The sequence below is a fragment of the Pseudomonas sp. SWRI99 genome (genome assembly GCF_014270125.1).
Classification (GTDB): Bacteria; Pseudomonadota; Gammaproteobacteria; order Pseudomonadales; family Pseudomonadaceae; genus Aquipseudomonas; species Aquipseudomonas hamedanensis.
Genome location: NZ_JABWQR010000025.1, coordinates 57,672 through 113,561, shown reverse-complemented (window position 1 = coordinate 113,561; position 55,890 = coordinate 57,672). Strand labels below are relative to the sequence as shown.

54 protein-coding genes and 1 tRNA gene (1 of these 55 cut by a window edge) are annotated in these 55,890 nt (G+C 60.5%); 18 read left to right on the top strand and 37 right to left on the bottom strand.

All coding sequences use genetic code 11. From position 1 onward, the window contains the following. Nucleotides 1–286: 286 nt before the first annotated feature. A tRNA-Met gene (locus tag HU743_RS20220) sits at nt 287–363 on the bottom strand. A 278-nt stretch (nt 364–641) separates the two neighbouring features. Between HU743_RS20220 and dinB the strand changes: the two genes are divergently transcribed. Continuing rightward, on the top strand, nt 642–1,703 hold the full coding sequence (gene dinB / locus HU743_RS20215; RefSeq protein ID WP_186636664.1) for a DNA polymerase IV: 1,062 nt from the start codon (nt 642–644) through the stop codon (nt 1,701–1,703). Nucleotides 1,704–1,828: 125 nt separating this feature from the next. On the opposite strand, the gene HU743_RS20210 is transcribed toward dinB, so the two are convergent. The 4 genes from HU743_RS20210 to HU743_RS20195 form a co-directional block, all read right to left on the bottom strand. Further along, nucleotides 1,829–2,782, bottom strand: a complete 954-nt coding sequence (locus HU743_RS20210; RefSeq protein ID WP_186650815.1) for a hypothetical protein — start codon at nt 2,780–2,782, stop codon at nt 1,829–1,831. A 16-nt stretch (nt 2,783–2,798) separates the two neighbouring features. After that, nucleotides 2,799–4,514, bottom strand: a complete 1,716-nt coding sequence (locus HU743_RS20205) for a proline--tRNA ligase (RefSeq protein WP_186621187.1) — start codon at nt 4,512–4,514, stop codon at nt 2,799–2,801. A gap of 129 nt (nt 4,515–4,643) precedes the next feature. After that, nucleotides 4,644–6,203, bottom strand: a complete 1,560-nt coding sequence (locus HU743_RS20200) for an AmpG family muropeptide MFS transporter (protein ID WP_186650813.1) — start codon at nt 6,201–6,203, stop codon at nt 4,644–4,646. A gap of 43 nt (nt 6,204–6,246) precedes the next feature. Next, the gene (locus HU743_RS20195) at nt 6,247–6,600 is read right to left on the bottom strand and encodes an MGMT family protein (RefSeq protein WP_186621185.1); all 354 of its coding nucleotides are present in this window, start codon (nt 6,598–6,600) and stop codon (nt 6,247–6,249) included. 166 nt (nt 6,601–6,766) lie between these two features. Between HU743_RS20195 and HU743_RS20190 the strand changes: the two genes are divergently transcribed. Then, the gene (locus tag HU743_RS20190) at nt 6,767–7,774 is read left to right on the top strand and encodes a DUF481 domain-containing protein (protein ID WP_186650811.1); all 1,008 of its coding nucleotides are present in this window, start codon (nt 6,767–6,769) and stop codon (nt 7,772–7,774) included. Nucleotides 7,775–7,909: 135 nt separating this feature from the next. Here the strand turns inward: HU743_RS20190 and HU743_RS20185 are convergent, their stop codons facing one another. Further along, on the bottom strand, nt 7,910–8,119 hold the full coding sequence (locus HU743_RS20185) for a cold-shock protein (RefSeq protein ID WP_002554837.1): 210 nt from the start codon (nt 8,117–8,119) through the stop codon (nt 7,910–7,912). A 355-nt stretch (nt 8,120–8,474) separates the two neighbouring features. Here HU743_RS20185 and dcd point away from each other — a divergent pair, with 355 nt between their 5' ends. Both dcd and HU743_RS20175 read left to right on the top strand, forming a co-directional pair. Next, a complete protein-coding gene (dcd, locus tag HU743_RS20180; protein ID WP_007904652.1) occupies nt 8,475–9,041 on the top strand; it encodes a dCTP deaminase in 567 nt (188 codons plus the stop codon). 107 nt (nt 9,042–9,148) lie between these two features. Continuing rightward, the gene (locus tag HU743_RS20175; RefSeq protein WP_186650809.1) at nt 9,149–9,355 is read left to right on the top strand and encodes a hypothetical protein; all 207 of its coding nucleotides are present in this window, start codon (nt 9,149–9,151) and stop codon (nt 9,353–9,355) included. Nucleotides 9,356–9,400: 45 nt separating this feature from the next. On the opposite strand, the gene pdeM is transcribed toward HU743_RS20175, so the two are convergent. The 10 genes from pdeM to HU743_RS20125 form a co-directional block, all read right to left on the bottom strand. Then, complete coding sequence (gene pdeM / locus HU743_RS20170; RefSeq protein ID WP_186650807.1) at nt 9,401–10,057, bottom strand: ligase-associated DNA damage response endonuclease PdeM; 657 nt, start codon at nt 10,055–10,057, stop codon at nt 9,401–9,403. After that, the gene (locus tag HU743_RS20165) at nt 10,054–12,543 is read right to left on the bottom strand and encodes a ligase-associated DNA damage response DEXH box helicase (protein ID WP_186650805.1); all 2,490 of its coding nucleotides are present in this window, start codon (nt 12,541–12,543) and stop codon (nt 10,054–10,056) included. The genes pdeM and HU743_RS20165 overlap by 4 nt, the downstream gene beginning before the upstream one ends. A gap of 103 nt (nt 12,544–12,646) precedes the next feature. Next, entirely contained in the window at nt 12,647–13,411 is a 765-nt protein-coding gene (locus HU743_RS20160; protein ID WP_186636675.1) for an ATP-binding cassette domain-containing protein, read from the bottom strand. Nucleotides 13,412–13,424: 13 nt separating this feature from the next. Next, nucleotides 13,425–14,543: a succinylglutamate desuccinylase/aspartoacylase family protein gene (locus tag HU743_RS20155; RefSeq protein WP_186650803.1), complete on the bottom strand. Its 1,119-nt coding sequence runs from the start codon at nt 14,541–14,543 to the stop codon at nt 13,425–13,427. Nucleotides 14,544–14,555: 12 nt separating this feature from the next. Next, complete coding sequence (locus HU743_RS20150) at nt 14,556–15,266, bottom strand: ABC transporter permease (protein WP_186621176.1); 711 nt, start codon at nt 15,264–15,266, stop codon at nt 14,556–14,558. Further along, nucleotides 15,263–15,991: an ABC transporter permease gene (locus HU743_RS20145; protein ID WP_186636680.1), complete on the bottom strand. Its 729-nt coding sequence runs from the start codon at nt 15,989–15,991 to the stop codon at nt 15,263–15,265. Before HU743_RS20145 ends, HU743_RS20150 begins: the two co-directional genes overlap by 4 nt. A gap of 56 nt (nt 15,992–16,047) precedes the next feature. Continuing rightward, the gene (locus HU743_RS20140; RefSeq protein ID WP_186552422.1) at nt 16,048–16,830 is read right to left on the bottom strand and encodes a transporter substrate-binding domain-containing protein; all 783 of its coding nucleotides are present in this window, start codon (nt 16,828–16,830) and stop codon (nt 16,048–16,050) included. A 575-nt stretch (nt 16,831–17,405) separates the two neighbouring features. Beyond that, entirely contained in the window at nt 17,406–19,094 is a 1,689-nt protein-coding gene (locus tag HU743_RS20135) for an ATP-dependent DNA ligase (RefSeq protein WP_186650801.1), read from the bottom strand. After that, entirely contained in the window at nt 19,091–20,125 is a 1,035-nt protein-coding gene (locus HU743_RS20130; RefSeq protein ID WP_186650800.1) for a ligase-associated DNA damage response exonuclease, read from the bottom strand. The genes HU743_RS20135 and HU743_RS20130 overlap by 4 nt, the downstream gene beginning before the upstream one ends. Nucleotides 20,126–20,313: 188 nt before the next feature. Next, nucleotides 20,314–22,764 carry a penicillin acylase family protein gene (locus HU743_RS20125; protein ID WP_186650798.1) on the bottom strand — a complete coding sequence of 817 codons (2,451 nt, stop codon included), beginning with the start codon at nt 22,762–22,764 and terminating at the stop codon, nt 20,314–20,316. Between the two features lie 198 nt (nt 22,765–22,962). Here HU743_RS20125 and HU743_RS20120 point away from each other — a divergent pair, with 198 nt between their 5' ends. After that, nucleotides 22,963–23,520 (top strand): cysteine hydrolase family protein, encoded by a 558-nt coding sequence (locus HU743_RS20120; protein WP_186650796.1) that lies wholly within the window; start codon nt 22,963–22,965, stop codon nt 23,518–23,520. Between the two features lie 84 nt (nt 23,521–23,604). On the opposite strand, the gene HU743_RS20115 is transcribed toward HU743_RS20120, so the two are convergent. The 4 genes from HU743_RS20115 to HU743_RS20100 all read right to left on the bottom strand — a co-directional run bounded on the left by HU743_RS20115 (nt 23,605) and on the right by HU743_RS20100 (nt 25,406). After that, nucleotides 23,605–23,814, bottom strand: a complete 210-nt coding sequence (locus HU743_RS20115; protein ID WP_186650794.1) for an SEC-C metal-binding domain-containing protein — start codon at nt 23,812–23,814, stop codon at nt 23,605–23,607. After that, nucleotides 23,811–24,305, bottom strand: a complete 495-nt coding sequence (locus tag HU743_RS20110) for an LEA type 2 family protein (RefSeq protein WP_186650791.1) — start codon at nt 24,303–24,305, stop codon at nt 23,811–23,813. The genes HU743_RS20115 and HU743_RS20110 overlap by 4 nt, the downstream gene beginning before the upstream one ends. Nucleotides 24,306–24,427: 122 nt before the next feature. Beyond that, nucleotides 24,428–24,904 (bottom strand): YchJ family protein, encoded by a 477-nt coding sequence (locus tag HU743_RS20105; RefSeq protein ID WP_186650790.1) that lies wholly within the window; start codon nt 24,902–24,904, stop codon nt 24,428–24,430. Nucleotides 24,905–24,908: 4 nt separating this feature from the next. Further along, entirely contained in the window at nt 24,909–25,406 is a 498-nt protein-coding gene (locus HU743_RS20100; protein ID WP_186650788.1) for a DUF6231 family protein, read from the bottom strand. A gap of 199 nt (nt 25,407–25,605) precedes the next feature. On the opposite strand from HU743_RS20100, the gene HU743_RS20095 reads away from it, so the two are divergent. The 4 genes from HU743_RS20095 to HU743_RS20080 all read left to right on the top strand — a co-directional run bounded on the left by HU743_RS20095 (nt 25,606) and on the right by HU743_RS20080 (nt 28,307). Beyond that, a complete protein-coding gene (locus HU743_RS20095; RefSeq protein ID WP_186650786.1) occupies nt 25,606–26,301 on the top strand; it encodes an OmpA family protein in 696 nt (231 codons plus the stop codon). A 90-nt stretch (nt 26,302–26,391) separates the two neighbouring features. Continuing rightward, on the top strand, nt 26,392–27,114 hold the full coding sequence (locus HU743_RS20090) for an OmpA family protein (protein WP_186621163.1): 723 nt from the start codon (nt 26,392–26,394) through the stop codon (nt 27,112–27,114). A 160-nt stretch (nt 27,115–27,274) separates the two neighbouring features. Then, nucleotides 27,275–27,556, top strand: a complete 282-nt coding sequence (locus HU743_RS20085; RefSeq protein ID WP_186552027.1) for a DUF1145 domain-containing protein — start codon at nt 27,275–27,277, stop codon at nt 27,554–27,556. After that, nucleotides 27,549–28,307: a collagen-like protein gene (locus tag HU743_RS20080; protein ID WP_186552026.1), complete on the top strand. Its 759-nt coding sequence runs from the start codon at nt 27,549–27,551 to the stop codon at nt 28,305–28,307. The genes HU743_RS20085 and HU743_RS20080 overlap by 8 nt, the downstream gene beginning before the upstream one ends. Nucleotides 28,308–28,477: 170 nt before the next feature. On the opposite strand, the gene HU743_RS20075 is transcribed toward HU743_RS20080, so the two are convergent. Then, a complete protein-coding gene (locus tag HU743_RS20075) occupies nt 28,478–28,942 on the bottom strand; it encodes a DUF2269 family protein (protein WP_186552025.1) in 465 nt (154 codons plus the stop codon). A gap of 99 nt (nt 28,943–29,041) precedes the next feature. Here HU743_RS20075 and dinG point away from each other — a divergent pair, with 99 nt between their 5' ends. From dinG to HU743_RS20045, 6 genes are all read left to right on the top strand, one after another. Then, nucleotides 29,042–31,186, top strand: coding sequence for an ATP-dependent DNA helicase DinG (gene dinG / locus HU743_RS20070; protein WP_186552024.1), 2,145 nt, complete (start codon nt 29,042–29,044; stop codon nt 31,184–31,186). Between the two features lie 95 nt (nt 31,187–31,281). Continuing rightward, nucleotides 31,282–33,750 carry a beta-galactosidase gene (locus tag HU743_RS20065; RefSeq protein ID WP_186650784.1) on the top strand — a complete coding sequence of 823 codons (2,469 nt, stop codon included), beginning with the start codon at nt 31,282–31,284 and terminating at the stop codon, nt 33,748–33,750. A 219-nt stretch (nt 33,751–33,969) separates the two neighbouring features. Continuing rightward, nucleotides 33,970–35,115: a serine hydrolase gene (locus HU743_RS20060; protein WP_186650782.1), complete on the top strand. Its 1,146-nt coding sequence runs from the start codon at nt 33,970–33,972 to the stop codon at nt 35,113–35,115. Nucleotides 35,116–35,228: 113 nt separating this feature from the next. Further along, nucleotides 35,229–36,332: an OmpA family protein gene (locus HU743_RS20055; protein WP_186650780.1), complete on the top strand. Its 1,104-nt coding sequence runs from the start codon at nt 35,229–35,231 to the stop codon at nt 36,330–36,332. A 24-nt stretch (nt 36,333–36,356) separates the two neighbouring features. Continuing rightward, a complete protein-coding gene (gene pdxH, locus HU743_RS20050; protein ID WP_186636696.1) occupies nt 36,357–37,004 on the top strand; it encodes a pyridoxamine 5'-phosphate oxidase in 648 nt (215 codons plus the stop codon). Between the two features lie 180 nt (nt 37,005–37,184). Next, on the top strand, nt 37,185–37,649 hold the full coding sequence (locus tag HU743_RS20045; RefSeq protein ID WP_007969461.1) for a glycine zipper 2TM domain-containing protein: 465 nt from the start codon (nt 37,185–37,187) through the stop codon (nt 37,647–37,649). Between the two features lie 83 nt (nt 37,650–37,732). Here the strand turns inward: HU743_RS20045 and HU743_RS20040 are convergent, their stop codons facing one another. The 3 genes from HU743_RS20040 to nhaA all read right to left on the bottom strand — a co-directional run bounded on the left by HU743_RS20040 (nt 37,733) and on the right by nhaA (nt 40,575). After that, complete coding sequence (locus HU743_RS20040) at nt 37,733–37,963, bottom strand: hypothetical protein (protein ID WP_186650778.1); 231 nt, start codon at nt 37,961–37,963, stop codon at nt 37,733–37,735. Then, entirely contained in the window at nt 37,960–39,147 is a 1,188-nt protein-coding gene (locus HU743_RS20035; protein ID WP_186650775.1) for a colicin E3/pyocin S6 family cytotoxin, read from the bottom strand. The genes HU743_RS20040 and HU743_RS20035 overlap by 4 nt, the downstream gene beginning before the upstream one ends. A 234-nt stretch (nt 39,148–39,381) precedes the next feature. After that, nucleotides 39,382–40,575, bottom strand: a complete 1,194-nt coding sequence (nhaA, locus tag HU743_RS20030; RefSeq protein ID WP_186650773.1) for a Na+/H+ antiporter NhaA — start codon at nt 40,573–40,575, stop codon at nt 39,382–39,384. A gap of 250 nt (nt 40,576–40,825) precedes the next feature. Between nhaA and HU743_RS20025 the strand changes: the two genes are divergently transcribed. Beyond that, on the top strand, nt 40,826–41,920 hold the full coding sequence (locus HU743_RS20025) for a PLP-dependent cysteine synthase family protein (RefSeq protein ID WP_186650771.1): 1,095 nt from the start codon (nt 40,826–40,828) through the stop codon (nt 41,918–41,920). A 116-nt stretch (nt 41,921–42,036) separates the two neighbouring features. On the opposite strand, the gene HU743_RS20020 is transcribed toward HU743_RS20025, so the two are convergent. From HU743_RS20020 to HU743_RS20010, 3 genes are all read right to left on the bottom strand, one after another. Then, complete coding sequence (locus HU743_RS20020) at nt 42,037–43,650, bottom strand: NAD(P)/FAD-dependent oxidoreductase (protein ID WP_186650769.1); 1,614 nt, start codon at nt 43,648–43,650, stop codon at nt 42,037–42,039. A 96-nt stretch (nt 43,651–43,746) separates the two neighbouring features. Continuing rightward, nucleotides 43,747–44,400, bottom strand: coding sequence for a hypothetical protein (locus HU743_RS20015; RefSeq protein ID WP_186621141.1), 654 nt, complete (start codon nt 44,398–44,400; stop codon nt 43,747–43,749). A 59-nt stretch (nt 44,401–44,459) separates the two neighbouring features. Beyond that, nucleotides 44,460–45,059: a short chain dehydrogenase gene (locus HU743_RS20010; protein WP_186650767.1), complete on the bottom strand. Its 600-nt coding sequence runs from the start codon at nt 45,057–45,059 to the stop codon at nt 44,460–44,462. 104 nt (nt 45,060–45,163) lie between these two features. Between HU743_RS20010 and HU743_RS20005 the strand changes: the two genes are divergently transcribed. Next, a complete protein-coding gene (locus tag HU743_RS20005; protein WP_186650766.1) occupies nt 45,164–46,078 on the top strand; it encodes a LysR family transcriptional regulator in 915 nt (304 codons plus the stop codon). A 108-nt stretch (nt 46,079–46,186) separates the two neighbouring features. Here the strand turns inward: HU743_RS20005 and HU743_RS20000 are convergent, their stop codons facing one another. From HU743_RS20000 to HU743_RS19960, 9 genes are all read right to left on the bottom strand, one after another. Beyond that, nucleotides 46,187–46,663: a DoxX family protein gene (locus HU743_RS20000; RefSeq protein ID WP_186650764.1), complete on the bottom strand. Its 477-nt coding sequence runs from the start codon at nt 46,661–46,663 to the stop codon at nt 46,187–46,189. After that, nucleotides 46,660–47,418 carry a DNA-binding domain-containing protein gene (locus HU743_RS19995; RefSeq protein WP_186650762.1) on the bottom strand — a complete coding sequence of 253 codons (759 nt, stop codon included), beginning with the start codon at nt 47,416–47,418 and terminating at the stop codon, nt 46,660–46,662. Before HU743_RS19995 ends, HU743_RS20000 begins: the two co-directional genes overlap by 4 nt. Continuing rightward, the gene (locus HU743_RS19990) at nt 47,415–48,302 is read right to left on the bottom strand and encodes a DUF692 domain-containing protein (RefSeq protein WP_186650760.1); all 888 of its coding nucleotides are present in this window, start codon (nt 48,300–48,302) and stop codon (nt 47,415–47,417) included. Before HU743_RS19990 ends, HU743_RS19995 begins: the two co-directional genes overlap by 4 nt. 25 nt (nt 48,303–48,327) lie before the next feature. Further along, complete coding sequence (locus HU743_RS19985) at nt 48,328–48,633, bottom strand: DUF2282 domain-containing protein (RefSeq protein ID WP_186650758.1); 306 nt, start codon at nt 48,631–48,633, stop codon at nt 48,328–48,330. Nucleotides 48,634–48,928: 295 nt separating this feature from the next. Then, nucleotides 48,929–49,630 (bottom strand): ABC transporter ATP-binding protein, encoded by a 702-nt coding sequence (locus HU743_RS19980; RefSeq protein ID WP_003222380.1) that lies wholly within the window; start codon nt 49,628–49,630, stop codon nt 48,929–48,931. Beyond that, nucleotides 49,631–50,398 (bottom strand): high-affinity branched-chain amino acid ABC transporter ATP-binding protein LivG, encoded by a 768-nt coding sequence (gene livG, locus HU743_RS19975; protein WP_016771357.1) that lies wholly within the window; start codon nt 50,396–50,398, stop codon nt 49,631–49,633. Continuing rightward, nucleotides 50,395–51,651 (bottom strand): high-affinity branched-chain amino acid ABC transporter permease LivM, encoded by a 1,257-nt coding sequence (locus tag HU743_RS19970; RefSeq protein ID WP_186552005.1) that lies wholly within the window; start codon nt 51,649–51,651, stop codon nt 50,395–50,397. The genes livG and HU743_RS19970 overlap by 4 nt, the downstream gene beginning before the upstream one ends. Continuing rightward, on the bottom strand, nt 51,648–52,571 hold the full coding sequence (gene livH / locus HU743_RS19965) for a high-affinity branched-chain amino acid ABC transporter permease LivH (RefSeq protein WP_186552004.1): 924 nt from the start codon (nt 52,569–52,571) through the stop codon (nt 51,648–51,650). Before livH ends, HU743_RS19970 begins: the two co-directional genes overlap by 4 nt. A 231-nt stretch (nt 52,572–52,802) precedes the next feature. Beyond that, nucleotides 52,803–53,930 (bottom strand): branched-chain amino acid ABC transporter substrate-binding protein, encoded by a 1,128-nt coding sequence (locus tag HU743_RS19960; RefSeq protein WP_101158403.1) that lies wholly within the window; start codon nt 53,928–53,930, stop codon nt 52,803–52,805. A 352-nt stretch (nt 53,931–54,282) separates the two neighbouring features. Between HU743_RS19960 and HU743_RS19955 the strand changes: the two genes are divergently transcribed. Further along, nucleotides 54,283–54,588 carry a DUF2288 domain-containing protein gene (locus HU743_RS19955; RefSeq protein ID WP_186650756.1) on the top strand — a complete coding sequence of 102 codons (306 nt, stop codon included), beginning with the start codon at nt 54,283–54,285 and terminating at the stop codon, nt 54,586–54,588. 307 nt (nt 54,589–54,895) lie between these two features. Here the strand turns inward: HU743_RS19955 and HU743_RS19950 are convergent, their stop codons facing one another. After that, nucleotides 54,896–55,890: the 3' end of a hypothetical protein gene (locus tag HU743_RS19950; RefSeq protein ID WP_186650754.1), read on the bottom strand. Its footprint extends 1,204 nt past the window's final position; 995 of the gene's 2,199 nt are visible here — the last part of the coding sequence; its start codon lies off the right edge, out of view — the gene reads right to left on this strand; it ends in the stop codon at nt 54,896–54,898.

Here is a 55,890-nt window from a genome sequence, read left to right as displayed (position 1 = left end):
GGAGCCGGATTTGAACCGACGACCTTCGGGTTATGAGCCCGACGAGCTACCAGACTGCTCCATCCCGCGTCTGTGTGGCGGCATTCTACAGGCGAACGGCGAGGTGTCAACCGCTAATCCTGTAATGGCCGAAATAACAGCGCAATCGCGGCAAACGGTCGCAGGTACGCGTTAAGTTTCGGAAATCCAAAGAAATCCTCTTTCGCATTCCGTATTGGCGATCCCGTCAGTGCAAAACAGACGCGCACAAAAAAGGCCACTCTTTCGAGTAGCCTTTTTTGATGTTTGGTTGCGGGAGCCGGATTTGAACCGACGACCTTCGGGTTATGAGCCCGACGAGCTACCAGACTGCTCCATCCCGCGTCTGTGTGTCGGCATTCTACAGAGGATCACCGAGCTGTCAACCTTCAATTTGGATAAATCTGTTGAGGTTCAAGCGCTTAGCTCGTTTTCAAGGGCGCCTGTCGGCGCGCAGCCCAGAGCGTACAAGGCTTCCAGCTCTATTGGCGGTTGGTCCGTGATTGAAAAAACAAATCCTTATGAAGTTTCCTACTGTCGGAAAAGATCCTTCAACCACTGGTGCTATATACAGGTGTCGGTGAGATACTGGCGCTCCGGCTTGCCACGTTTGTTTTTCCTACATGACTCAGCGAAAAATCATCCACATCGACTGTGATTGTTTCTACGCCGCCATCGAGATGCGCGACGATCCGCGTCTGGCTGGCAAGCCGTTGGCGGTCGGTGGGTCGGCGGATCGACGCGGAGTGATCGCGACCTGCAATTACGAAGCGCGAGCCTATGGCGTGCGCTCGGCGATGGCCTCCGGGCATGCCTTGAAGCTTTGCCCAGACCTGACCATCGTCAAGCCGCGCATGGAGGCTTACCGCGAGGCGTCGAAGGAAATTCATACGATCTTTGCCGATTACACCGACCTGATCGAGCCTTTGTCATTGGATGAGGCCTATCTGGACGTGTCGGACAGTGCGCATTTCGGCGGCAGTGCCACGCGCATTGCCCAGGACATTCGTCGCCGAGTCTCCAATCAATTGCATATCACTGTTTCCGCTGGCGTTGCGCCGAACAAGTTTCTGGCCAAGATCGCCAGTGACTGGAAGAAGCCCAACGGCTTGTTCGTGATCACGCCGGACCAGGTCGAGGATTTCGTCAGCGGTTTGCCCGTGAGCAAGCTGCACGGCGTGGGTAAAGTTACCGCCGACAAACTCGGCAAGCTGGGCATTGTTGACTGCGAGCATCTGCGTGAGTGGGGCAGGCTGGCGCTGGTACGTGAATTTGGCAGCTTCGGCGAGCGATTGTGGAACCTGGCTCGTGGGATTGACGATCGGCTGGTGCATAACGACAGTCGTCGTCAGTCGATCAGCGTGGAAAACACCTACGACGTTGATCTGCCGGACTTGCGCAGCTGTCTCGACAAGTTGCCCGAACTGCTGGACACCCTGAAAACCCGCATGGCCCGGATCGACAGCAGTTATCGGCCGGGCAAGCCGTTCGTCAAAGTGAAGTTTCATGACTTCACCCAGACCACGCTGGAACAGGCCGGGGCAGGGCGGGATCTGGGCAGTTATCAGTTGATGCTGACGCAGGCGTTCAATCGCGGCGGCAAACCGGTGCGGTTGTTGGGGGTGGGGGTGAGGCTGGAGGATTTGCGCGGTGGGTTTGAGCAGATGGAGTTGTTCGAGCGATAGATTTGCGGGGCCTGACAGGGCCTCTTCGCGAGCAGGCTCGCTCCCACATTGGATCTGCGTCGTTCACAAATCCCTTGTGGGAGCGAGCCTGCTCCGGGCGGCGTTCCGACGAAGCTTTTCAGCTTTTAATTCGGTCCCGGATCTGCAACCAGACGCCCGGCATCCTTGGTCAATGCCTTGAGAAACTCGGTTTGCAGTTCAGGATCGTTGCGCGTCAGTTCGATCAGGCTTTGTTCCAGTTCGCTGGCTTCTTCTTCCAGACCCAGTTCCGACAGACGCTTGACCCGGTGTACCCACTGGCTCACTTCGTCGTCTTCCAGATCGTCATAAATCAGCCCGTGCGCCTCCAGCAACTTGCCGCGCAGGTGCGAGCTGATCATCAAGGTCGAATCGGAGTGCACATCGTCCTTGGCATCTTCCACGCTGATCTGCAACCGGCCGACATGATTGAGGTCATTTTCTGCAAACGGGCTGTCGAGCAGATTCAGGCGCAGTACGCCGTTGCGATCGGTGGTCATGTCGAAGGTCTGCTTGCCGGCCTTGACCTGCACCGGGCGCTCGCTCCATGGCAGGCTTGAATACTCCGTGCGCTTGTCGCGCTGGACTTCATCGATGCCCGCCAGGTTCTGCTGCGCGCGGCCGTTGGACTGCACGTTCATGAACGGATTGAGCCCGGCGAAACCGTAGCTCAGCCAATCCCGGGTGATGCTGTCCGGCAGGTTGCCGAGGGCAAACACGTTGACCACGTTGGCGCCGACACCGCCGACCACCGCCACCGCACCCAGCGGAATCTCGTAGACTTCGCGCCAGGGTTGGTACGGCGTGTAGCGGTCGTAACGGCGGGTGACTTCGAACTCGGTGACTTCGAAAGTCTTCTGTTCGTTGATCTTCACACGCCGCTGCGGCAGCTCAAGCACCTTGGGCTCGCCGACATCTATCTGCAGGCTGTGGTCGAGCAATTTACGCTCGACCCGCTCCTCGTGCTCGCTGCGTTGGGACATGTGATTGGCACAGCCGCTGACCAGCAGGGCGCCGCACAGGGCGGCGCCACCGAGGCCTAAGGTGTTTCGCTTGAACATGACGTCTCTACTGGTTTCAGCGGCGGATACGGGCCTGCAGGAAGGACAGTACGTCGGCCACCGGCAACGCTTGCGCCTCGCCTTCGGTACGACTCTTGTATTCCAGGTTGCCTTCGGCCAGGCCGCGGTCGCTGACCACGATCCGGTGTGGAATGCCGATCAGCTCCATGTCCGCGAACTTGATGCCCGGGCTGGTTTTCTTGTCGCGATCGTCCAGCAGCACTTCGAAGCCGGCCGCCGTCAGTTCGGCATACAGCTTGTCGGTGGCCTCGCGCACCTGTTCGGTTTCATAGCGCAGCGGGACCAGGGCAATCTGGAACGGCGCCAGGGTGTCGCTCCAGATGATGCCGTTTTCGTCGTTGTTCTGCTCGATGGCGGCAGCCACCACGCGGGACACGCCAATGCCGTAGCAGCCCATTTCCAGGGTCACCGGCTTGCCGTTCTCGCCCAGCACTTCGCACTTCATCGCCTTGCTGTACTTGTTGCCCAACTGGAAGATGTGCCCGACTTCGATGCCGCGCTTGATTTCCAGCGTGCCCTTGCCGTCCGGGCTTGGGTCGCCGGCGACCACGTTGCGCAGGTCGGCGACGGTCGGAACCGGCAGATCACGCTCCCAGTTCACGCCGAAGTAGTGCTTGTCATCGATGTTCGCGCCAATGCCGAAGTCGCTCATCATCTCCACCGAGCGGTCGATGATGATCGGCAGCGGCAGGTTCAGCGGGCCGAGCGAGCCGGCGCCGGCGCCAATGGCGTCACGCAGTTCGGCATCCGACGCCATGACCAGCGGGCTGGCCACGCCTGGCTGGTTGGCCGCCTTGATCTCGTTCAGTTCGTGGTCGCCACGAATCACCAGTGCGATCAGCTTGCCTTCTTCTTCGGCGTGGACGATCAGCGTCTTGATGGTCTTTTCAATCGGCAGGTTGAATTTTTCCACCAGGGCCGCGATGGTTTTGGTGTCCGGAGTGTCGACCAGGCGCAGCTCTTCAGTCGGTGCAGGGCGCGAGGTCTCGCGCGGCACCGCTTCGGCTTTTTCGATATTCGCCGCGTAGTCGGAACCGTTGCTGAAAACGATATCGTCTTCGCCGGACTCGGCCAGCACATGGAACTCGTGGGAGCCGGCGCCGCCGATCGAGCCGTTGTCGGCTTCAACCGGACGGAATTTCAGGCCCAGACGCGTGAACACGTTGCAGTACGCCTGATGCATGCGGTCATAGGTGACCTGCAGCGAAGCTTGATCGGCGTGGAACGAGTAGGCGTCCTTCATGATGAATTCGCGGCCGCGCATCAAACCGAAGCGTGGACGGATTTCGTCACGGAATTTGGTCTGGATCTGGTACAGGTTGATTGGCAGCTGTTTGTAGCTGCTCAACTCGTTGCGCATCAGATCGGTGATCACTTCTTCGTGGGTCGGGCCCGCGCAGAAATCGCGACCGTGGCGGTCTTTGATGCGCAGCAGCTCAGGGCCGTATTCTTCCCAGCGCCCCGATTCCTGCCACAGCTCGGCCGGTTGGGTGCTCGGCATCAACACTTCCAGAGAACCGGCAGCGTTCATTTCTTCGCGAACGATGGCTTCGACCTTGCGCATGACTCGCAGGCCCATCGGCAGCCAGGTGTACAGGCCCGAGGCAAGCTTGCGGATCATGCCGGCGCGCAGCATCAGCTGATGGCTGATCACGACCGCATCGGAAGGCGTTTCTTTCTGTGTGGCGAGCAAAAATTGACTGGTGCGCATGGTTGGCCGTTGTCGGTTGCTATGACTGGAAATGACGCAGCAGTGTACCGGCGAGTGCTGCCGACGTACAGGCGTGCGGTCGGTGGGGCGGTACGACGGCAGGATTCCTCCCGCCGCCGACGAAACGTCTTACGACTCTTCGCTGACCGGGGCCGCGGCGGGCTCGGGCGTCGGCGTCGGGCCTTCGCGGCGGCTTTCCTGAAACCAGTGCAGCGCAATAAGGACCAGTGTCGGTACGCCGAGCAGCGCGGTGATAAGAAAGAAGCTGTGATAGCCGAATTTCTCCACCAGCACCCCGGAATAGCCACCCATCAGGCGTGGCAGCAGCAGCATGATCGAGCTGAGCAGGGCGTATTGCGTGGCGGAGAACTTCAGGTTGGTCAGGCTCGACAGGTAGGCGACGAACGCCGACGTGGCCAGGCCCGAGCTGAAGTTGTCGAGGGAAATGGTCACCACCAGCATGTGCAGGTTCGGGCCCATGTCGGCAAGCATCACAAACAACAGGTTGGTCCCCGCCGAGGCTACGCCGCCGATAAACAGGATCGGCAGGATGCCGAAACGCACAATCAACAGGCCGCCCATGCCAGCCCCGACAAGGGTCATGATCAGGCCGAAGATCTTGCTGACACTGGCGATCTGGTCCTTGGTGAAGCCCTGGTCAATGTAGAACACGTTGGCCATCACGCCCATCACCGTGTCCGACATGCGATAGGTGGCGATCAGGCCCAGCAGCAGTAGGGCCTGCCAGCGATAACGCAGGATGAAGTCATTGATCGGCGTCAGGACCGGCGCCAACCCGCGCCGGCCCATGGCCGACAGGCACAGGCCGGTGAGCAGTGTATAGAGAATGGCGCGCAGGAAGGCCCGGTCTTCGAGCAGCAGGTCCAGAGGACTCATGTCGCCGAACAGCACGCCGGCGAAATCGGTGTTGTACAGCTGGGTGAACATCGCCGGTACCGACACCAGCAAAATGATCAGCACAAACACCGACATCAATTGATGCATGAACGTGTAACGCCCGGCCTGCAACTGCGTGCGCAGCGGCACGGGCGGCTCACGCATGAACAGCGTGGTCAACAGTGCGGGCACCATCAAGGCGCCGAACAAGACATAAGTGCCGGTCCAGGCTGCGTGTTTATAGTTGAAACCGGTGGAGCCGAAACCTTCAGCGAAAAACAGGGCGCCGGCGGTGGCGAGCAGGGCGGCGACGCGGTAGCCGGACATGTAACTGGCGGCAAGGGCGGCCTGGCGGCTGTCGTCGGCGATTTCCAGGCGATAGGCGTCGACCGCAATATCCTGGGTGGCAGAGGCGAACGCGACGACAACGGCAATGGCGATCAGCCAGGACAAGTGTTTCTGCGGATCACAGAAGCCCATGCCGATCAGTCCGAGAATCACCAGCGCTTGCGAGAGCACCAGCCACGAACGACGACGGCCCAGCTTGCCCAGCAACGGCAGGCGCCATTGGTCGAGCAGGGGCGACCAGACCCATTTGAACGCATAAGCCAGACCGATCAGGCTGGCATAGCCGATGGTTTCACGGGCCACACCGGCTTCACGCAGCCAGACGGAAAGCGTTGAAAACACCAGCATGTACGGCAGGCCGGCAGCAAAACCGAGCAACAACAGCACGAGCGTCGAAGGACTGGCATAGGCGGCGAGCGCGGCGCGCCAGGTTTTACGGGGCATGGGCTGAAGTCTGCCTCAAAATTGCGAAAACAAAGCGCGCACTCTAACCGCTGTGCTCTACCGGACGCCAGCCATGACGCTGAATATCCACACGATTGTTCAGGACGGTAATGCCTTCCATACGCAATCGCGCCCTTTGTTCATCGCCGGAAGGGCTGCCCACCGGCAGGCTGATCCGCCCACCGGCACCCAGCACACGGTGCCAGGGCAGTCTGGTATCGCTCGGCAACTGGCTCAAGGTGCGGCCGACCCAGCGGGCGGCGCGTCCCAGCCCCGCCAGTTCAGCCAGTTGGCCGTAGCTGACCACTTTGCCCTCAGGCACCTGCGCGAGGGTCGAGTAGAGCGCCGTGCGTCGGATTTGCGCTTCGCTCTCGTGGTCATGGATCGCGTCTTTCACGGGCCGGGTTCCTGAGCATCGCTGTGATTAATGCCCCAAGGGTAATCCGTGATCGGGCAGATGAGAAATGAACTCAATAGAAATAGTCCGGTCAGTCCTTGTCATGGGCAGGATCCTGCGGATAATGCCGACTTTTTTTCGCCAACTCTGAGCCCCTGACCCGCTTATGTTCTCCAGAACCCTGTTGTGCCTTGCTGTTTGCAGCACGTCCACGCCCCTGCTTGCCGACACCGTCTGGTTGAAAAACGGCGACAAGCTGAGCGGCACTATCACGGTATTCGATGGCGGCAAGCTGTTGATCCAGACCAAATACGCTGGCGCGGTCGCGATTGACTGGAAAGAGGTCAAGACCCTCGATAGCGATCAGCACCTGCTGGTCAAGCAGGACGCCTACACCGGTGAAGTATCGAAGTCGCTCACTGCGGCGGATGACGGCAAAGTCACGCTGGCTAACGGTGATGCGCCGAAAACTGTCGAGCTGGCCAGCATTCAGCAGATTCTCAAGCCCAAGCCGATCGTCACCGACCTGGTGTGGAAGGGCAATGTCGACCTGGCGCTGGACTATCAACGCGCCGAAAAAGACACCGACGACTACGATGTCGGCTTCAAGACCTCGGCGCGTCATGGTCGCTGGCGGCACACGGCAGAGGGCGAGTACAACCGCGAAGTGCAGGACGCGGAAACCACCACCAACAACTGGCGTGCCGAATACTCCCTCGACCGCTTCCTGACCGATCAGTGGTTCTGGCAAGGGCGCCTGAACTACAAGCGCGATCACATCGAAGAGCTGGCGCGCCAGCGTGTCGTCGGTACCGGTCCGGGCTACCAGTTCTGGGATGACGAACTGGGCGCGTTCTCGCTGGGTTCGCTGCTCAACCGCACCGATTACGAATACCGCGATGGCAGCAAGGACAACTTCTATTCCGTTGCCATGAAATGGGATTACAACCGCTACCTGATTGGCAAGAAGGTTGAGTTCTTCACCAACGGTGAGGTCGGCAAGCCACTGTCGGGTGTAGCTGATTACGCGCTGGACGCCGAGTTGGGGCTGCGTTACAAGGTCACTGACTGGGCATCGCTGAACCTCAAGGCCGAGCGCGACATTATCAGCGGCACCAACGATGCGGATTTGAACAAGACGCGCTACACCGCAGGGTTTGGCGTGGCCTGGTAAGCAAAAGCAAAAGCAAAAGATCGTCCGGACGAGGCCCGAGCCTTCGGACGATCTTTTTTTACGCCATGAAAAAACAGGCGCCCACAAAAAAGCCCCGCTTTTGAGGGCGGGGCTCTTTTCTAAAGAAGCTACAAGTTAGATAACTTGTACTTCTTCAGCTTGCATGCCTTTCTGACCGCGGGTAGCGATGAAAGAAACCTGTTGGCCTTCTTTCAGGCTTTTGAAGCCGTCGGATTGGATAGCTTTGAAGTGAACGAACAGGTCGTCACCGGATTGTGGGGTGATGAAGCCGAAGCCTTTTTCATCGTTGAACCACTTAACGGTACCGGTTTGGCGATTAGACATGGTGTAACTCCTTGAACAAAGATAACTGCGACTCAGGAAGAACCCTGGCCGAGACTGAGTGCAAAGAGCAGGAAAAATTCTTGTAGATGGTTGGATCGAAATTCAACATATCGTGTAGAGATTCTCAGTGACACAAGCAACACAGTGACGCCACCTTAACCCTTTTTCAGGAACGTGCCAATGGTTCTTGCGAAGGTTTCTCTGATTTCGGGATCGACGGTCTGCCAGTTCGTCGCCAGAACGCGTAATTACGGGGTGTTCGCCGAGAATTGCGATGTGCACTTTGAACGCGGCGGCGCGCCCGGTAAGATGCCGGACAGAATTTTTCCACCTCGCTATTCAGGACAAACCCGCCATGAGCATCAAATCGGACAAGTGGATTCGCCGCATGGCGCAGGAACACGGCATGATCGAACCGTTCGTCGAGCGCCAAGTGCGCGGCAGCGACGACAGCCGGGTGATTTCCTACGGCGTGTCGAGCTACGGTTACGACGTGCGTTGCACCAACCACTTCAAGGTGTTCACCAACATCAATTCGGCCATTGTCGACCCGAAAAATTTCGATGCCGGCAGCTTCGTCGACATTCACAGCGATGTCTGCATCATTCCGCCGAACTCCTTCGCGCTGGCCAGCACCGTTGAATACTTCCGCATTCCGCGCAATGTGCTGACCATCTGCCTGGGTAAAAGCACCTACGCGCGTTGCGGCATCATCGTCAACGTCACCCCGCTCGAGCCTGAGTGGGAAGGTCACGTTACCCTGGAATTCTCCAACACCACCAACCTGCCGGCGAAAATCTACGCCAATGAAGGCGTGGCGCAGATGCTCTTCCTCGAGTCCGATGAAGAATGCGAAGTGTCCTACAAGGATCGTGGCGGCAAATACCAGGGCCAGCGTGGCGTGACATTGCCGCGTACCTGATTTGCCATCCGACGGGCGTCGGGAATTCTTTGGCGGGCAGACACTCTATGGGGTGTACTGCCCGTTTTTGTTACAGACAAATACGGGCCTTCAATGAGGAGTGCCCTATGAAGATCGATCCGCGAATCAGCGCTGAACTGGCAAGGCTTGAGCCCAATCAGATAGGCGTCCTGGCCTGGTCGTTATTGGCGAATCCGTCTTTGAACCTGTCCGGTGTGCCGGGTCAGCCCGGTCCCGATACTCCCAACGAACAGCCGACCGAACCGGGTGAGCCGACGCTGCCGGACGAACCGCCTCCGGCGCCTGTCGCCTGATTTGCCTGTAGGTCGATGGCTCGTCTATCGAGGTCGGTGAGGACTTCAGTTGACGGGCCATATTTCGTTGTCACCGATGACAAAAATCCTGCACGTGTCGTCCCGCTCGACCGCATAGCCGCCAGTGAACGCGCCGAAGGCCGGTAGCAGGCTGACCTGTTCGCCCAGCCTGAAGCATGCCAGTCTTAGCCGTTGCCGTCCCTTGCCATGCAAGTGATAAACGGGGTGTACGTGCCCGGCGAGGACGTGTCGCTCCGGATGCGGGTCCGGCTCGTGCTGTAAGGCGAACGGCCCCAGCAGCATGGGCTCGGGCACTACACGAATGTTCAGCGAGGCTGGTGGATCGCCGGCGCGCTTGTCGTGATTGCCGCGAATCAGCGTCATCGGCAACGCGGTGTGCCGAACTCGCCATTCGGCTAACGCGCCCAGCGTGGCCGGCGCATGCGAGCCCGGGCCGTGGAGAAAATCCCCGAGGAAGATCAACTGGCGGCACGGCAGCCTCGCCAGCAGCGCGTCGATCACCGCGATATTGCTCGCAGTGGTGCCATGCGGCACTGGCTGACCAAGGCTGCGATAGGCCGCTGCTTTGCCAAAATGCACGTCGGCAATCAGCAGGGCCTCCTGCGCTGGCCAGTACAACGCCTTCTCCGGCAGCAGCCACAGTTCTTCGCCTGCCAGACGCACCGGGTACGCCGCGCTCATGCTGACTGCGCCTTGTCAGCGGTTTTTTCCAGATCTCCAACCATTCTTCTGATCCTGTCCGCGAGTTTTTCCGAACTCATGCTTTCGCGCATCCGCTCCACCAGCAGGGGGAATCCCAGCGGGGTAGGACGTTTAACTTGATGCACGTCCATTTTCATCCGCTTGATGCGTTCCAATGTCTGTTCCAGGCGACGAATATCCAGCTCTTCGCGCAGGACTTCTTCCCCGGCCTGCGCCAGCAGCAGGTTGTCGGCGTCGTATTGTTTGAACACCTCGAAGAACAAGCCGCTCGACGCTTGCACTTGGCGGGTGCTTTTCGGTGCACCGGGATAACCGGCGAACACCAGTCCGGCAATGCGTGCAATTTCGCGAAAACGGCGCAGCGCCAGCTCGCCAGCATTGAGGCTGGCGAGCACATCCGGCAACAGGTCCTCGGCGTTGAACAGTCGTGCATCGAGATGCGTCGCCCAATCCAGCGGCGTGGCGCTGAGCAGTTCCAGCCCGTAATCATTCACCGCTATCGAAAAGGTAACCGGCTGGCGCTGGCTGGCCCGCCATGCCAGCAGACTCGCCAGCCCCAGATGTACCTGACGTCCGGCAAACGGGTAGAGGAAAAGGTGCCAGCCCTCGCGGGATTTCAGCACCTCGGCCAGCAGGTTCTCGCTGGTAGGCAAGCCGGACCAACGCATCTGGGTTTCCAGCAGCGGTCGCAGCGCCTGCATTTCCGGGCCGGCAAACTGACCGCGGGCTGCCGCGCTGAAACGCGCAACCACCGCTTCGGCCAGTTCGTTGGATAACGGCATGCGACCGCCATTCCAGCGCGGCACCGCGGCTTTTTTCGCGGTGCTGCGCTTGACGTAGGCGGTCATGTTCTCCACCCGTACCAGTTCCAGCAGGCGGCCAGCGAAGAGGAAGCCATCGCCGGGTTTGAGTCGAGCGATAAAGCCTTCCTCGACACTGCCCAACTGTTTACCCCCACCACCCTTGCTCCAGAACTTCAGATTGATGCTCGCGTCGCTGACAATGGTGCCGATGCTCATTCGGTGGCGTCGCGCCAGACGAGCATCCGGCACCCGCCAGACGCCATGTTCATCCGGTTCGACCCGGCGGTAATCCGGGTAAGCCGTCAGCGACATCCCGCCATGGCGTACGAAAGCCAGCGCCCAGGCCCAATCGGCAGGTGTCAGATCGCGGTAGGCCCAGGCGCCACGGACTTCTTCGTACAAATCTTGAGGAATAAACCCACCGCCAAGGGCCATGCTGACCAAATGTTGCACCAGTACATCCAGAGGCTTTTGCGGCGACAGGCGCGGTTCGATGCGGCGTTGCTCGACGGCATCACGAGCCGCAACCGCTTCGATCAGCTCCAGGCTGTGGGTCGGCACCAGCGTCACGCGCGACGTGCGCCCCGGTGCATGGCCGGAGCGCCCGGCGCGCTGCATCAGACGCGCGACGCCTTTGGCTGAGCCAATCTGCAGCACGCGCTCGACCGGCAGGAAATCCACACCCAAGTCCAGGCTTGAGGTACACACCACGGCCTTCAACTGTCCGTCCTTCAAGGCCTGTTCGACCCAGTCACGGGTCTCGCGCGACAGCGAACTGTGGTGCAAGGCAATCAGTCCGGCCCAATCCGGCCGCGCTTCAAGCAGTGCCTGATACCAGATTTCCGATTGCGCCCGGGTGTTGGTGAACATCAGGCTGCTGGCGCAAGCGTCCAGTTCGGCCACCACTTGCGGCAGCATCTTCAGACCGATATGCCCGGCCCAGGGAAAACGCTCGATGGCCGGCGGGAGAAGGGTGTCGACCAGCAGGTTTTTTTCGTTTTTGCCCTGAACACTGATACCGCCGCCCTGTGGGATCAGTACTTGCTCAGCGTGGGATTGATTGCCAAGGGTGGCGGAAACGCCCCAGACGATCAGTTCAGGCTGCCACTGGCGCAGGCGGGCGAGGGCCAGTTGCAACTGCACGCCGCGTTTGTTGCCGAGCAGCTCGTGCCATTCATCCACGACGATCATGCGCAAGGTCGATAGCGCCGTGCGAGCATCGGCTCGGGCAAGTAACAGCGTCAGGCTCTCCGGCGTGGTGATCAGTGCGGTCGGCAGGCGCCGGCCCTGACGCGCGCGTTCGCTGCTGCTGGTGTCGCCAGTGCGCAAGCCGATGCTCCATGGCAGTTGCAGATCATCGACCGGTGCCTGCAAGGCGCGCGCAGTGTCGGCGGCGAGGGCGCGCATGGGCGTGATCCACAGCACGGTCAGCGGTTCGGCCGGCGGTTTGCGCTTGCGCGGCGTGGCCGCTGGTGCTTGTCCGCGGGCGAAGCGATTGAGCGCGGCAAACCACACCGCGTAAGTCTTGCCGGCGCCCGTGCTGGCGTGGAGCACTCCGGATTCGCCGTTTTTCACCGCCGCCCACACCTGTTTCTGAAAGGCAAACGGCTTCCAGTCGCGGGCCTTGAACCAGGTTTTTGCGTGGTCGGGGGATCTCGCCATGCCGGCTGCGTGCGCTCTGGAGGGGTTGTTTCAGAGACAGCGAAGCGGGCGGACAAGTTTAACTTTTTGGCTTGCCCCGACCCCTGTAGGAGTGTGTATGGCGTTATTTCAGGTTGCCACTGAGGAATTGTTTGAGACGTTCGCTTTTCGGGTTGCCCAGCACTTCTTCCGGCGCACCTTCTTCTTCCACCAGGCCCTGATGCAGAAACAGCACCTGGCTGGACACCTTGCGCGCAAAACTCATCTCGTGCGTGACCATGATCATCGTCCGGCCTTCCTCGGCCAAGCCTTGAATCACTTTCAGCACCTCACCCACCAATTCCGGATCCAGCGCCGAGGTCGGTTCATCGAACAGCATCACTTCCGGCTCCATCGCCAGCGCCCGGGCAATGGCCACGCGTTGCTGCTGACCGCCGGAAAGAAAGGCCGGGTATTGATCGGCAACCCGCGCCGGCAGGCCGACCTTGTCCAGATACCGGCGGGCGCGGTCCTCGGCCTCCTGTTTGCTGCAGCCCAGCACCCGGCGCGGGGCCATGGTGATGTTTTCCAGCACGCTCATGTGGCTCCACAGGTTGAAATGCTGGAACACCATCGCCAGCCGCGTGCGCAAGCGTTGCAGTTCATCGGCGTCAGCGACGTGCATGCCGTGGCGATCGGTGACCATGCGGATCGCCTGGCCGTCGAGGCTCATGGCGCCGTCGTTGGGTTGTTCGAGAAAGTTGATGCAGCGCAAAAAGGTGCTTTTGCCCGAGCCGCTGGCGCCGATCAGGCTGATCACGTCGCCGGTTCTGGCCTTGAGCGAAACGCCTTTGAGCACCTGATGATCGCCATAGCTTTTGTGCAGGCCTTCAACGGTCAGTTTGTACATGGGACGAGCATCCTCAAGGCGAAAGTAGGTAGCCGCTGCGATAGGCTTCGGCGCCCGCGACGTGGGCGATGACCATGCCGGCAGTGGCCATGCGCCGCAGCGAGCGCGCATACAGCAGGCCGGCGGCGGTGCAATGAATGGGGGTGACCTTGTCGTGGATCGGGTCGATGATTTCGGCAATCTGCTGTCCGGCTTCCAGGTATTGGCCGGGCGCCGCGCAGTACACCAGCAGGCCGCCGACCGGTGTGGTCACAGGTTCCACGCCGGCCAGCGGCGTGGCCGGGAATGGCAGCGGTGGTTGCGGTTTGGTTTCGCCGACGATGGCGTCGAACTGCACCAGATAATCGATCAGTGCCTGGCAGTCGCGACTGGCCATCGGATGGTTGACGTCACCTTGACCGCGCAATTCGACAGTGACCGAGAAGCTGCCCAGCGGAATCTCGAACTGCTCGCCAAAACGTTCTTTCAATTGCCACCACAGCAGGGTGAAGCATTCGTCGAACGACTGGCCGCCGGAATCGGTGGCCAACAGGCTCGCCCGGGATTCGATGTAGCGCGCCAGAGGTTCGACCTGCGGCCACGCTTCAGGCGTGGTGTAAAGATGCACTACCGATTCGAAGTCGCAGTGCAAGTCCAGCACCATGTCGGCGTCGCAGGCCAGGCGTTGCAGGGTCAGGCGCTGAGACTGTAATTGCGTCGTCGGCGTCTGGCGGGCGAGCGCGTGGCGCAGGCAGGCACGAATCAGCTCGAGGTTGTGCTGCGGGTCGTCGTTCAGTTGGCCTTCGATGGCGTTGCCGATCTCTTCACTGAGGTCGACGAACCAGCGATTGAAGTTCTGCCCGCTCTCCAGCTCATAGCGGCCCAGCGGCACGTCCATCAGCACTTGTTCGAGGCCGACCGGGTTGGCTACCGGCACCAGCACGATTTCGCTACGCAGGCGGCCGGCCGCTTCCAGCTCCGCCAGGCGTTGCTTGAGGTGCCAGGCGACGAGCATGCCCGGCAGTTCGTCGGCATGCAGCGAGGACTGGATATAAACCTTGCCCTTGGCCTGCTCCGGGCCGAAGTGAAAGCTGTGAATCTGCCGTGCGGTCCCCGGCAGCGGGGCCAGCAAGTCATGAATCTTGTGGCGCATTGCAAAAGAGTCCTAGTGAGTCGGGCCGAGGAAGGCCAGCCAGCGGCGTTCGGCGAGGCGGAACAGGCCGACCAGGGCGAAGGTGATGGTCAGGTAGATCAGCGCGGCGATGCCGAACGACTGAAACGTCAGGAAGGTCGCCGAGTTGGCGTCCCGAGCGACTTTCAGGATGTCGGGGATGGTCGCGGTGAAAGCCACCGTGGTCGAGTGCAGCATCAGAATCACTTCGTTGCTGTAATAAGGCAACGAGCGGCGCAGCGCCGACGGCATGATCACGTAGGCATACAATTTCCAGCCGGTCAGGCCGTACGCCTTGGCCGCTTCGACTTCGCCGTGGTTCATGCTGCGAATCGCTCCGGCGAAAATCTCCGTGGTGTACGCGCAGGTGTTGAGGGCGAAGGCGAGGATCGTGCAGTTCATCGCATCGCGAAAGAAACTGTCGAGAATCGGTTGTTCGCGCACGGAGGCGAGGCTGTAGATCCCCGTGTAGCAGATCAGCAGCTGGATATAGAGCGGCGTGCCACGGAACAGGTAGGTGTAGAACTGCACCGGCCAGCGAACATAGAAGTGCGGTGAGACGCGGGCGATCGACAGCGGAATCGAGACGATAAAGCCGATGCAGATCGAGGCGCTCAGCAGCCACATCGTCATCGCCAGTCCGGTGATGTTCTGGCCGTCGGTATAAAGGAAGGCTTTCCAGTATTCCTGCAAGAGTTCGATCATCGCACGGCCTCCCGGGCGCCGGCAGCGTAGCGGCGTTCGAGCCAGCGCAGAATGAAGTTCGAAGCACTGGTGATCAGCAGGTAAATCAACGCCGCAAGGACCAGAAAGTAGAACAGCTGATAGGTACTTTTGCCCGCGTCCTGCGCAGCCTTGACCAGATCGGCCAGGCCGATGATCGACACCAGCGCGGTGGCCTTGAGCATGACCATCCAGTTATTGCCGATGCCCGGCAGGGCGAAGCGCATCATTTGCGGGAACACCACGAAGCGAAAGCGCTGGCCGCGTTTAAGACCATAAGCGGTGGCCGCTTCGACCTGACCACGGGGCACGGCGAGGATGGCTCCGCGGAAGGTTTCGGTGAAATAGGCGCCATAGATGAAGCCCAGCGTCAGCACGCCGGCGCTGAACGGGTCAATCTCGATGTATTCCCATTCCATGTAATCGGTCAGCGTGGTCAGCCAGGTTTGCAGGCTGTAGAAGATCAGCAGCATCAGCACCAGGTCCGGCACGCCGCGAATCAGCGTGGTGTAGAGCTGGGCGGGCAGGCGCACCAGTTTGACTTTCGACAGTTTGGCACTGGCGCCGAGCAGACCGAGCAACACGGCCACCAGCAGCGACATCGCCGATAATTTGATGGTCATCCAGGTGCCTTGCAGCAGCAACGGGCCGAAGCCGTGCAGACTGAAGGAGGCAAGCCCCAGATTTTGCAGGAGGGTTTCGAACATAAATCAGCAACCTGAGCGGATGGAAAAGGCGCCCATCGTGGATGGGCGCCGGAGCATTATTTGCCGCTGTACAAATTCAGATCGCCAAAGTGTTTCTTTTGAATCTCGGCGTACTTGCCGTCGTCGTGTAACGCTTTGATACCTTTATCCAAAAGTGCTTTCAGCTCAGTGTTACCTTTCTTGATACCGATCGCGGTTTTCGACGGCAGCAATTCGCTGTCCACGGGCTGGCTGATTTCATAATCGGCGCCTTTTGGCGACTTCAAAAAGCCCAGCTCGGCTTGCAGCATGTCCTGGATGCCAGCGTCGAGACGGCCGGAGGTCAGGTCGGAATACACTTGATCCTGGTTCTGGTAGGCCTGGGTTTTCACGCCGGCCTTGTCCAGCACGGCTTTGGCATAGGCTTCCTGAATGGTGCCCTGCTCATAACCGACAGTTTTGCCCTTCAGCGAGGCGGCATCAGCGGTGATGCCGGAGCCCTTCTTGAATACGTACGCGGTCGGGCCGGAAAACAACTCGTTGGAGAAGTCGATGACTTTTTCGCGGGCCGGGGTCACGGTCATCGACGAGATCACACCATCGAATTTGTTGGCCTTGAGGCCCGGAATCATGCCGTCGAAGTCGCTTTCGACCCACTTGCACTTGACCTTCAATTCGGCGCAGATCGCGTTGCCCAGGTCAATGTCGAACCCGACCAGGCTGCCGTCGGCCGCTTTCGACTCGAACGGTGCGTACGAAGGGTCGACGCCAAAGCGCAGCTCTTTGTATTCCTTGGCCAGCGCGGAGCCGGCGGCCATGCACAACGCCAGTGCAGAAAGGGTCAGCAATGCTTTTTTCATTATTCAATCCCTAAGAACCAATATGAGCGCTTGTGGCGCAGAATTATTGTTACTGCAACGCTTACGACCTATAGAAAGTAGCAATTTCCGAACCAGAGTCCCGAACAAGTGTTTTAAAAGGTTGAGCGGGGAGGCAGGAGGACGATTGAATGCCCGGAAACGGGCGTTGCGATTTCGGTGCACCGCTTTGGAACAAACCCTGAGCTCAGGACTGCGATTCCCTGTGGCGAGGGAGCTTGCTCCCGCTGGAGGGCGAAGCACTCCCCGGCGTTTTGCCTGACAGACTTGGGCGGCAGGTTTTGCAACTGCTGCGCAGTCGAGCGGGAGCAAGCTCCCTCGCCACAGGGGTTCGCTGTGCCATCAACGCCCGGAAACGGCGTTGCGATTTCGGTGCACCGCTTTGGATCAAACCCTGAGCTCAGGACTGCGATTCCCTGTGGCGAGGGAGCTTGCTCCCGCTGGAGGGCGAAGCACTCCCAGGCGTTTTTGCCTGACAGACTTGGGTTGCAGGTTTTGCAACTGCTGCGCAGTCGAGCGGGAGCAAGCTCCCTCGCCACAGGGCCATCGAGAATGGGTCAGGCGAGCAGATCTTGCAGGGTGGCGAGGCTGTCGGCTTCTTCCACGGTTTTGTCCTTGCGCCAGCGCAGCATCCGCGGGAAACGCACGGCGATTCCGCTCTTGTGCCGGCGCGAAAGGGCGATACCTTCGAAGCCCAATTCGAACACCAGGCTGGGTTTCACGCTGCTCACCGGACCGAATTTCTCCACCGTCGTTTTGCGCACGATGCTGTCGACCTGGCGCATTTCTTCGTCGGTCAGGCCCGAATACGCCTTGGCAAACGGCACCAGCGTGCGTTGGCTCGACTCCGGCGGGCCGTCCCACACGGCAAACGTGTAATCGCTGTACAGACTGGCGCGGCGGCCATGCCCGCGCTGGGCATAGATCAATACCGCATCGACACTGAACGGGTCGACCTTCCATTTCCACCACACGCCCATGTCCTTGGTCCGACCGACGCCGTACAGCGAATCGCGCGCCTTGAGCATCATGCCTTCGACGCCGAGTTTGCGTGACGCTTCGCGCTGGCGGCCGAGGTCGAGCCAGTCTTCTCCGGTCAATACAGGGGAGGGCAGCAGCACCGGGCTGTTGCATCGCGCGATCACCTGCTCAAGTTGCGCACGACGCTTGACTTGAGGCTGGTTGCGCCAGTCTTCGCCCTGCCATTCCAACAGGTCGTAGGCAAGCACCACCACCGGCACTTCATCGAGGATTTTCTTGTCGAGGGTCTTGCGGCCGATGCGTTGTTGCAGCAGGGCGAAGGGTTGCACCGCCGGCGGCTCGCTGGATTGCGGGTCGAAGGCATCTTCGGTGGTTGGATGGGTGCTTTTCCACACGACGATTTCGCCGTCGATCACCGTACCGTCGGGCAAACCGTGCACCAGCACATCGAACTCAGGGAAACGCTCGGTCACCAGTTCTTCGCCACGCGACCACACCCACAACTTGCCGTCACGCTTGACCACTTGGGCGCGGATGCCATCCCACTTCCATTCCACCTGCCAGTCGCTGGCGGGCCCGAGCAACGCGTCGAACTCCTCGACCGGTTGCGACAAAGCGTGGGCGAGAAAAAAGGGGTAGGGCTGACCGCCACGTTGGGCATGCTCGTCGGCAGATTCCGCGGCGATCAGTTTCAGGTAACTGGCGGCGCTGGGTCGGTTCGACAGATCGGTGTAACCGACCAGACGCTGGGCCACGCGTTTGCTGTCCAGCCCGGCCATCGACGCCAGCGCGCGGGTGACCAGCAGTTTCGATACTCCGACGCGGAAGCTGCCGGTGATCAGTTTGATGCACAGCATCAGGCTGGGCCGGTCCAGTTGCGCCCACAACGCCGGCAGTTGCCGCGCCAGGTATTCAGGGCTTTCGCCGCGCAGTGGCAGCAGTTTGTCTTCGATCCATTCGGCGAGACCGGCCTCGGAGCTGTGCGAATTCTCCGGCAGCACAAGAGAAATGGTCTCGGCCAGATCGCCGACCGCTTGATAGCTCTCTTCGAACAACCATGGCTGCAGCCCGGACACCTCGACGGCCAGCTCGCGCAGAATACGCACCGGCACCAGCTGCCGTGGGCGCCCGCCGGACAAGAAGTACACCGCCCACGCGGCATCTTCCGGTGCAGCCTGGGCGAAGTACGCCTGCATCGCCGCCAGTTTGGCGTTGCTGGACGTGGTCGCGTCGAGTTCGGCGTACAACTCGGCGAAAGCTTTCATGCGGACGTCTCGGTAACGGTGGGCTCGACGGCGATGTTGTCCTCTTCGTCATCGCCGTATTCGGTGTTGAAGCCTTGTGCGTCCAGGCCCTGTTCGCGCAGGTGACGCACGAGCACGCCGATCGAACCGTGCGTGACCATCACCCGTTCTGCGCCGGTCTGGTTGATCGCCCAGAGCAGGCCGGGCCAGTCGGCGTGATCAGACAAGACAAAGCCGCGATCCACACCACGCCGCCGGCGAGTACCGCGCAGGCGCATCCAGCCGCTGGCGAAAGCATCACTGAAATCGCCGAAACGGCGCATCCAGCTACTGCCGCCCGCCGAGGGCGGGGCAATGATTAAGGCCTGACGCATCATCGGGTCGGTTTTTTTCACATCGCCGGCGTAAAGGGTTTGCGGTAGATACACGCCGGCTTCGCGATAAACCCGGTTGAGCGGTTCCACCGCACCGTGGCTGAGGATCGGCCCGAGGCTTTCGTCGATGCCATGGAGAATCCGCTGGGCCTTGCCGAATGAGTAGCAGAACAACACGCTGGCCTTGCCGGCGGCGATATTGGCGGCCCACCACTGATTGATTTCGTCGAAAATCTGCGCCTGCGGTTGCCAGCGGTAAATCGGCAGGCCAAAGGTCGATTCGGTGATGAAGGTGTGGCAGCGCACCGGTTCGAATGGCGCGCAGGTGCCGTCCGGCTCGACCTTGTAATCGCCAGACGCGACCCAGACTTCGCCACCATATTCCAGGCGCACCTGCGCCGAACCGAGCACATGGCCGGCCGGATGAAAACTCAGGGTGACACCTTGATGGCTCAGGCGCTGACCGTAATCAAGGGTTTGCAGATTGATGTCCTGGCCCAGCCGTGCGCGCAGAATGCCTTCGCTGGCGCTGCTGGCGAGGTAATGCTGATTGCCGCTGCGCGCGTGATCGCCGTGGGCATGGGTGATCACCGAACGTTCGACCGGCCGCCACGGATCGATATAGAAATCCCCGGCGGGGCAGTACAGACCTTCGGGTCGGGCAATAACAAGATCCATGTCGTGACCGCAATGGAGGGCTTGTTAAATATGAGGCTGGGGTGAGGCGGGAAGTTCGATTGGTTTTCCGGGACGACTCAAACCCCTGTAGGAGTGAGCCTGCTCGCGATGGCGCTGTGTCTGACGCTTCAATTCGGCGGTCAGATCGCTATCGCGAGCAGGCTCACTCTTACAGGGGAGCTGTTGATCTATTTACCGGGAGTCAGGGTCAAACGACTCTTGCCATACACCCGATCAAAGTTCTGCGGCTGCATCGGCAGACCGATGTACTGCCCCTTCAGCCACGCATTGATACCATTCAGGTAGTTCGGACTCAGCGGATTGCCCGATTGCCCCGTACCGTTCTGCGCCATCAGCGGTTCGCTCTGGCCGAAGTCGACGATAAAACGCATCGACGGCGCCCGCGTTGTGGCGAAATCCTGACCCCAGGCAAACGCCGAGGCGTTCAGCGTGGTGTGATCGCCACCCGCTGCCAGCGGCCCGTGCACGGTCTGGCCACTGCTGTTTTTCCAGGCATAACTGTGCAACTTGCCCCACTGCCAGGCGCGGTGATCGCCGCCCAATTGACTGTCGCCTGCAGTAATCGCCGCCGCCAGGCTGCGGGCCAGTATCACGGTTTTGTCTTCCTTCTGCGGCGTGCGAACGTCGTCCCAGAACGGACTGTCCTCGCGGCCAAGCAGATGATCGGCCTGCGCCGCATAAGACAGATCGCCGCTGGCGATAAAGGCTTTCCACGTCGGGCTGGACTCAGGCCCCAGTTCGTCGAGGAAAATCTGCTTCATGCTTTCCTGCAGAAACAATTCATAAAGCGCCGCATCCGCCGAGGTCGGGCTGAGCTTGCCGTCGAACGCCATCAAGCGCGTGAAGGCTTCGCGGGCCTTGCTGCGCTCGGCTTCCGGCAGGCTATCGATCGCCTGTTTCAGCGGCTGCTTCATGCCTGGAGATTCGAAGACTTTTTTCAGCTTGGTGGCGAAAGTAGTGGTTTGGTCGTACTGCATCGCGATGACGCTGCGGCTGTCATGCTTGCCGCTGCCGGCCAGTTCGGCCAGGCGTTCGCCACGCTCCGGTGCCGCCCAGGATTTCGACAGCTGCATGCCGTAACCGTCCGGGATGACGCGCTGGTTGGCCGTGCCGAGCCAGCCTTGGGCCGGGTCCTGATCGTAGGGGTGCAGCATCGGGTCGGCGTAGCCGTCCCAATCGTAACGACCGTCCCAGCCCGGCGAGGGCAGCAGGCCTTCGCCTTCGCGGCGGTTGGGGAAACGTCCGGTGACTTGCCAGCCGATATTGCTCGCATCGGCGAACACCAGGTTCAGCGTGATGGCGCGGATCTCGCGGCTCGCGTCGGAAGCACGCTCGACGTTTTGCGCGCGCGTCAGGTCGAAGAACGCGTCGAGGGTTTTGTCATCGGTGAAACTCGGCATCTGCAAGGCCAGGCCGAAACCGCTGCCTTGCGCCGCTGCCTGCGCACTGTTGAGTAGCGCGCCATGGTGAGTTTCGTACACCGCTTCGCGAATCGGCCGCTGGCCTTTGACGAAATAGGTTTCGTTGCGCACGCCCAGCGGCTGCCATTTGCCGTTGACCTCGTAGGTCAGGCTGCTGCCCTGACGACGGATTTTTTCCAGAAACAGGTCCTGGTTATCACCGAGTACGCTGCTCATGCTCCAGGCGACTTTACCGTTGAAGCCGCCGAGGACCATCGGCAAACCGGCAATCGTCACGCCCGCCGCCTGATATTTCGGTGCGCGGATCTGCACGAAGCTCCACAGCGACGGCGCGGCCAGCGGCCCATGGGCGTCGCTGGCCAGCAGGCTCTTGCCGCTGCGGCTGCGTTGCGGGGCGATCGCCCAGTTGTTCGCAGTCGGCGTGCCGAGCAGGTTCAGCGCCGACAGTTGTTGGCTGGCGCTGCTCAGTTCGCTCAAGCCGGGGATTTGCCCGTTGAGCTTGACGCCTTGCAGTTTGTCGGCCTCGGCCAGTGGCAGGTTTTCGTCCGGTGCGGACGGCGACAGCCAGGCAAGTTTGTCGCTGGTCACGGTTTGCGCCAGCACCAGCGAGGCAATTTCCTCCGGCAGGTTGGCCGACTGGCTGAAGTTCAGCAGGGCGAAAATCAGCGCCGAATCTTCCGGCTTCCAGTATTCCGGCTTGTAGCCGCTGGCGGCGAGGTCGCCCGGCAGCTTGTCGGCGTAGCGGAACAGGTAGGCATTGACGCCCCGCGCATAGACTTCGAAAAAGCGCTTGAGCCGTGGCGACGACGCCTTGTACAACTCGCCGGCGCTTTTCTTCAGGTTGACGGCGCGCATGTAACGGTCGGCATCGAGCATCGAGGCGCCGGACATCTCCGCCAGTCGGCCCTGCGCCAACAGCCGCAGGGTGACCATCTGGTTGATGCGGTCGCTGGCGTGGACGTAGCCGAGACTGAACAGCGCGTCATGGAAACTGTTGCTTTCGATCAACGGCATGCCCATGGCATTGCGTCGCACCGACACGTTCTGCGCCAGACCCTTGAGCGGTTGCACGCCGGCGGTCGGTGGCAGGCTGTCCTGAGCGTTCCAGGTCTGGCACCCGGACAGGCCCAAAACACCGGCCACTGCTGCGGCAACGCCGAACCGGGGAAGAAAATGTGTAAGGGCTGGCGAGGCCATGGCGAAGCTCCTGCGGGGGTATAAGGCTGGGGGCGCAATAAAGCCGCTACGTTAGTGAGCGGGCGAGGGCTGCGCAAGCGGGGCGAGTGGTTATTTGTGCAGTTGTCGGCTGATCGGTCAGAGGCTTTGCAGTTGCCTGTGGGAAAGCTGAGATGTTGAACTACGGAAAACCCCCAGACCTCGCATGAGAATATCGCCATGGAACTGCAGGCCAGCGCCGCACTGATCATCATCGACCAGCAGAAGGGCATCCTCCATCCGCGCCTGGGCCGTCGGAATAACCCTCACGCTGAAGAAAACATGCTGGAACTGTTGGCGCTGTGGCGCCGGACCGGGCGACCGGTGATTCATGTGCAGCATTTATCGCGCTCGCCGGATTCAGTGTTTTGGCCAGAGCAGTCCGGGGTGGACTTTCAGCCGCGGTTTATGCCGCAGGACGGCGAATGGCTGATCCAGAAAGCCGTGCCAGATGCATTTTGTGCGACGCGTCTGGAAGGGCGGTTGCGCGAAGCGGGGATCGGGCAAGTGGTGATCGTCGGTGTGGCCACAAACAATTCGGTGGAATCGACGGCGCGTACCGCGGGCAATCTGGGGTTCGACGCGTGGGTGGCGGAGGATGCGTGTTTTACCTTCGACAAGGCCGATTATTTCGGCACACCGCGTACCGCTGAAGAGGTGCACGCAATGTCGCTGGGGAATTTGCATGGGGAGTATGCGACGGTGGTCGATTGTGCACGGATTCTGGCGGCGGGCTGACGTTTTGTGGTGAATGGGCCGGCGCCTTCGCGAGCCTGCTCGCGAAGGCGGCCTGTCAGGCGAAGAAGATCTCCGCCAAGGGCATCAAGCGCCGTGGCACTTCTTGAATTTCTTGCCGTTGCCGCACGGGCAAGGATCGTTGCGGCCGACGTCTTTCAGGGCGTTGCGCACTGGTTCCTGGTGGGCATGGCCGCAGTTCGGGCCGTGTACGTGGCCGTGGTCATGGTCGTGACCGTGATGATGGTCATGATCGTGGTTGCAATCAGGGCCATGGACATGAGGTTGTTGAGTCATCGGTGTTGCTCCGGAATTAAATCGGCGGGGATTATCACGCCATTGCGCTCAAGGTGCACGTAGTGGGCGATGAATAAACCGGTTTCCATCTCCCCCTGCAATCGATAGGGAATTTGCTGATTGGGGTTTTTCAGCATTTTCACCATGTCTTTGATCTTCGGCCACAGGTTGGTGCGAATCGGCACCTTGAAATAAGCGCTGCGCTTCGGTCCGACGGTAAACCAGTGTTCATGCTCGCCCTCGGCCAACAGGATATCAGCCAGATGAATGCGGTATTCCAGCCCGCGCACCGTCAGGTCGCTGTCGTTGGGGTTATCGAGGCGAAAGTGCAGGATGAACTTCTGTTCGAGCAGCTTGGCGCGCACCACTTCGACGTTCACCAGATGCACGGCGGGCTCGACGCTGTCATCGCTGAACCACGAGGCACAGCCGCCAAGGTTGAGGATCAGCATGAGGAACAAAAGATGGAATGTGCGTCGACGACCAAGCATGGTTGTACTCCCTTTGTTGCCAGTCTAGACGCTAGAAGATCGCAGCCTTCGGCAGCTCCTACAGAGTGAACGCAAATGCTGTGTAGGAGCTGCCGCAGGCTGCGATCTTTTGATCTTGTCCTTTAAACGCCGAAGTAACCTGCACAGCACTTCTTGAATTTCTGCCCGCTGCCACACGGGCAACTGTCATTACGCCCCAATTTCATTTGCACTGTCGGGTCGATGAAATACCAGCGCCCGGCGTTCTGCACGAACGAAGAACGCTCGCGATGACTGTGCTCGCCCTGGCTGTCGTGCCAGCGCGCAGTGAAGGTGACAAAGGCGTGTTCCGGCTGGCCGCCGAAGACCTCCGAACTTTCCACCTCAAGGCCCAGCCAGGTACTTTGCGCGCTCCAGTCGCTGATCGATTGCTTGTTCAAACCGGCCTGTTGGGCGGGCAGGGTGGTCGCCACCAGATAATCGATCAGTCCCAGCACATAAGCGCTGTAGCGCGAACGCATCAAGGCTTCGGCGCAAGGCGCCGGATGGCCTTCGTGATAATGGCCGCAGCAGGCCTCCAGCAGATTGCCGCTGCCGCACGGGCAAATGGCTGTACTCATTGCATTACCACCAATATTTCCCGAAGTTTTCCGGATTGGCCCAGAACCGCGAGTTGAGCCAGTCTGGGACTTGTTTGTAGTCAAGCAGATCGTAGGTGAACAGGGTCAGCATCTGGTCGTCGCGTTGAAAGCGTTCGCTCGCTTGCAGCGCCAGCGAATAGAAGTCGGTCTCCTGCCAGCCACTGGCCGCCAGGTCGGCCAGCACGGCGATGCGGCTGGCGTTGAGATTACGAATACCGCCCAACAGATTCAGGCCGTCGCGCTTGGGTAAATGTTCCAGGCAATCGACCACCAGTGCGAGGTCGAAGCGCTGCGCCGCCAGTTCGGTGGGCAACGCACCGGGCGCGGCGTGGGCGACCAGGCTGTTGGGGTGCGCGTCCTTGAACGCGCTCAAGGCCGGGAATTCGCTGGCGCCGATCAATAACAGTCGAGCCGGGGCGTAGCGGTCCAGCAAAGCGGCCAACGCCTGTTGCGGCGTGCGTGGAGAAATGGCGACGTTCATCGAAGCTCCTCAGTCAGACCGCCAAGACTAGCCTGCCAGCCTGCGCCGGCAAAGCGCCCGCTAGGGTGGTTTTTCATTAAAAGAGGCAAACGCCTATGAACACGGTCGCAAACAGCGGTGGCCTATTGCTGGCGGAGATTAAAACTCCGGTCTTTACTCCCTGAATCGGTTTTAAGCCGATCCCTCAGGAGAAAACTAGATGAGCATAGTTCGGACAGCATTACCCTTGGTTCTGCTAACCAGTGTGTTGACTGGTTGCGCAGGTTTGCAGAAAACCGACTGGCCGACCTGTGCGGCGGTCGGCGGTGTGGTCGGTGCCGGTCTCGGCGCGACGGAAAGTGCGGCGTGGGCCGGCTACGGTGCGTTGCTGGTCGGCGGTACGGCAGCGGCCTATTGCTGGGTGCATGGCGATGGCGACGAAGACGGCGATGGCGTGCCGGACAGTCGCGACAAGTGCCCGGGCACGCCTAAAGGCGTGCAGGTCGACGCCGACGGCTGCCCACCGCCGACGCCTGCGCCAGTGATTGAAGAAGCGGTAGTGGTCAAGGAAGAGACGATTGTCATCCGTGATGTGCACTTCCAGTTCGACAAAGCCACCCTGACCGGTCCCGACAAGCAAGTGCTCGACAAAGTCGCCACGCGCCTGAAGCAGGAATCTTCCACTGCGCAATTGACCGTGACCGGTCATACCGACAGCGTGGGCAGCGATGCCTACAACCAGAAACTGTCGGATCGTCGCGCGCATTCGGTGGTGGAATACCTGATCCAGCAAGGTGTGCCGCGCGCCAGCTTCGTTTCGGTGTCGGGCCTGGGTGAAAGCCAGCCGGTGGCGGATAACAAGTCTGCCGACGGCCGCGCACAGAACCGTCGTACCGAAATCAAAATCGTCCGTTGAAACCTCTCGCATCCGCGGCTTGTGCAGTCGCGGATGCGGGTCTTTACTCCTGTGTAACCGGTATGGGCCGGTGACACAGGAGCTTTCACCATGACTGTTTTCGCAAGGTCCGTCTTGCCGGTGCTGCTGCTTGGCAGCTTGCTTACCGGTTGCGCCACGCACAGCGATGGCACTGCACCCCTCAATCAACGTACATGGCCGATCTGCAGTCTGTTGGGCGGACTGGTCGGCGGCGGGCTTGGCGCTATCGAAAGTGCGGGCTGGGCCGGCGGCGGCGCAGCGCTGGGCATCGTCACCGGCGGATTGATCTGTTACGCCCAGGATGGCGATGAAGACAGCGACGGCGTGTTCGATCGCCGCGACCGTTGCCCGGATACGCCGGAAAATACCGAAGTCGATCACCGCGGTTGCCCGTTGCCGCAATATCCGGTCGCTGAGAAACCGGCCGAGCCGGCGCCGCAAAGTGAAGTGATCACTTTGAGCGATGCGGGCAACGTGCTGTTCGATTTCGACAAGTCTGACCTGACGCCAGCAGCGAAAGCCCAGCTCGACACCCTGATGGACAAGCTGCGCAATGCCGATGTGGTCAGCATCAAAGTGATTGGCCATACCGACAGCAAAGGTTCGGATGCCTACAACCAGGCGTTGTCGGAGCGTCGCGCGAGCAGCGTGGCGGCTTATCTGCTCAGCCAGGGCCTGGCGCCGGACAAATTGACCAGCGAAGGTCGCGGTGAAAGCGAACCGGTGGCCGATAACGCGTCTGACGAAGGACGCGCGCAAAATCGCCGCGTGGAACTCCATATCAATCGTTAGGACGGGTCTGTAGTCCGCAGGCTAGAGCTGCCGGGGAGATATCGTCGACCCGGCAGCCGTTTGGCCGGCATTTGCAGATTTTTCGTTTTCCCCTCTGGCTTATCCCCCGCAGAAGCCGTTACTGTGCGCGCAAAGAATAATTCGCAACACGGGGGCGCGTATGAAACTGTTTTGGGGGCTGGGCCGTTTACTGACCCTGCTGTTCTGCGGCGTGGTGCTGGTCAATCAACTGGTGCCGTTTGTCCATCCGCTGCACCTGCTGGTCAATCTGGCCGGTGGTCTGTTGTTGCTGATCCATGTGCTCGAAGTGCTGCTGTGCAATCGCAGCCTCAAGGGCCGCCCCCATCCCTGGCGCGACCGTGGCCGCATCCTGCTGTTCGGCGTTTTCCATTTGCAAACCCTCCCGGCCCCGGCCGCTCCGCAGGCTTCTTCCCATGCGTAAACTCTGCTTGCTCGTTGCATTCATCAGCCCCCTGGCCTGTGCTCAGGTCGTCAGCGTTGAAACCAATTCCTTGATGCGCCTGCCCAACACGGCCAGCACCTTGCAGTTGGAAAAGCTGGAAGTCGCCGATTACGGCACTCTGCTGATCCCCTCGAACGTGACGGAACTGAACGTCGATGAACTGCGTCTGGGCCATGAGGCGCGTATCGCCATTGTTCCGGCTGAACAGGCGCTGGAGGTGAGAGTCAAGCGTGCCGAATTGAGCGATGGCAGCCAGATCACTGCCCGCGGTGCACCGGGCACCTATGAAAAAGCCGCGCGTGCCGGGCGCAACCTGAATCTGCAATTCAAGGCGCTGAACGCGCCGCTGCTGTCAATCGACGCGCGGGGCGGCACCGGTGCGCCGGGGTTCGTCGGGCTTGACGGTGGCAACGGCGAAGATCCGGGCTGCACGTATGGTTCGGCCGGTCACGGTGCCGATGGCGGTGACGGCAGCGACGGGCAACCGGGCGCTCCGGGCGCACTGGTACGCCTGGAAATACCGCGCGATTTCCCGGCGGATCTGATCAAGGTCAATGTGGCCGGCGGTGCCGGTGGCCCCGCGGGTGTTGGCGGCAAGGCTGGCAAGGGTGGCAAGTCCAAGGGCTGCCTGGTGTACCGCGCCGATGGCGGCAAGAACGGCAAGGCGGGGGCGGACGGCCAGCCCGGGCCGGTGGGCGCGGCTGGGGCTGTGACTGTGCAGCGCCTCTAAAGAACAGCACTTTCAATCTGTGGCGAGGGAGCTTGCTCCCGCTGGGGCGGGCAGCGGCCCTGAAATCAGACAGCGCGCCCCTTCCGGTTAAACTCGGCAACTGATTTGGGTTGCTTCGCAACCCGGCGGGAGCAAGCTCCCTCGCCACAGTCAGTGTTTGTCTCGACACCTCAGAACATGGGCCGCGCCGCAGCCACTGCCACCAGCACCAACCCGACAAGCAAATTAAGCCCCACCACCCGCCGTATCCGACCCAGCACTGCCGCGCCCGCCGGCCAGTCCTTTGCGTCCACCGCTTTGCGCAGTTCCGGCAACATCAGCCCCTGAATGCGGATAAACAGTGCGGTCATCACCACATACAAACCGATCATGACCTGCACGTACTTCGGCGCGGTCTCGAACCCGACCTGCTGCAGATGCAGCATGCCCACGCCACTGATCGGAAGCAGAATCACCGCGACCCAGACCCAGCGGAAAAAACCTTGAAACACTTCCACCCACAAGGTCAGGCGAGCGGGGCCGTCGAGGGCCTTCACAGCCGCTGGGCGCAAGACCATCCAGGCGAAAAACATGCCGCCGACCCAGACCAGCGCGGCGAGGACATGCAGGGGATAAACGAGGCTAAAAGGTGTCATTGGGTTACTCCGTTCTGCGCAGGATCGATTCGCGGGGTATGATAGCCGCCGAATCAAACCACTGAAAATTTATCCAGCGTTTTTAGCGCCCGACACTCAATGATCAGCACTGAACTCAAAACCACGATCCAGGGCGCCTATTCGCGTTTTCTAGAGGCCAAGAGCCTCAAACCGCGTTACGGCCAGCGCCTGATGATCGCCGAGATCGCTAAAGTCCTCGGGGATATCGACACCGACGACGAAGGCCGGCGCAGTGGCGACCCGGCGATTGTCGCGGTCGAGGCCGGCACCGGTACTGGCAAGACTGTGGCCTACAGCCTGGCGGCGATCCCCACGGCGAAACTGGCGGGCAAGCGTCTGGTGATTGCCACCGCGACCGTGGCCCTGCAAGAACAGATCGTCTACAAGGATTTGCCCGACCTGATGCGCAACAGCGGGCTGAATTTCAGCTTTGCCCTGGCCAAGGGGCGTGGCCGCTACATGTGCCTGTCCAAACTCGACATGCTGTTGCAGGAAGGCCACGCGCAGACGGCCACCGCGCAGCTGTTCGAAGAAGAAGGCTTCAAGATCGAGGTGGATGAAGCCAGTCAGAAGCTGTTCACCAGCATGATCGAGAAACTCGCCGGCAATAAGTGGGACGGTGACCGCGACAGTTGGCCGAACGCGCTGGAGGATGCCGATTGGGCGCGCCTGACCACCGATCACAGCCAGTGCACCAACCGCCATTGCCCGAACTTCGGCCAGTGCGCCTTCTACAAGGCCCGCGAAGGCATGGGCAAGGTTGACGTGATCGTGACTAACCACGACATGGTCCTCGCTGACCTGGCCTTGGGCGGCGGTGCCGTGCTGCCGGACCCGCGCGACACCATTTACGTGTTCGACGAAGGTCACCATCTGCCGGACAAGGCCATCGGCCATTTCGCCCATTACACGCGCCTGCGTTCCACCGCCGACTGGCTGGAAACCACCGCCAAGAACCTCACCAAACTGCTGGCCCAGCATCCGTTGCCCGGCGATCTCGGCAAGTTGATCGAGCAGGTGCCGGAGCTGGCGCGAGAGATCAAGACCCAGCAGCAGTTCATGTTCAGCGCCTGCGAACAGATCGCCGATTTCAAGCCCGGTGAAGACGTCGAGGGGCGCGAGCGCCCGCGCCATCGCTTCGTGGGTGGGGTGATTCCCGAGCATATGCGAGAGATGGGCATCGAGCTGAAAAAAGGCTATTCGCGCCTCAACGACCTGTTCACCCGCCTGACCGACCTGCTCAAGGAAGGCATGGATGGCGAGGTCAACATCGGCATCGCCAGCAATCAGGCCGAAGAATGGTATCCACTGTTCGGCAGCCTGTTGTCGCGTGCCTCCGGCAACTGGGAACTGTGGACCGCATTTACCGCCGAAGACCCGGAAGACAGCCCGCCGATGGCGCGTTGGCTGACCCTGGCGGAAAGCGGTTCGCTGTTCGACATCGAAGTCAACGCCAGTCCGATTCTGGCTGCCGAAACCCTGCGCCGCAGTTTGTGGAACGTCGCTTACGGGTGTCTCGTCACATCGGCGACCCTGACCGCGCTAGGCACGTTCGACCGTTTCCGCATGCGCGCCGGTCTGCCGAAAAAAGCCGTCACGGCGGTGGTGCCCAGCCCGTTCCATCACGCCGATGCCGGTGTGTTGCGCGTGCCGGATCTGAAGGCCGACCCGCGCGATGCGGCCGCCCACACAGCGGCGATTATCCGGGAGCTGCCCGATCTGGTCGAAGGTTCGCGCGGCACGCTGGTGCTGTTCTCCTCGCGCAAGCAAATGCAGGACGTGTTCGACGGCCTCGACCGTGACTGGCGCAAGCAAGTGTTCATTCAAGGCAACCTGTCGAAACAGGAAACCCTGAACAAGCACAAGGCGCGGGTCGATGGCGGTGATTCCAGCGTGCTGTTCGGCCTGGCCAGTTTCGCCGAAGGCGTCGACTTGCCGGGGGCTTACTGCGAACACGTGGTAATCGCCAAGATCCCGTTCTCGGTGCCGGACGATCCGGTCGAAGCTGCGTTGTCGGAGTGGATCGAAGCCCGTGGCGGCAATCCGTTTATGGAAATCTCCGTGCCCGATGCCTCGCTGAAACTGGTCCAGGCCTGCGGCCGCCTGCTGCGTACCGAAGAAGACCGCGGCACCATCACCTTGCTCGATCGGCGTCTGGTCACCCAGCGCTACGGCAAGGCGATCCTCAACGCGTTGCCGCCTTTCCGTCGTGAAATATCCTGAGGCACCGGTGGGCCGTTTGGCCCGCCGCGCTGTCTATCTCTCTACCATCGCTTTTCCATTGGCCTTTGTTGGTCGTTAGGGAGAACTCCGTTCTTATGATCCGCCGTTCGTTGCCTGCCGTATTTGTCCTGATCTTTGCTGCGCCGTTGCTCGCGGCGCCTGCCGGCCAGCAGACGCTGTTCAATTTTGTCCGTCCGGCCGATGTGGTCAAAGTCGCGACTGAAAACGCCGATCTGCCGCAAGCCAATGCCGAACAGACCCCCGAAGGCGAAGTGCTGCGCCGGGTGATCTTCAATCCGGCCGCCCGCCCGACCTTGCGTCTGACGCCGCAGACCGGCGCATGGGACTGGTCTCAGTCCGGCATGATGACCTTGCGTTTGCAGAGTGCGATGAACTGGGCGGTGACGGTTTATGTGCAGATTCAGAGCAACGATGGCCGCACCTTGGTCAGCCGCGTCGATCTGCCGGCCGGCCCCGCGCAAACCTTGCTGGTGCCACTGGTGGCCTCAACGCCGCTGAGTCAGGGCATGAAGGCCGGCCCGCCAATGCCGATGACCGTCGATGGCCAGCGCATCCTGCTGGCCAGCAGCACGGGCGAAATCGATCGCAGCCAGGTGGTCTCGGTCAGTCTGTCGATGGATCAGCCGAAGGTCGCGCAAAGCCTGCTGCTTGAGCGTTTCGGCGTGCAGGACGGCGGATCGGTCACGCAGGCGGTGTACGGCAATCTGGTCGACGCTTACGGGCAATCGACCCGTGGCCAATGGCCGGAAAAGATCAGCAATGACGAACAACTGAAATCCGCCGCCAGCAAAGAACAGCGACAACTGAACACTTGGCTGGCCGAGCGCGACAAGTCATCGCTGGACACGTTCGGTGGCTGGAGCAAAGGCCCGGCGTTCAAGGCCAGCGGGTTCTTCCGCACGGAAAAGCGCGATGGCCGTTGGTATCTGGTGACCCCAGAAGGCCACCCGTTTTACTCGCTGGGCGTCAACACCGTCAGCCCGCAGGTCAACCAGACCTACGTGGCCGGGCGCGAATACATGTTCGAGTCCCTGCCCAAGCAAGGCGAGCCGTTGGCCGTGCAGTTCGGCGAAGCCGACAACCGTGGCGGCAACGGTGCCGATCAGGGCCGTGGCTACGGCAGCGGTCGCTGGTATGACTTCTACGGCGCCAACCTGCGGCGCCTGTACGGCGAACCGTGCAAACCTGACAGCGACCACAAGGCCGGTATTGCCGAAGCGGCGAAGGCGGGCGCGTCTGAAACCGGTTCGGTTCAGGCTGCTGAATCGGTAGCGGTGCCTGCCGAGCCGAAGCCAGGAATTGCCGAAGCAGCGCAGACAGACGCGGTGCAAGCGTCCGCCGAGAATGCCGTTGCGTGCAAGGCCACGTTTGATGAAGCGCGGTGGACTACCCACACCCTCGATCGCCTGCAGGCCTGGGGTTTCAATACTGTCGGCAACTGGAGCGCGCCGTCGCTGGCTGACGCCGAACGCGTGCCGTACACCATGCCGCTGTCGATTGTCGGCGACTACACCAGCATCAGCACCGGCAACGATTGGTGGGGCGCCATGCCTGACCCGTTCGATCCGCGTTTTGCCATGGCCACCGAACGCGCCGTGGCGATTGCAGCACGCGATCACCGCGATGATCCGTGGCTGATCGGCTACTACGCCGACAACGAACTGGCCTGGGCCGGCCCCGGCGACGACGCGAAGTCGCGCTACGCACTGGCGTACGGCACGCTGAAAATGACCACCGATGTGCCGGCCAAGCGCGCGTTTCTCAAGCAGTTGCGGGACAAGTACCGCAATCAGGCCGGGTTGTCGAAGGCGTGGGGGGTAGACGTACCGGCATGGGAGCTCATGGAAGACCCGGGCTTCGAGCCACCGCTGCCGAACCCGGAGCACCCGGAAATCGAGGCTGATTTCAAATACTTCCAGAAGGTCTTCGCCGACACCTATTTCAAGACGATTTCCGACGCGCTGAAATGGCACGCACCGAACCAGTTGCTGCTCGGTGGCCGCTTTGCTGTCAGTACCCCGGAAGCGGTGGCCTCCTGCGCACAGTATTGCGATGTGCTGAGCTTCAATATGTACACGCTGAAACCCCAGGACGGTTATGACTTCGCAGCGCTGAAGGCCTTGGATAAACCGGTGCTGATCAGCGAGTTCAACTTCGGCTCGACCGATCGCGGCCCGTTCTGGGGCGGTCCGACGCAACTTTCCCGGGAAGAGGATCGTGGCCCGGCCTATGCCAATTTCCTTAAACAGGCCTTGAGTGAACCGTCGATAGTCGGCGTGCACTGGTTCCAGTATCTCGACCAACCGGTGACCGGGCGTTTGCTCGACGGCGAGAACGGCCATTTTGGACTGGTCGGGATCACCGATCTGCCCTATCAAGGCTTCGTCGAGACGGTGCGCAAAAGCAATCTGCAAGCGCTTGAGCAATTGGGCAAGGAGGCGCAGAAAGCGCCGGTGCATGAGGCTGAAGGCGGGCGAAAAGGCGAGGCGGGTAAAAACGCCGGCGCAGGCCATGCCGGTGGGCATTCGGGAAATGGCCACTAAGCTTTGAACCGCGTTATCGTTCTTCGCGATGTAGAAACGGACCCACACGGGTCTCGGTAGCATTAGAGATCCCCTGTGGGAGCGAGCCTGCTCGCGAAGGCGTCAGCCGCCTCACCGAAATATCTGAAATAACCGTCTGGCCCGCGCCTGTTCCCAAATCCCTCAAGGGCTGGAACAATGCGGGCCACTTTGTAGAGCGTTTTCGCGGGGGAGTTGCGGGTGCAGATTCAGGGTCATTACGAGCTTCAATTCGAAGCGGTGCGCGAAGCTTTCGCGGCACTGTTCGACGATCCCCAGGAACGCGGCGCAGCCTTGTGCATAAAGGTCGGCGGAGAAACCGTCCTCGATCTCTGGTCCGGTACCGCCGACAAGGACGGCAGCGAAGCCTGGCACAGCGACACCATCGCCAACCTGTTCTCGTGCACCAAGACTTTCACCGCGGTCACTGCGCTGCAACTGGTCGCCGAAGGCAAGTTGCAACTCGACGCCCCGGTGGCTCGCTATTGGCCGGAGTTCGCCGCTGCCGGCAAAGAATCCGTAACCCTGCGTCAATTGCTCTGCCATCAGGCCGGCTTGCCGGCGCTGCGCGAATTGCTCCCCCCCGAAGCCCTTTACGACTGGCAAACCATGGTCGACGCCCTCGCGGCCGAAGCACCGTGGTGGACTCCGGGCACCGGTCACGGTTATGCCGCGATCACCTACGGCTGGCTGGTCGGCGAATTGCTGCGCCGCGCCGACGGTCGTGGGCCGGGCGAATCGATTGTCGCTCGGGTCGCCAAACCGTTGGGCCTGGATTTCCACGTTGGCCTGGCCGACGAAGAGTTTCATCGCGTCGCGCACATCGCTCGGGGCAAGGGCAACGCCGGCGACGCCGCGGCTCAGCGCCTGCTGCAAGTGACCATGCGCGAACCGACTGCCATGACCACCCGTGCCTTCACCAATCCGCCGTCAGTGCTGACCAGCACCAACAAGCCGGAATGGCGACGCATGCAGCAACCGGCGGCGAACGGCCACGGTAACGCGCGCAGCCTCGCCGGGTTCTACGCGGGCCTGCTCGACGGCAGCCTGCTCGAAAGCGAAATGCTCGAGGAGCTGACCCGCGAGCACAGCCTCGGCGACGACAAGACCTTGCTCACCCGCACCCGTTTCGGCCTCGGCTGCATGCTCGATCAGCCGGACGTGGCTAACGCTACCTACGGCCTCGGTCCGCGTGCGTTCGGCCATCCGGGCGCGGGCGGCTCCATTGGTTTTGCTGATCCTGAGCATGATGTCGCGTTCGGTTTCGTGACAAATACCTTGGGGCCTTACGTTTTGATGGATCCGCGTGCGCAAAAGCTGGCGCGGGTGCTTGCCACTTGTCTGTAAAGCTTCAACAGAGGTTCCAGGGTCGGAACCTCGAAGGGATTTTCGATTCAAAACGGCTGTTTATCCGGGCGAAAGTGCTCTGATTTTTCATTACTTCATCTTGTGGATTTTCAATGTCAGCTAAAAAGACCCTCGCCCTGGCCCTGTGTGTAGCGATCACCGGTTGCGCACAGACCCCGAAAAACGATGCGGACGGCGGCAGTTGGTGGCCGTTCGGTTCTACCGACAACGTAGCCGCCAAGGAGCCTGCACCGGCCCCGGCCCCGTTGAAACCTGCAGCGACCGCGCCCGTCGCCAAGGCCGAGAGCAGCAACCCGTGGTACTGGCCGTTCGGTTCCAGCGATGAAGCGGTCAAGGCTGATTTGAAAGCCGAGGTCAAACCTGAAGCCAAGCCGGTCGAGGTGGCCAAAGCCGAAGCCGAGTCCAATGGCAAATGGTGGTGGCCGTTCGGCGGCAAGGATCAGCCCACCGCCAAAGCCGTGCCGATGCCGGATCCGAAAGTCACGCAGGCCTGGCTCGACGATTACGAGCCGCGTCTGCGTGAGGCGGTGAAGGACAGCAACCTGCAACTCGAACGTCGCGACAACGTACTGGTAGTGACGGCGCCGGTCGAAGGCTCATTCAACCCGGACCGCCCGGCGATGCTGTTGCCGGTCACCCTCGGGCCGTTCACCCGCGTGGCGAAAATCCTCGAAGCTGACCCGAAGACCGCCGTGCTGGTGCTCGGTCACAGCGACACCAGCGGTGCCGCGCCGGCCAACATCAAGCTGAGTCAGGAGCGTGCACAATCGGTGGCGGCGATCTTCCGCCTCAGCGGCTTGCAGCGTGATCGCCTGATGCTGCGTGGCATGGGTTCCGAAGCGCCGCGCGCGGCTAACGACAGCGTGGAAGGGCGCGCGCTGAACCGCCGTGTCGAATTGCTGGTGACTCCGCAAAACACCATGGTGGCATTGCTGAGCAAATACAACATGCCAGCACCGAAGCCAGTGACCCTGGTGGCTGCGCAAGACGTCAAGCCAGCGGCGAAACCGGCCACTCCAGCGCCTGCCGCGAAGAAAGCCGCCGTCCCTGCGACCAAGAAGGCCCCAGCCAAGAAAGCCGCCGCCAAGGCTCCAGCAAAAAAGGCCCCGGCCAAGGCTCCGGCGAAGAAGACAGCACCAGCCAAAGCCGCGACGACCGACAAGAAAGTCGCCGCGACCGACGCCGCCAAGAAGTAATCCGCTAACGAAAAGGAATGCGCCATGACCCAGTCTCTGGCCGATATGCGTCGTGATTACACCCGGGATGGCTTGACCGAGGCGCAAGCACCGGTCGAGCCGTTTGCGCTGTTCCACCAATGGTTTGCCGACGCGGTGAAAACCGAGCAGGCGCCGGTGGAAGCCAATGCCATGACCCTGGCCACGGTCGATGCGGCTGGACGTCCGCATTGCCGCATTCTGCTGCTCAAGGGCCTGGACGCGCAGGGCTTCACCTTTTTCACCAACTACGACAGCGCCAAGGGCCAGCACCTGGCGGCCAACCCGTTCGCCGCCATGACGTTCTTCTGGCCAACCCTGGAACGTCAGGTGCGCATCGAAGGTCGCGTGGTGAAAGTCACGCCACAAGAGTCCGATGCGTATTATCAGGTGCGTCCGCTGGGCAGCCGTCTCGGTGCCTGGGCATCGCCGCAGAGCCGGGTCATCAACGGCCGTGGCGAGCTGGAAGACTTGCTCAAGGCCACCGAGCAACGCTTCAGCGACACCCAGCCGCACTGCCCGGAACATTGGGGCGGTTACCGCTTGCTCCCCGAGCGCATCGAGTTCTGGCAGGGCCGTCCCAGCCGCCTGCACGATCGCCTCAACTACCGCGTCCAGGGCGCCGACTGGATTCTTGAACGCTTGGCACCTTGAGCAGTCTACCGAGCGGGATAAAGAGTGGCGGCGCAGGATCGGTGATTTAGCGCTACTTTAAGTGGACGCTCGCAGGCATCTGTACCCAGCCTGAATGGAAGCCAATTTATCCGGATGGTGTCGTGACAGGCGCCGAGCCACGGAGTTTAATGAACACAATGTTCTTTTGGAGTTGATGCTATGCGTAAGTCTGTTCTGCTGGTTGCTTCCTTTTCCACGATGGCGATGTTGCTGACCGGCTGCCAATCGAGCCTGACCGGTGACTCCTACTCCCGTGACGAAGCGCGTCGCGTGCAGACGATTCGCATGGGCACCATCGAATCCCTGCGACCGGTGAAAATCGAAGGCACCAAAACCCCGATCGGTGGCGCAGCAGGCGCGGTGGTCGGCGGCGTTGGCGGCAGCGCCATCGGCGGCGGCAAGGGCAGCATCGTCGCTGCAGTCATCGGCGCCGTGGCTGGCGGCCTCATCGGTTCGGCCACCGAAGAAGGCCTGACCCGCACCCAGGGCGTGGAAATTACCGTCCGCGAAGACGACGGCAGCATGCGTGCCTACGTGCAGCAGGTTCAGGAAAACGAAGTGTTCCGCGTTGGCGAGCGGGTGCGGATTTCGACCGTTGGCGGGACCAGCCGCGTTTCGCACTAAGCGGGAAGCTGAGTAAAAGAAAACCCCGATCAGGTGACTGGTCGGGGTTTTTTTGGGGTGATTCGGTAGGCAGTAGCCATAAATCATTCGACGCAAACCAGTTGAACGATGTGATTTACGTCCAGCAGTTTTTGTCCCGTCCATTTCTCCAATGTTTTGATTTGTTCTTCAGTCAGATCATCGCCATCAAATTCATCTTCAGGCTTATGCCAGTTCATCAACTCCTTCAATGCTTCCTGATGGCATGCCTCGATTTCGACCGTTCTGAGTAAATTCTCAGTCTTTCGATCAAAGACCTCTACTACGTGTTTCATTTTTCAACCCTCCTGGTTGAATCGGCTGGTTTCGTTTGTTCCCCTGTTTGCGGGTCGTATTCTCCAAGATGTTTTCCTTGTTTGGTGTACATCTCAACCTTGCCATGCTGAGAATCCCATTCGTAAATCTTTCCCGATGAATCTTTCCAACGTCTGCGCTTTTTTCCTCCACCGCGAACGGAGGTTTTCAAAGGCGCAGGTTTTACATCTGCAAAGGCCGGCAGCGAAACCGGAGCGGGGTGGTATGAGAAATCTCCAGGAACGTTCAGGACGATGTAAACCGGTTTAACGCCTGAGCTTGTCGGAAACACCAGAATGAAATCTTTGTACTCCGGCGGATAAACAGGATTTACCAGAATCCCTTCCGCCGCTTTCGTCGGTGGATACACCCAGATATGCGGTGCTTGCGGTGCGGCCTCCAGCGCTGGAATGCCGAGTATGTCCGAGCCATCCACGGCTGGCGTCCAGAGCAGTTCGATGCCTTCACCCAGATCCGCAACGAACCGGTCACCGCGTGCAGTGAATTGCACGACATCGACCATTTCCCAGTCGCGATTCTTGCCGGTGTAGAAACCGTAACCCTTGAGGCTGCCATCGGCCTGTTGCTCGACGCGCAGGCGCACGCGGGTTCGGGCTTGTTTGAGTGTGTTCAGTTGCTCGTCGGTATAGAGCGCGCTGTCGCCCAGGTTTGACGGCATCAGCAGCGCGACCAGCCCGACCAAGGGCGCAGCCACCGCACTGGACACGAGCGCCGGTAGCGCTTCGAAAGCCGAACCTGCCAGGGTCAGACTGCCGAACCCGATCGGGATGGCGTTGGCGCTGATTTTCTTGAGAGGAATGCCGCCGCTTTCGTCGGCTTCGCGAGCGCCCAGCAGGATCAGGTCGCCGTAATCCTTCAGGTTGTCGGTCGGCACCATGCCGGATGGATTGCTGTAATCGATGATCGCATCCAGCAACTTGCAGGACTTGGCAAACACGCATCCGGCACGCACGGCATCAGGTTTTTTCGCAGCCACTGCACGGCTACGCTCGAAAGCCTCCTGCCGCACCAGCATCGCGTCGTAGGCGTTTTGCCCGGCTTCGCGTTCGGCCAGTTCGGCGGCCGTCATATACCGCCAGGTAACGTGATGCCCGTCGCCCGCCGGTGGGTTTTGCACCCGGGGGATGTCCTTGTTACGCGCCACTGATCGTCCCTTCGTTCATCATCGACAGCCCCTCCAAGGGGCTGCATGACGTTATCGAAACGGGGAAATTGTGGCTGTAGGACGCGTCGCTAAAGACGTGGGGATTGTTCGCTGTGTAACTGAGAGCGGGGAATCTGTGGCGAGGGAGCTTGCTCCCGCTGGACTGCGCAGCAGGCCCATTATCTGGAGGTGCTTCGCACCTCAGCGGGAGCAAGCTCCCTCGCCACAGGTGTTTTATGGATGACGCAGTTCCGCCGTACTCTTGCGACTCGCCATCGCCGTCACCACATACCCGATCACCGCCGCCAGAATCGAGCCGGTAAGAATGCCCATTCGGTCCATGCCGGCGTAATCGCTCACGCCCGGTTCGAAGGCCAGCGAGCCGACGAACAGGCTCATGGTGAAGCCGATGCCGCAGAGGATCGCCACCCCGAGGATCTGGCCCCAGTTGGCGCCTTGGGGCAGGGCGGCGATGCCGATCTTCACCGCCAGCCAGGTCAGGCCGAAGACGCCGATGGTTTTGCCCAGCAGCAGGCCAATGGCGATGCCCATCGGGACGTCGTGGGTGAAGCTCTCGACGGTGACGCCGCTCAGCGACAGGCCGGCGTTGGCGAAGGCGAACAGCGGCAGAATGCCGTAGGCGACCCATGGGTGCAGCGCATGTTCGAGGGTCAGCAGTGGCGACGGTTCGGCGTTTTTCGTGCGCAGCGGAATGCAGAAGGCCAGGGTCACGCCGGCCAGCGTGGCATGGACGCCGCTCTTGAGTACACAGACCCAGAGGATCAGGCCGATGATCATGTACGGCCCGAGCTTGACCACGCCGAGTCGGTTCATCGCCACCAGCGCGGCAATGCAGGCCGCTGCCAGGCCCAGGGACAGGGTCGACAATTCGCCGGAGTAGAAAATCGCGATGATCACGATGGCACCGAGGTCATCGATGATCGCCAGCGTCATCAGGAACAGCTTCAGCGATACCGGCACGCGCTTGCCGAGCAGGGCCAGCACGCCGAGGGCGAAGGCGATGTCGGTGGCGGTCGGGATCGCCCAGCCGCCCAGGGCAGCGGGGTTGTCGCGGTTGAGGAACCAATAGATCAGCGCCGGCACCAGCATGCCGCCGATGGCCGCTGCACCGGGCAGGACGATCTGCGAGGGCTTGGACAGCTGGCCGTCGAGCACCTCGCGTTTGACCTCCAGACCGATGAGCAGGAAGAACATCGCCATCAGGCCATCGTTGATCCACAGCAGCAGGGGCTTGGCGATTTTCAACGCACCGATCTGCGCCACCACCGGGGTGTCGAGCAGGCCGGTGTACAGCCACGACAGTGGTGAGTTGTTGATAATCAGCGCGAGGATGGCTGCAGCGATCAATAACAGACCGCTGGCAGCTTCCAACTGAAAGAAACGCGTGAAAGTGCTACGCAGAGGCAAGGTCGCTCTCCATCGAATAGTCAAAAGGTGCAACACCCTAACCCGTACCGTTAGTTGTTAAAACAAAAGTTATATTCTTTTTTGTTATATAGCGTTACAAACCGTCTAGCCCCGGCCACGCTGAGCCTAGCAGTTGCCTGACATATTGAGACTCAGCTGTATCTTTGCGGGCTATAGGTTTTTTCCTAAGCTGACGGGCAAGCCTTTCGAGGAGTTCAACCTCCTGCCTGATCCTACGAGAACCCAGACCATGAGCGACAACCGACAGTGGGCCCGTGAAGCCATCCGCATCATCGAAGCGGACTTCCAGCGCAGCGCCGACACCCACCTGATTCCCTTGCCGCTGCCGGGTTTTGCGGGCATCGAACTGTATTTCAAGGACGAGTCCAGCCATCCGACCGGAAGCCTCAAGCATCGCCTGGCGCGTTCGCTGTTCCTCTATGCGCTGTGTAACGGCTGGCTGAAGCCCGGTGCACCGGTAATCGAGGCATCCAGCGGCTCGACGGCGATTTCCGAGGCGTACTTCGCCCGCATGCTTGGCCTGCCGTTCATTGCGGTGATGCCGGCGACCACATCGAAAGAGAAGATAGCCCAGATCGCCTTTTACGGCGGCCAAAGCCATCTGGTGAACGATCCGACGCAGATCTACGCCGAGTCCGAGCGTCTGGCACGCGAGCACGGCGGGCATTTCATCGACCAGTTCACCTACGCCGAGCGCGCCACCGACTGGCGAGCGAACAACAACATTGCCGAGTCCATCTTTCAGCAGATGCGCTATGAAAAACACCCGGAACCGAGCTGGCTGATTTCCAGCCCGGGCACCGGCGGCACCACCGCGACCCTCGGTCGTTACGTGCGCTATCGCCAGCACTGCACCCGCGTGCTGTGCGCCGACGCCGAGCGTTCGGTGTTCTTCGATTTTTACCAGACAGGCGACGCCAGCCTGCGACTCGACTGCGGCTCACGCATTGAAGGCATCGGCCGGCCCCGGGTAGAGGCGTCGTTCTTGCCCAAGGTGATCGACGCGATGGTCAAGGTGCCGGATGCCTTGTCCTTGGCCGCCATGCACTATCTGGCGCAGCGCCTCGGGCGGCATGTCGGTGGATCGAGCGGGACCAATCTGATCGGCGCGCTGATGGCGGCGCAGCAGATGAAAGCGGCGGGGGAGTCGGGGTCGATTGTGGCGATTCTGTGCGATGGCGGCGAACGGTATGCCGATACGTATTACGACCAGGAGTGGTTGAAGGCGCAGGGGTATGAGCTAAGCGATTTGATCGAAGCGGTGACGGCGAGTGCCGAGCGGGGAGAGGCGCTGCCGCCTTCGGTGCTGCGCGCCAATATCTGACACACCGAAATCAAATGTAGGAGTGAGCCTGCTCGCGATAGCGCAATAATATTCAGCATCGATGTTGACTGAATCACCGCTATCGCGAGCAGAATCACTCCTACAAGGGTTATGTATCAGTCAGTGAGACCAAGGATATCCCGTGCCACTGCCTCGGCAATCCGAATCCCGTCAACACCCGCCGAGAGAATCCCGCCGGCATAGCCTGCGCCTTCACCGGCCGGGAACAGGCCCTTGACGTTCATGCTCTGCAGCGACTCGTTACGCGTGATGCGCAGCGGCGAGGAGGTGCGTGTCTCGATCCCGGTCAGTACCGCATCGTGCAGCGAATAACCGCGAATCTGCTTTTCGAAGGCCGGCAACGCTTCACGAATCGCTTCGATCGCGAAGTCAGGCAGCGCCAACGCCAGGTCGCCCAGGGCAACGCCCGGTTTGTACGACGGCTCGACTTCACCCAGTTCGGTCGAAGGAATGTCGTTGATGAAGTCGCCGACCAGTTGCGCCGGGGCTTTGTAGTCGCTGCCGCCAAGGATGAAGGCGTGGGACTCCAGGCGTTCCTGCAACTCGATCCCGGCGAGCGGGCCGCCCGGATAATCGACTTCCGGGGTGATGCCAACGACGATGCCGGAGTTGGCATTGCGCTCGTTACGCGAGTACTGGCTCATGCCGTTGGTGACCACGCGGTTCGGCTCGGACGTCGCTGCCACCACAGTGCCGCCCGGGCACATGCAGAAGCTGTAGACCGAGCGGCCGTTTTTGGCGTGGTGTACCAGTTTGTAGTCGGCAGCGCCCAGTTTCGGGTGGCCGGCGTATTTACCCAGACGCGCGCGGTCGATCAGCGATTGCGGGTGTTCGATACGGAAGCCCACCGAAAACGGCTTGGCTTCCATGAACACGCCACGGCTGTGGAGCATGCGGAAGGTGTCGCGGGCGCTGTGGCCGAGGGCCAGAACCACGTGTTTAGAATGCAGGGTTTCGCCGCTGGCCAGTTGCACGCCGACCAGTTGGCCGTCCTCGATCAACACGTCGGTGACGCGCTCCTGAAAACGTACTTCACCGCCCATCTCACGGATCTGCTCGCGCATGTTTTCGACCATGCCGGTCAGGCGGAACGTACCGATGTGCGGCTTGCTGACGTAGAGGATTTCTTCCGGCGCGCCGGCCTTGACGAGTTCGTGCAGGACTTTGCGACCGAGAAACTTCGGGTCCTTGATCTGGCTGTACAGCTTGCCGTCGGAAAACGTCCCCGCGCCGCCTTCGCCGAATTGCACATTGGACTCGGGGTTGAGCACGCTTTTGCGCCACAGGCCCCAAGTGTCCTTGGTGCGCTGGCGCACTTCGGTGCCGCGCTCGAGGATGATCGGCTTGAAGCCCATTTGCGCCAGCAGCAACCCGGCGAAGATCCCGCACGGGCCGAAACCGACGACAATCGGCCGCTGGCCCGGATCGCTCGGTGCCTGACCGACGAATTTGTAGCTGACATCCGGCGCCACATTGACGTTACGGTCGTCGGCGAACTTGCCCAACACCTTGGCCTCGTCGCGTACGTTGAGGTCGATGGTGTAGATGAAGCACAGTTCGGAGGACTTTTTGCGCGCGTCGTAGCTGCGCTTGAACAAGGTGAAATCGAGCAAGTCATCGCTGGCGATGCCCAGGCGTTGCACGATGGCGGCGCGCAGGTCTTCTTCGGGATGGTCGATTGGCAGCTTGAGTTCAGTGATTCGTAACATGGCGGGGATCCGGATTCGCGGGGCGCACAACTGCGCCAGGGCGTTTGAAGGCGGCGATTATAAGCCGCCGCGACCGGATCCGTGGGGGAAAAACGATCAGTCGTTACGCGCGCCGCCGAAATAGCCGCAACCGCGCTGCACCTGACCGTCGATACGCAGTTCTGCGCTCATGTGCTGCACGCTGCCGGTGCTGCTGTCGACGCAACGCTGCGGCGCGACCCACAATTCGATGCGCTGGTTGTTGGCTTCGCTGCTCAGATTGAAGCGGCCGTCGCCCAGTTGTTCTTCCACATACGGCACGGCGAGCGGCGGCTGGCCCTCGCGGTCGATGACCATGCCTTTGCCGCTGACCTTCACATTCCATTCCGGGCCATGGCCGGCGGCACGCAGGATCAGCAGTTTGAAATTGGGGTCATCGCACGCCGTGCCCGAGCGTTCGACGCGGTACAACTGGCTCAGGTCGAGGCGATCACCAGACACCTTGCCACGCACATCGGCAAACAGTTTGCCCTGCTCGTCGGCGAGGGTCGCAGCCTCTTGCAGGATACTGGTGCCGCCGCTGTCATTGACCACCAGTTGGCGCTGATCCTGACATGGCTGAAACACCAGTTTGCCGTCAGCGGCGGTCAACTGCCCCTGCATCCGCGTCTGCCCGGCATGTGAAACGCTTTCGCGCTGGCCGTCGAACAATTGGCAGGCGGCAAACATCGGCAGCAGGGCAACGAGGACTAACGAACGGGCGACACGCATCTTTGGTTCTCCAGACAAGTGTCGCCACGTTACGCAGCCTGACCGTTCATCACAAGGGCTTAGCCCACGTGAAACGTCTGACCTGTCTGCAGGCCTTCGACACTCTTGGCGTAGGCCAAAGCGACTTCCGCCGCAGGAACCGGTTTGAAGCCGCGGAAATAGGGCGCGTATTTGCCCAGGGCTTCGGTTAGAACCGTCGGGCTGACCGAGTTCACCCGCAGGCCGCGTGGCAGTTCAATGGCGGCGGCGCGCACGAAGCTGTCGAGGGCGCCATTGACCAAGGCTGCCGATGCACCGCTGCGAATCGGATCATGGCTGAGTACGCCGGTGGTGAAGGTAAACGAGGCGCCGTCGTTGGCAAATTCGCGTCCGATCAGCAGCAAGTTGACCTGACCCATCAGCTTGTCTTTCAGGCCGAGGGCGAAGCTGTCTTCAGTCATCTCGTCCAGTGCTGCGAAGGTGACGTTGCCCGCCGCGCAGACCAGCGCATCGAATTTGCCGGTCTGTTCGAACAGCTTGCGGATCGATGCGCTGTCGCTGATATCCACCCGCAAGTCGCCGCTGTTGCGGCCGATACGAATGACTTCGTGACGTTGCGACAATTCTTTGTCCACCGCCGAACCGATGGTGCCGTTGGCGCCTATCAACAGAATCTTCATCGAGCTGTACCCCAAGTGATTGAACGAGGCTTCAGTCTAGAATGGATTTTCCTGCGGATAAGCGCACTAATAGGCAACCTTTGGTTTTCAAATGGAAACAATCGATGAGCGAAATGGATGACCTTGCCGCGTTCGCCGTGCTGATCGAGGCCGGCAGTTTTACCTTGGCCGCGCAGCAGTTGGGTTGCAGCAAGGGCCAGTTGTCCAAGCGCATCAGTCAGCTCGAAGCGCAGTTCAGCGTGGTTTTGCTGCAACGCACGACCCGGCGTTTGAGTCTCACGGCAGCGGGCGCGGCGTTGTTACCGCAGGCTCAGGCGCTGGTGGTTCAGGTCGAACGCGCCCGACAAGCCTTGGCGCGCTTGAAGGATGACATGGCCGGTCCGGTGCGCATGACCGTTCCGGTGTCGCTGGGTGAAACCTTCTTCGATGGCTTGTTGCTGGAGTTTTCGCAGCAATATCCCGAGGTGCAGATCGAACTGGAGCTGAACAACAGTTACCGCGATCTGTCCCGCGACGGTTTTGATCTGGCGATCCGCGCCGAGGTGGCCAATGATGATCGGCTGGTGGCCAAACCCCTGCTGGCCTGGCATGAAATGACCTGCGCCAGCCCGGCCTATCTCGAACGTTTCGGCGAACCGGCGACACCGCAGGCACTGGCCGAACATCGCTGCTTGCTCAATAGCCACTACAGTGGGCGAGAGGAGTGGCTGTATCACCAACAGCACGAATTGCTGCGGGTGCGGGTGTCGGGCCCTTTCGCCAGCAACCATTACAACTTGCTGAAAAAAGCCGCGTTGTCCGGCGCAGGCATTGCGCGATTGCCTTCCTACCTTCTGCAAACGGAACTGGCTGACGGCCGCTTGCGCTGGTTGCTGCACGATTATCAGACGCGGCGCATGCCGATGTATCTGGTGCATCCGTATCAGGGCGGCTTGCCGAAACGCACGCAGGTGCTGGCGGATTATTTGATGGGATGGTTCAAGCGCAGTGGCGAGGCGCTGGATCGACTCCAGCGCTGAAAGCAATCTTTTTGTAGGAGTGAGCTTGCTCGCGATAGCGGTGGATCAGTAAAAAATTGATCGACTGACACACCGCTATCGCGAGCAGGCTCACTCCTACAATTCAGGTCAGCCTTGGAATCGGCGGGCAATCAGATTATCTATCGACAATCGGCCCGGCCCGGTCGTCATCAAGTACAGCAATACCGCAGCCCAAGTGCCATGAGTCGGATAAGCATCCGGATACACAAACAGTTGAATGACCAAGGTCATGCCGAGCAATGCGAGCGCCGAAAACCGTGTGGCCAAGCCGATCAGAATCAGCACCGGGAAAGCATGCTCGGCGAACGCCGCCATGTGTGCCGCGATCTCGGGTGACAACAGCGGCAGGTTGTATTCGCTCTGGAACAGCGGAATCGTCGAATCAGCCAAACGAGGCCAGCCCAATTCAAAGGTGCCGTCGATCAGGTCGATGGCCAGTCCTTCGACCTTGGTCTGGCCGGACTTCCAGAACACGGCGGCGATCGAGAAGCGGGCGATGAAAGCGATCAGGCTGTGCGGGATTCTTTCCAGCAGCGCGACGGCCCGCAGGATGAAAGTGTTCATGGCATTTCCTTGTGAGTCAGGCGAGCGATGGCGTTGTGTGCAATCAGCACGGCAAGGGTCTGTGCGAGGTCGAAGGGCGGGCTGTTTTCCATCGCCGCGAGCAGTGGCTGACTCTTGATCAGGTGACGGATAAACATCGTGGCGCCGGGTTCAACGGCAAACACTTCCACGTCCAGTCCGTTGCGCAGGACCATGGCGTGCTGACCGTGATTGAGGCCAATCCCCGCCAGGGTCTGCGCCTGTTGATGTGCGGCCCAGATTGCGACCACCGCATAGGCTGAATCGAGCGTGTGCACGGACGGATGAAGCCTCAGATACAGATCGCTCAAGGCCTGCGGGCTGGCGAGGGCGGCGCTGATGTCGTCGGGCCGGACGGGCTGCGCATCCGCGGCGTGATAGGCGAGGGTGCGCAGATGCTCAAGGCGTGCAACATCGGCGACATAGGGTACGCCGGCGATCGGTTCGAAGCCTGCGATGAAGTCGGCAAATCCGTCGCCGTAACGGCTCATCAGCGGACTCTGCGGTGGCTGGCGTTGAACAAACACGCCTGCCATGGCGCGGAAGAATTCTTCGCCGACCAACTGCACCACCACCGGATAACTCTCAGCCAAGGCGTTGACCAACGAACTGTGCACGTTATTGCGATACACCGCGAAACGGCTGGCAGGGTCGGCACCGTTGCGGCTGCACAAGCCATCCGGACACGGCCGTTTTACGTCGAGCAGCGCGGCGGCGAAGGCCGCTTGCCGGCTCATGGTGCACCCTCCGCGTGGCGCAACAACGCCTCGGCCTGTTGCGCTTCGGCGAGCAACACGTCGAAGGCCGGCACCTGGTTGTCGCGTTCGATCAGGGTCGGCACCGGGCCGATGCGCGCAAGTACTTGTCGATACAGGCGCCAGACCGCCTGATCGACCGGCGCCCCGTGGTCGTCGATCAGCAAGCGATCGCCGAGGTTGTCGCAATCTTCGGCGAAACCGGCCAGATGAATCTCGCCGACGGCGTGCAGCGGCAATGCGTCGAGATAGGCCAGCGGATCACGCTGATGGTTGACGCACGACACGTAGACATTGTTGACGTCGAGCAGCAAGCCGCAGCCGCTGCGCCGGATCACTTCGCTGATGAAGTCCGCCTCGTCGAGGGTTGAATCCCGAAATGCCAGATAGGTCGCCGGGTTCTCCAGCAACATCGGGCGTTTCAGAGTGTTCTGCACCTGATCGATGTGCGCGCAGACGCGATTCAGCGTTGGCGTGTCATAGGCCAGTGGCAGCAGATCGTTGAGAAACACCGGGCCATGGCTTGACCAGGCCAGGTGTTCGGAAAAGGATTGTGGTTGATAGCGCTCGATCAGCTCAGCGAGGCGTTGGAGATGCCCGGTATCGAGCGGACCTTCGCCACCGATCGACAGCCCCACGCCATGCAACGACAGCGGGTACTGTTCGCGGATCAAACCGAGAAAATGATGAAACGGGCCGCCGGCCACCATGTAGTTTTCGGCGTGGACCTCGAAAAAACCGAGGTCGGGGATGGAACCGAGCACTTCAAGGAAGTGCCCGGTCTTGAGCCCCAGCCCGGCACGGGCGGGGAGCTCGGTGCGAGCTGCCTGAGTGCGCGGCAGGGACGGTTGGCGATGACTGAACATGATCGTCACTCAGGCAGACCAACGATCAGGACTTGGCTTTAAAGGCTTCGAGCTGACCGAAACCGCTCGGCGAGGTTTTGCTTTCGGTGGTGACGCAGGTGCCTTTCGGAACGAGCTTCCAGGCGTTGGCCTGATAGTCCATTTTCGCCGTGCCGGCACAGGTGGTGCCTGCACCCGCGGCGCAATCATTCTTGCCTTTCAGCGCCACGCCGAAGCATTTTTCCATGTTGGCATCGGCGGCCTGGGCGGTAGAGACAGTGGCGATGCTCAGGGCGGAACCGAGGGCCAGAACCAGGGCGGTGGCGGACAGGGTACGGGTAGTCGCAGTCATGATGTTTCTCCAGATTTATCAGGGTTTCTGCAAGCGGTTTGCGCTTGCTTGTCCCTCTAGAGAAAGCTCACAGCGATGCGTTACAGCGGGCGCAAAACTTTTACGGAATTTTTCCTGACACGGCTATTCCCTGTGGGAGCGGGCTTGCTCGCGAAAGCGGTGAATCAGTCGACATCTTCGTTAACTGACACACTGCTTTCGCGAGCAAGCCCGCTCCCACAGGGGCGAGTAAAGCAGGGGATTTTCGTGGGCATAAAAAACGGCCCGAAGGCCGTTTCTTGTTCAGCGATGACACTCAACCACCGAGATACGCCTCGCGCACTTTCGGGTCGGTCAGCAGCGCTTCACCGGTGCCTTGCATGACCACGCGACCATTTTCCAGCACGTAGGCGCGGTCGGCGATTTTCAGCGCCTGGTTAGCGTTCTGCTCGACCAGGAACACGGTCACACCGTCCTTGCGCAGCTGTTCGATGATGTCGAAGATCTGCTGGATGATGATCGGTGCCAGGCCCAGCGACGGCTCGTCGAGCAGCAACAGTTTCGGCTTGCTCATCAGCGCCCGGCCGATGGCGAGCATTTGCTGTTCGCCGCCGGACATGGTACCGCCGCGCTGGTTGAAGCGTTCTTTCAGGCGTGGGAAAAGTCCGAGGACCTTGTCCATCTGTTCCTGATAGTCGCCCTTGTCGGTGAAAAATCCGCCCATGGACAGATTTTCTTCCACGGTCAGACGGGCAAACACCCGACGACCTTCGGGGACCACGGCGATGCTCTTGCGCATGATCTGCGACGAGTCCTGGCCGACCAGTTCCTCACCCATGTAGCGGATGCTGCCGCTGTGCGCCTGCGGTGAACCGCACAGCGTCATCAGCAGCGTGGATTTGCCGGCACCGTTGGCGCCGATCAGCGTGACGATCTCGCCCTGACGGACTTCGACATTGACGCTGTGCAGGGCCTGGATCTTGCCGTAGAAGGTGGAAACGTTTTCGAACTGCAGCATTTACGCTTCCCCCAGGTAGGCTTTGATCACTTCAGGATTGTCGCGGATCTGTTCCGGCGTACCGTCGGCCAGTGGCGTGCCCTGGTTGATCACGACGATGTGGTCGGAAATGCTCATGACCAGTTTCATGTCGTGCTCGATCAGCAGCACGGTGACGTTGTGCTCTTCACGCAGCACGCCGATCAACGCCTTGAGGTCTTCGGTTTCTTTCGGGTTCAGGCCGGCGGCCGGTTCGTCGAGCATGAGAATCCGCGGGCGGGTCATCATGCAGCGAGCGATTTCCAGACGCCGTTGCTGACCGTAGGCGAGGGTGCCAGCGGTGCGGTTGGCGAACTCTTTGAGGTTGACCTTTTCCAGCCAGTACTCGGCAAACTCCATGGCCTCGCGCTCGCTTTTGCGAAACGCCGGGGTCTTGAACAGGCCGGACAGGAAGTTGGTGTTCAGGTGACGGTGCTGGGCGATCAAGAGGTTCTCGACCGCGGTCATGTCCTTGAACAAACGCACATTCTGGAACGTACGCACCACGCCTTTGAGGGCGATCTTGTGGCCCGGCAGGCCCTGAATCGGCTCGCCGTCGAGCAGGATGCTGCCGCCGGTCGGCTGATAGAAACCGGTCAGGCAGTTGAACACGGTGGTTTTGCCGGCGCCGTTCGGCCCGATCAGCGCAACAACCTGTTTCTCTTTGACGGTCAGCGCCACGCCGTTGACCGCCAGCAAGCCGCCGAAGCGCATGCTCAGATTTTCGACTTTAAGAATCTCGCGGCTCATTTGCGCAACTCCATGTGTGGGCGTTGCATCGGCAGCAGACCTTGTGGACGCCAGATCATCATCAACACCATCAGCGCACCGAACATCAACATGCGGTACTCGCTGAACTCACGCATCATTTCCGGCAACAGAATCATGACGATCGCCGCCAGGATCACGCCCAACTGCGAGCCCATCCCGCCCAGTACGACGATGGCGAGGATGATCGCCGACTCGATGAAGGTAAACGACTCTGGCGTCACCAGACCCTGACGCGCGGCGAAAAAGCTGCCGGCGAAACCGGCAAACGCGGCGCCCAGGGTGAACGCGGAAAGCTTGATCACGGTCGGGTTCAGACCCAGCGCACGGCAGGCGATTTCATCTTCACGCAGCGCTTCCCAGGCACGGCCGATCGGCATGCGCAGCAAACGGTTGATGACGAACAGCGCTGCCAGCGCCAGCAACAGGGCAACCAGATAGAGGAAGATCACCTTGTTGATCGAGTTGTATTGCAGGCCGAAATACTCATGGAACGTCTGCAGGCCTTCGGCCGCTTTACGCTCGAAAGTCAGGCCGAAGAACGTCGGTTTCTCGATGTTGCTGATGCCGTTCGGGCCGCCGGTGATGTCCGTCAGGTTACGCAGGAACAGACGGATGATCTCGCCGAAGCCCAAGGTCACGATCGCCAGATAGTCGCCGCGCAGACGCAATACCGGGAAGCCCAGCAGGAAGCCGAACGTCGCCGCCATCAGGCCGGCAATCGGCAGGCAGATCCAGAAACTCAGACCGTAGTAATGCGACAGCAGTGCGTAGCTGTAGGCGCCGACGGCGTAGAAGCCGACGTAACCCAGGTCAAGCAGACCGGCCAGACCGACGACGATGTTCAGACCGAGGCCGAGCATCACGTAGATCAGGATCAGCGTGGCGATATCCACCGCGCCGCGGGAGCCGAAGAACGGCCACACCAGCGCCAGCACAATCAGCCCAATGATGAAATAACGCTGGGTGGAGGGCAGGGTCAGGAAGTTGCTGGCCTTGGCCGGAATCAGCGGCATGCCCGGCGAAGAACGCCAGGCCTTGCTGATCTGCTGGTTGAACAGCACGCGCAAAAACATCAGCACCGAGCAGATCGCGATGGTCGCGAGTACCGCAGGGCTGGTGTTGTGCACTTCAAGATTGATGCCGACGATGGTCAGTTTGAGACCGAGTACCGGGTAAGCCACGGCCCACACCAGCAAGGCACTGAACAGTGCCTGTTTAAGATTCCTAGTCATACTTTCTCAACCTCCGGACGGCCCAGAATGCCGGTCGGACGGAACAACAGCACCAGAACCAGCAAGCCGAACGCCACGACGTCCTTGTACTGGTCGCCGAAGATATCGGCACCGAACGCTTCCGCTACACCCAGCACCAACCCGCCGAGCATGGCCCCGGGGATGCTGCCGATGCCGCCCAGTACCGCAGCGGTGAAGGCCTTGAGGCCGACGAGGAAACCGGCGTTGGGGTTGATCACGCCGTATTGCATGCTCAGCAGGACCGCCGCAACGGCTGCCAGCGCAGCACCGATGACGAAGGTCAGGGCGATGATGTTGTTGGTGTTGATGCCGAGCAGGTTGGCCATCTTGATGTCCTCGGCACAGGCGCGGCAGGCGCGGCCCAGGCGGGAACGGGAGATGAACAGGGTCAGGCCGAGCATGGCGATCAGGGTGACTACGAACACCACGATCTGCATGTAGGAAATCAGCACTTCTTGTGCGCCACCTGGACCGAAGGCGAAGTTGCCCGGGATCAGGTTGGGGATAGCTTTGTCCTTGGAGTCTTGCGCCAGCAGAACGGTGTTCTGCAGGAAGATCGACATACCGATGGCAGAAATCAGCGGGATCAGACGGTTGCTTCCGCGCAGGGGGCGGTAGGCGATCCGTTCGATGCTGTAACCGTAGGAACTGGTGACGACGATGCTGGCGATGAACGCCGCGGTCATCAACAGCGGGACACTGTCGAGTCCCATCATGGTCAGTCCGGCAATGGCGATGAACGCCACGTAGGAGCCGATCATGTACACCTCGCCGTGGGCGAAGTTGATCATTCCAATGATGCCGTAAACCATCGTGTAGCCGATGGCGATCAGGGCATACATGCTGCCAACGTTGAGGCCGTTAACCAGCTGTTGGAAGAAGTGATAGATGTCAGGCATTACAGCGCTCCTAAAAACCTGATACGCATTTCACTGGTGGAGTCATTTTCCCGCCCGGCCCCGTGGATCTTTATCCACTTCGAATCCGGGTTTTGCCAGCGAACCGCTGATGACGGTTTTGAGATTTTCAGGTGGGGAGACTGGCGGATCACGCCAGCGCGGCCCAATACGTTCGTAAAACAAAGCCCACGGCACGCCGTGGGCTTTATTGGCAGTCAGTCAGGCAAGGCCTTACTGAGGCGAAACTTCGGTTTTAGGTTTGCCGTTGTGCCACTCGTAGACTACAAATTTGAAGTCTTTCAGGTCGCCCTTGTCGTCGAAGCTCAGGTCGCCGGTAGGAGTCTTGAACGAACCGGCGTGGATGGCTTCAGCCACTTTGGTTGCGTCTTCGGACTTGGCAGCCTTGATGCCTTCGGCAATCACGGTCACAGCCGAGTAGGACGGGAACACGAACGGACCGCTCGGGTCTTCCTTCTTGGCTTTGAACGCATCAGCCAGGGCGACGTTGGCCGGATCCTGGTCGAAGGATTTCGGCAGGGTCACCAGCAGGCCTTCGGACGCGTCCTTGGCGATCTGGGTGATCGAGTCGTTACCCACGCCTTCCGGACCCATGAAACGGGCTTTCAGGCCTTTTTCCTGAGCCTGGCGCAGAATCAGGCCCAGCTCCGGGTGGTAGCCACCGTAATAGACGAAGTCGACGCCGGCTTGCTTGAGCTTGGCGATGATCGCCGAGAAGTCTTTGTCGCCGGCGTTGACGCCTTCGAACACGGCAACCTTGGTGCCTTTCTTCTCGAGGGTCGATTTGACGGCAGTGGCGATGCCTTCACCGTATTGCTGTTTGTCGTGCAGCACGCCAACCACTTTCGGTTTGACGTGATCGGCAATGTAGTTACCGGCGGCAGGGCCCTGGGCGCTGTCCAGACCGATAGTACGGAAGATCATTTTGTAGCCACGGGCGGTGATGTCCGGGCTGGTGGCGGCCGGGGTGATCATGATCACGCCTTCGTCTTCGTAGATATCCGAAGCCGGCTGAGTGGAGCTGGAGCACAGGTGACCGACCACGAACTTGACGCCGTCGTTGACGACCTTGTTCGCTACCGCAACCGCTTGTTTCGGATCGCAGGCATCGTCGTATTCAACGGCTTGCAGTTGCTTGCCGTCGACGCCGCCCTTGGCGTTGATCTGCTCGATGGCCATTTTGGCGCCACTGAACTGCATGTCGCCGTACTGGGCTACTGGACCGGTCTTGGGACCTGCGATACCGATCTTGATGGTGTCAGCTGCGAACGAATGGCTGGCAACCCCGGCCAGAACCATAGCGGCAAACAGTTTGGAAATCTGCTTAGTAGCCTTAGTCATAGTGCTCCACTCTTACTGTTGTATTTTTTAGAGTTCTGGCGCCGCAGCAGCAGAACCGGGACAGATATCTTTGCGATACCCTCCGGAAATGCCCCCGGCAACTGTACCGGTACAGTGTAGAGCGCCGCTTGTTCAACTGGGAAGCAGGCGTCACGGGGCAAAACTTGGGGGTGTCGCATTTTTGAATGAAAAAGACAGAATCGCGGCGGGGCATTCGTAGGCATATAGCCTAAACAGCAGCATTCCCTGGCGTTCCTGCTCTTTTCGTTCGGTGCAGCCATTTGCAACCGGGTTTTTCTGACGGACCACCAACGTTTATGATTCGCGTCGATTTCTTTTCCGGACAGTTCCCATGAATCAAGAACCTAGCACCCTCTATGCCAAGCTGCTTGGTGAAACGGCATCTATCACCTGGAAGGAGCTGGAGCCGTTCTTCGCCAAGGGTGCCCTATTGTGGGTCGACCCAGACCTGGATTTGATCGCCGCTGCCGAGGCCGTGGCATCGGATGAAGGCGAGAAAGTCGCGGCCTGGCTGGCCGACGACAAGGTCGCCAAGCTGTCTGAAACGCGGGCGCTGGATATCTTCGAGCGTGATCCACAGCTGTGGGCGGTGGTGGTTTCGCCGTGGATTCTGATCCAGGAAAGGGCGGTGACTTGATGGGTTGCACCTTTTTGGTGCTTGCCTTGTCGCGCCGCAAGTGTGTAGCGGAGTAGCGTGATGGCACGTTGCCGTAGAGAAACACCACGCATCACGGTGACGTAAACGTAACGGGAACAGTTTATTGAGCGGCTTGAGGGCCGCTTAATTGTTTCTGGATATTGGAAAGGCTGAAATCTTTAGTGAGTTTGAAGACCCCATCGCTGGCAAGCCAGCTCCCACAGTGTCCGGATGAACACAAATATTGTGAGCACCACAAAATCTGTGGGAGCTGGCTTGCCAGCGATGGCAGCGACTCGGCCTTCGATCAGACCGAGAACGTCTTGCCGGTATGGTTATTCAGCGAAATAACCTTGGTCTTGCCAATCCGGTGACGGTAGATCTCGCGCAGGTACTTGATCGACTTCTTCACGCAATCGCGCGACAAACGAATGTCGTTGATCGAGACAAACTTGTCTTTGTCGTTGATCAGCTCGCGGTATTTCTTCTCGTACATCGGTTTGATCGCGTACCAGTTGGTGTCGAGGATCTTCGCCGGGTTTTCGAATTCGTTGAGCAATTCGTCGATGCGGTCTTCGTCAAAATCTTCTTGAACGATGAAGTCGAGAATCGAGTTGTCCAGTGTCTCGTCGAAGCGGTACGGATTCTTCGCGAAGCAGCGCTTGATGAACGCCACGATCAGGGTCAGGAAGTCGTCCGACAGGCACGGGCTCTTGGCGATCAGGGTGGTCAGCGACAGGTTGGCCGAAGCGCCGATCACCAGCGCGTAACGCTTGAGCGTGGTGTTGGGGAACAGGCTGTTGAGGTGGGTTTTCAACCGGTTCAGGTCCATGTACGACAACTTGTAGTCTTTCGGCAGTGAGACGATCGAGACCACCGACGAGCAGTTCTTGAAGAAGTGCAGGTCGTGCAGCGCGGCGGCGTCGTAGCCGGAATTCTTGTATTGCTCCAGCGAGGCGCGATAACGCTTGGATTCGATCGGCAACAAACTGATGCCTTCGATGGCCTGGGTGACTTTGTTGAAGTGCGGCAAGTCGATCGAGCGGAAGAACAGGTCATCGATGTTCAGACGCTGTGGCTCTTTATCGAAGACCTTGAACTTGTCGCTGCTCGGCGGCGGCGTTTCCGGCACCACCGATTCGGCGTAGGCAATCGCCACCGGGCCGGCCAGGCTCATGAACAAATCGTTGGCATCCAGGCGAATGGTCTCGCCGATGTCGATGCCTGCGCGGCGGAAGTAGTTCTGGTCGTAGTCGGTGGTAACCGCCTGCGCCGTGAGAATGTTGAAGATCTGCTGCGAGA

Coding starts and splice junctions, on each gene's coding strand:
- HU743_RS20130 (WP_186650800.1), bottom strand. CDS start 20,125: ATGGATCTTGTTATTGCCCGACCCGAAGGTCTGTACTGCCCCGCCGGG.
- HU743_RS20190 (WP_186650811.1), top strand. CDS start 6,767: ATGTTCTCCAGAACCCTGTTGTGCCTTGCTGTTTGCAGCACGTCCACG.
- HU743_RS20145 (WP_186636680.1), bottom strand. CDS start 15,991: ATGTTCGAAACCCTCCTGCAAAATCTGGGGCTTGCCTCCTTCAGTCTG.
- HU743_RS20115 (WP_186650794.1), bottom strand. CDS start 23,814: ATGACTCAACAACCTCATGTCCATGGCCCTGATTGCAACCACGATCAT.
- HU743_RS20165 (WP_186650805.1), bottom strand. CDS start 12,543: ATGGCGAGATCCCCCGACCACGCAAAAACCTGGTTCAAGGCCCGCGAC.
- HU743_RS20160 (WP_186636675.1), bottom strand. CDS start 13,411: ATGTACAAACTGACCGTTGAAGGCCTGCACAAAAGCTATGGCGATCAT.
- dinG (WP_186552024.1), top strand. CDS start 29,042: ATGATCAGCACTGAACTCAAAACCACGATCCAGGGCGCCTATTCGCGT.
- HU743_RS20010 (WP_186650767.1), bottom strand. CDS start 45,059: ATGAAGATTCTGTTGATAGGCGCCAACGGCACCATCGGTTCGGCGGTG.
- dinB (WP_186636664.1), top strand. CDS start 642: ATGACTCAGCGAAAAATCATCCACATCGACTGTGATTGTTTCTACGCC.
- HU743_RS20135 (WP_186650801.1), bottom strand. CDS start 19,094: ATGAAAGCTTTCGCCGAGTTGTACGCCGAACTCGACGCGACCACGTCC.
- HU743_RS19995 (WP_186650762.1), bottom strand. CDS start 47,418: ATGAGCCGGCAAGCGGCCTTCGCCGCCGCGCTGCTCGACGTAAAACGG.
- HU743_RS19955 (WP_186650756.1), top strand. CDS start 54,283: ATGAATCAAGAACCTAGCACCCTCTATGCCAAGCTGCTTGGTGAAACG.
- HU743_RS20090 (WP_186621163.1), top strand. CDS start 26,392: ATGACTGTTTTCGCAAGGTCCGTCTTGCCGGTGCTGCTGCTTGGCAGC.
- HU743_RS20065 (WP_186650784.1), top strand. CDS start 31,282: ATGATCCGCCGTTCGTTGCCTGCCGTATTTGTCCTGATCTTTGCTGCG.
- HU743_RS20155 (WP_186650803.1), bottom strand. CDS start 14,543: ATGCGCCACAAGATTCATGACTTGCTGGCCCCGCTGCCGGGGACCGCA.
- HU743_RS20095 (WP_186650786.1), top strand. CDS start 25,606: ATGAGCATAGTTCGGACAGCATTACCCTTGGTTCTGCTAACCAGTGTG.
- HU743_RS20025 (WP_186650771.1), top strand. CDS start 40,826: ATGAGCGACAACCGACAGTGGGCCCGTGAAGCCATCCGCATCATCGAA.
- HU743_RS20020 (WP_186650769.1), bottom strand. CDS start 43,650: ATGTTACGAATCACTGAACTCAAGCTGCCAATCGACCATCCCGAAGAA.
- HU743_RS20125 (WP_186650798.1), bottom strand. CDS start 22,764: ATGGCCTCGCCAGCCCTTACACATTTTCTTCCCCGGTTCGGCGTTGCC.
- dcd (WP_007904652.1), top strand. CDS start 8,475: ATGAGCATCAAATCGGACAAGTGGATTCGCCGCATGGCGCAGGAACAC.
- HU743_RS20005 (WP_186650766.1), top strand. CDS start 45,164: ATGAGCGAAATGGATGACCTTGCCGCGTTCGCCGTGCTGATCGAGGCC.
- HU743_RS20210 (WP_186650815.1), bottom strand. CDS start 2,782: ATGTTCAAGCGAAACACCTTAGGCCTCGGTGGCGCCGCCCTGTGCGGC.
- HU743_RS20015 (WP_186621141.1), bottom strand. CDS start 44,400: ATGCGTGTCGCCCGTTCGTTAGTCCTCGTTGCCCTGCTGCCGATGTTT.
- HU743_RS20100 (WP_186650788.1), bottom strand. CDS start 25,406: ATGAACGTCGCCATTTCTCCACGCACGCCGCAACAGGCGTTGGCCGCT.
- HU743_RS20205 (WP_186621187.1), bottom strand. CDS start 4,514: ATGCGCACCAGTCAATTTTTGCTCGCCACACAGAAAGAAACGCCTTCC.
- HU743_RS20140 (WP_186552422.1), bottom strand. CDS start 16,830: ATGAAAAAAGCATTGCTGACCCTTTCTGCACTGGCGTTGTGCATGGCC.
- HU743_RS20175 (WP_186650809.1), top strand. CDS start 9,149: ATGAAGATCGATCCGCGAATCAGCGCTGAACTGGCAAGGCTTGAGCCC.
- HU743_RS20120 (WP_186650796.1), top strand. CDS start 22,963: ATGGAACTGCAGGCCAGCGCCGCACTGATCATCATCGACCAGCAGAAG.
- HU743_RS20045 (WP_007969461.1), top strand. CDS start 37,185: ATGCGTAAGTCTGTTCTGCTGGTTGCTTCCTTTTCCACGATGGCGATG.
- livH (WP_186552004.1), bottom strand. CDS start 52,571: ATGCCTGACATCTATCACTTCTTCCAACAGCTGGTTAACGGCCTCAAC.
- HU743_RS19985 (WP_186650758.1), bottom strand. CDS start 48,633: ATGACTGCGACTACCCGTACCCTGTCCGCCACCGCCCTGGTTCTGGCC.
- HU743_RS20080 (WP_186552026.1), top strand. CDS start 27,549: ATGCGTAAACTCTGCTTGCTCGTTGCATTCATCAGCCCCCTGGCCTGT.
- HU743_RS19970 (WP_186552005.1), bottom strand. CDS start 51,651: ATGACTAGGAATCTTAAACAGGCACTGTTCAGTGCCTTGCTGGTGTGG.
- HU743_RS20000 (WP_186650764.1), bottom strand. CDS start 46,663: ATGAACACTTTCATCCTGCGGGCCGTCGCGCTGCTGGAAAGAATCCCG.
- HU743_RS20055 (WP_186650780.1), top strand. CDS start 35,229: ATGTCAGCTAAAAAGACCCTCGCCCTGGCCCTGTGTGTAGCGATCACC.
- livG (WP_016771357.1), bottom strand. CDS start 50,398: ATGAGCCGCGAGATTCTTAAAGTCGAAAATCTGAGCATGCGCTTCGGC.
- HU743_RS19980 (WP_003222380.1), bottom strand. CDS start 49,630: ATGCTGCAGTTCGAAAACGTTTCCACCTTCTACGGCAAGATCCAGGCC.
- HU743_RS20040 (WP_186650778.1), bottom strand. CDS start 37,963: ATGAAACACGTAGTAGAGGTCTTTGATCGAAAGACTGAGAATTTACTC.
- pdxH (WP_186636696.1), top strand. CDS start 36,357: ATGACCCAGTCTCTGGCCGATATGCGTCGTGATTACACCCGGGATGGC.
- HU743_RS19960 (WP_101158403.1), bottom strand. CDS start 53,930: ATGACTAAGGCTACTAAGCAGATTTCCAAACTGTTTGCCGCTATGGTT.
- HU743_RS19990 (WP_186650760.1), bottom strand. CDS start 48,302: ATGTTCAGTCATCGCCAACCGTCCCTGCCGCGCACTCAGGCAGCTCGC.
- HU743_RS20085 (WP_186552027.1), top strand. CDS start 27,275: ATGAAACTGTTTTGGGGGCTGGGCCGTTTACTGACCCTGCTGTTCTGC.
- HU743_RS20105 (WP_186650790.1), bottom strand. CDS start 24,904: ATGAGTACAGCCATTTGCCCGTGCGGCAGCGGCAATCTGCTGGAGGCC.
- HU743_RS20110 (WP_186650791.1), bottom strand. CDS start 24,305: ATGCTTGGTCGTCGACGCACATTCCATCTTTTGTTCCTCATGCTGATC.
- HU743_RS20150 (WP_186621176.1), bottom strand. CDS start 15,266: ATGATCGAACTCTTGCAGGAATACTGGAAAGCCTTCCTTTATACCGAC.
- HU743_RS20075 (WP_186552025.1), bottom strand. CDS start 28,942: ATGACACCTTTTAGCCTCGTTTATCCCCTGCATGTCCTCGCCGCGCTG.
- HU743_RS20200 (WP_186650813.1), bottom strand. CDS start 6,203: ATGCCCCGTAAAACCTGGCGCGCCGCGCTCGCCGCCTATGCCAGTCCT.
- pdeM (WP_186650807.1), bottom strand. CDS start 10,057: ATGAGCGCGGCGTACCCGGTGCGTCTGGCAGGCGAAGAACTGTGGCTG.
- HU743_RS20185 (WP_002554837.1), bottom strand. CDS start 8,119: ATGTCTAATCGCCAAACCGGTACCGTTAAGTGGTTCAACGATGAAAAA.